This window comes from Pseudomonas sp. P4_C4 (assembly GCF_056402055.1).
This window is the reverse complement of the sequence record NZ_JBFUID010000018.1, coordinates 1-57,671: the sequence shown is the minus strand read 5'-3', so window position 1 is coordinate 57,671 and position 57,671 is coordinate 1. Positions and strand designations below refer to the sequence as shown.

General features: G+C 60.3%; 41 protein-coding genes and 2 pseudogenes (1 of these 43 running past the window's edge). 21 read left to right on the top strand and 22 right to left on the bottom strand.

Features of this window, described 5'->3' with window-relative positions; all coding sequences use genetic code 11:
* From AC1DXW_RS11850 to AC1DXW_RS11835, 4 genes are all read right to left on the bottom strand, one after another.
* Positions 1–2,875, bottom strand: partial view of an MdtB/MuxB family multidrug efflux RND transporter permease subunit gene (locus tag AC1DXW_RS11850; protein WP_477754057.1) — the 5' portion only. Its footprint begins 230 nt before the window's first position; only the first 2,875 of its 3,105 coding nucleotides appear in the window; its start codon is at positions 2,873–2,875; its stop codon lies off the left edge, out of view.
* Positions 2,872–4,188, bottom strand: a complete 1,317-nt coding sequence (locus AC1DXW_RS11845; protein WP_477754058.1) for an MdtA/MuxA family multidrug efflux RND transporter periplasmic adaptor subunit — start codon at positions 4,186–4,188, stop codon at positions 2,872–2,874. Before AC1DXW_RS11845 ends, AC1DXW_RS11850 begins: the two co-directional genes overlap by 4 nt.
* Positions 4,189–4,365: 177 nt before the next feature.
* Positions 4,366–4,866, bottom strand: a complete 501-nt coding sequence (gene tpx / locus AC1DXW_RS11840) for a thiol peroxidase (protein ID WP_477754059.1) — start codon at positions 4,864–4,866, stop codon at positions 4,366–4,368.
* Between the two features lie 235 nt (positions 4,867–5,101).
* Positions 5,102–5,545 carry an SRPBCC family protein gene (locus AC1DXW_RS11835; RefSeq protein WP_477754060.1) on the bottom strand — a complete coding sequence of 148 codons (444 nt, stop codon included), beginning with the start codon at positions 5,543–5,545 and terminating at the stop codon, positions 5,102–5,104.
* Positions 5,546–5,723: 178 nt separating this feature from the next.
* Between AC1DXW_RS11835 and AC1DXW_RS11830 the strand changes: the two genes are divergently transcribed.
* The 4 genes and pseudogenes from AC1DXW_RS11830 (at position 5,724) to AC1DXW_RS11815 (ending at position 10,259) form a co-directional block, all read left to right on the top strand.
* Positions 5,724–6,149, top strand: a complete 426-nt coding sequence (locus tag AC1DXW_RS11830; protein ID WP_477754554.1) for a YciI family protein — start codon at positions 5,724–5,726, stop codon at positions 6,147–6,149.
* A 306-nt stretch (positions 6,150–6,455) separates the two neighbouring features.
* Positions 6,456–6,673, top strand: a pseudogene (locus AC1DXW_RS11825) (BatD family protein); the annotation flags it as partial.
* A complete protein-coding gene (locus tag AC1DXW_RS11820; RefSeq protein WP_477754540.1) occupies positions 6,670–7,698 on the top strand; it encodes an HAD family hydrolase in 1,029 nt (342 codons plus the stop codon). The pseudogene AC1DXW_RS11825 and the gene AC1DXW_RS11820, both read left to right, overlap by 4 nt.
* Positions 7,699–7,898: 200 nt before the next feature.
* Positions 7,899–10,259 carry a tetratricopeptide repeat protein gene (locus AC1DXW_RS11815; protein ID WP_477760032.1) on the top strand — a complete coding sequence of 787 codons (2,361 nt, stop codon included), beginning with the start codon at positions 7,899–7,901 and terminating at the stop codon, positions 10,257–10,259.
* A gap of 234 nt (positions 10,260–10,493) precedes the next feature.
* Here the strand turns inward: AC1DXW_RS11815 and AC1DXW_RS11810 are convergent, their stop codons facing one another.
* From AC1DXW_RS11810 to AC1DXW_RS11795, 4 genes are all read right to left on the bottom strand, one after another.
* Positions 10,494–10,988, bottom strand: coding sequence for a hypothetical protein (locus AC1DXW_RS11810; RefSeq protein WP_477754542.1), 495 nt, complete (start codon positions 10,986–10,988; stop codon positions 10,494–10,496).
* 115 nt (positions 10,989–11,103) lie between these two features.
* The gene (locus tag AC1DXW_RS11805; RefSeq protein WP_477754543.1) at positions 11,104–11,625 is read right to left on the bottom strand and encodes a GNAT family N-acetyltransferase; all 522 of its coding nucleotides are present in this window, start codon (positions 11,623–11,625) and stop codon (positions 11,104–11,106) included.
* 85 nt (positions 11,626–11,710) lie between these two features.
* Positions 11,711–12,688: a LysR substrate-binding domain-containing protein gene (locus AC1DXW_RS11800; protein WP_477754544.1), complete on the bottom strand. Its 978-nt coding sequence runs from the start codon at positions 12,686–12,688 to the stop codon at positions 11,711–11,713.
* Positions 12,689–12,761: 73 nt separating this feature from the next.
* On the bottom strand, positions 12,762–13,202 hold the full coding sequence (locus AC1DXW_RS11795; RefSeq protein ID WP_477754545.1) for a carboxymuconolactone decarboxylase family protein: 441 nt from the start codon (positions 13,200–13,202) through the stop codon (positions 12,762–12,764).
* A gap of 205 nt (positions 13,203–13,407) precedes the next feature.
* Here AC1DXW_RS11795 and pdxR point away from each other — a divergent pair, with 205 nt between their 5' ends.
* The 4 genes from pdxR to AC1DXW_RS11775 all read left to right on the top strand — a co-directional run bounded on the left by pdxR (position 13,408) and on the right by AC1DXW_RS11775 (position 16,801).
* Positions 13,408–14,841 carry a MocR-like pyridoxine biosynthesis transcription factor PdxR gene (pdxR, locus tag AC1DXW_RS11790; protein WP_477754546.1) on the top strand — a complete coding sequence of 478 codons (1,434 nt, stop codon included), beginning with the start codon at positions 13,408–13,410 and terminating at the stop codon, positions 14,839–14,841.
* 123 nt (positions 14,842–14,964) lie between these two features.
* Entirely contained in the window at positions 14,965–15,258 is a 294-nt protein-coding gene (locus tag AC1DXW_RS11785; protein WP_108215849.1) for a putative quinol monooxygenase, read from the top strand.
* Positions 15,259–15,450: 192 nt separating this feature from the next.
* The gene (locus AC1DXW_RS11780) at positions 15,451–15,861 is read left to right on the top strand and encodes a cupin domain-containing protein (protein WP_477754547.1); all 411 of its coding nucleotides are present in this window, start codon (positions 15,451–15,453) and stop codon (positions 15,859–15,861) included.
* A 229-nt stretch (positions 15,862–16,090) separates the two neighbouring features.
* Positions 16,091–16,801: an ATPase gene (locus AC1DXW_RS11775; RefSeq protein ID WP_477760031.1), complete on the top strand. Its 711-nt coding sequence runs from the start codon at positions 16,091–16,093 to the stop codon at positions 16,799–16,801.
* Between the two features lie 187 nt (positions 16,802–16,988).
* Here the strand turns inward: AC1DXW_RS11775 and AC1DXW_RS11770 are convergent, their stop codons facing one another.
* On the bottom strand, positions 16,989–21,884 hold the full coding sequence (locus tag AC1DXW_RS11770) for an NAD-glutamate dehydrogenase (protein WP_477754549.1): 4,896 nt from the start codon (positions 21,882–21,884) through the stop codon (positions 16,989–16,991).
* 504 nt (positions 21,885–22,388) lie between these two features.
* On the opposite strand from AC1DXW_RS11770, the gene AC1DXW_RS11765 reads away from it, so the two are divergent.
* The 7 genes from AC1DXW_RS11765 (at position 22,389) to AC1DXW_RS11735 (ending at position 29,862) form a co-directional block, all read left to right on the top strand.
* Positions 22,389–22,742: a hypothetical protein gene (locus AC1DXW_RS11765; RefSeq protein WP_477754550.1), complete on the top strand. Its 354-nt coding sequence runs from the start codon at positions 22,389–22,391 to the stop codon at positions 22,740–22,742.
* Between the two features lie 274 nt (positions 22,743–23,016).
* Positions 23,017–23,976 (top strand): AAA family ATPase, encoded by a 960-nt coding sequence (locus AC1DXW_RS11760; RefSeq protein WP_477754551.1) that lies wholly within the window; start codon positions 23,017–23,019, stop codon positions 23,974–23,976.
* 5 nt (positions 23,977–23,981) lie between these two features.
* Positions 23,982–24,926 (top strand): DUF58 domain-containing protein, encoded by a 945-nt coding sequence (locus AC1DXW_RS11755; RefSeq protein WP_477754552.1) that lies wholly within the window; start codon positions 23,982–23,984, stop codon positions 24,924–24,926.
* Positions 24,923–25,417, top strand: a complete 495-nt coding sequence (locus AC1DXW_RS11750; protein WP_477754553.1) for a DUF4381 domain-containing protein — start codon at positions 24,923–24,925, stop codon at positions 25,415–25,417. Before AC1DXW_RS11755 ends, AC1DXW_RS11750 begins: the two co-directional genes overlap by 4 nt.
* Positions 25,410–26,492 carry a vWA domain-containing protein gene (locus AC1DXW_RS11745; RefSeq protein WP_477760030.1) on the top strand — a complete coding sequence of 361 codons (1,083 nt, stop codon included), beginning with the start codon at positions 25,410–25,412 and terminating at the stop codon, positions 26,490–26,492. The genes AC1DXW_RS11750 and AC1DXW_RS11745 overlap by 8 nt, the downstream gene beginning before the upstream one ends.
* Positions 26,489–28,216 carry a VWA domain-containing protein gene (locus tag AC1DXW_RS11740; RefSeq protein ID WP_477760029.1) on the top strand — a complete coding sequence of 576 codons (1,728 nt, stop codon included), beginning with the start codon at positions 26,489–26,491 and terminating at the stop codon, positions 28,214–28,216. Before AC1DXW_RS11745 ends, AC1DXW_RS11740 begins: the two co-directional genes overlap by 4 nt.
* On the top strand, positions 28,213–29,862 hold the full coding sequence (locus tag AC1DXW_RS11735) for a BatD family protein (RefSeq protein WP_477760028.1): 1,650 nt from the start codon (positions 28,213–28,215) through the stop codon (positions 29,860–29,862). Before AC1DXW_RS11740 ends, AC1DXW_RS11735 begins: the two co-directional genes overlap by 4 nt.
* A 113-nt stretch (positions 29,863–29,975) precedes the next feature.
* Here the strand turns inward: AC1DXW_RS11735 and AC1DXW_RS11730 are convergent, their stop codons facing one another.
* The gene (locus tag AC1DXW_RS11730) at positions 29,976–31,331 is read right to left on the bottom strand and encodes a lytic polysaccharide monooxygenase (protein WP_477760027.1); all 1,356 of its coding nucleotides are present in this window, start codon (positions 31,329–31,331) and stop codon (positions 29,976–29,978) included.
* Between the two features lie 283 nt (positions 31,332–31,614).
* Entirely contained in the window at positions 31,615–33,219 is a 1,605-nt protein-coding gene (locus AC1DXW_RS11725) for an ABC-F family ATP-binding cassette domain-containing protein (RefSeq protein WP_477754139.1), read from the bottom strand.
* A 410-nt stretch (positions 33,220–33,629) separates the two neighbouring features.
* Here AC1DXW_RS11725 and AC1DXW_RS11720 point away from each other — a divergent pair, with 410 nt between their 5' ends.
* The 3 genes from AC1DXW_RS11720 to AC1DXW_RS11710 are packed head-to-tail and all read left to right on the top strand — an operon-like array spanning position 33,630 to position 39,105.
* A complete protein-coding gene (locus AC1DXW_RS11720) occupies positions 33,630–34,874 on the top strand; it encodes an exonuclease SbcCD subunit D C-terminal domain-containing protein (protein ID WP_477754138.1) in 1,245 nt (414 codons plus the stop codon).
* Positions 34,871–38,512 carry an AAA family ATPase gene (locus AC1DXW_RS11715; protein WP_477760026.1) on the top strand — a complete coding sequence of 1,214 codons (3,642 nt, stop codon included), beginning with the start codon at positions 34,871–34,873 and terminating at the stop codon, positions 38,510–38,512. The genes AC1DXW_RS11720 and AC1DXW_RS11715 overlap by 4 nt, the downstream gene beginning before the upstream one ends.
* Complete coding sequence (locus AC1DXW_RS11710) at positions 38,509–39,105, top strand: glutathione S-transferase (RefSeq protein ID WP_477754136.1); 597 nt, start codon at positions 38,509–38,511, stop codon at positions 39,103–39,105. The genes AC1DXW_RS11715 and AC1DXW_RS11710 overlap by 4 nt, the downstream gene beginning before the upstream one ends.
* A 37-nt stretch (positions 39,106–39,142) precedes the next feature.
* On the opposite strand, the gene AC1DXW_RS11705 is transcribed toward AC1DXW_RS11710, so the two are convergent.
* The 9 genes and pseudogenes from AC1DXW_RS11705 to AC1DXW_RS11665 form a co-directional block, all read right to left on the bottom strand.
* On the bottom strand, positions 39,143–39,400 hold the full coding sequence (locus AC1DXW_RS11705) for a hypothetical protein (protein ID WP_477754135.1): 258 nt from the start codon (positions 39,398–39,400) through the stop codon (positions 39,143–39,145).
* Complete coding sequence (locus tag AC1DXW_RS11700) at positions 39,397–39,522, bottom strand: hypothetical protein (RefSeq protein WP_477754144.1); 126 nt, start codon at positions 39,520–39,522, stop codon at positions 39,397–39,399. Before AC1DXW_RS11700 ends, AC1DXW_RS11705 begins: the two co-directional genes overlap by 4 nt.
* A gap of 115 nt (positions 39,523–39,637) precedes the next feature.
* Complete coding sequence (locus AC1DXW_RS11695) at positions 39,638–39,763, bottom strand: hypothetical protein (RefSeq protein ID WP_263287176.1); 126 nt, start codon at positions 39,761–39,763, stop codon at positions 39,638–39,640.
* 218 nt (positions 39,764–39,981) lie between these two features.
* Entirely contained in the window at positions 39,982–40,161 is a 180-nt protein-coding gene (locus AC1DXW_RS11690; RefSeq protein WP_007979950.1) for a hypothetical protein, read from the bottom strand.
* Between the two features lie 156 nt (positions 40,162–40,317).
* On the bottom strand, positions 40,318–41,487 hold the full coding sequence (locus tag AC1DXW_RS11685; protein ID WP_477754143.1) for a lactonase family protein: 1,170 nt from the start codon (positions 41,485–41,487) through the stop codon (positions 40,318–40,320).
* Positions 41,480–41,818, bottom strand: a complete 339-nt coding sequence (locus tag AC1DXW_RS11680) for a DUF5629 family protein (protein WP_477754134.1) — start codon at positions 41,816–41,818, stop codon at positions 41,480–41,482. The genes AC1DXW_RS11685 and AC1DXW_RS11680 overlap by 8 nt, the downstream gene beginning before the upstream one ends.
* Positions 41,819–41,938: 120 nt before the next feature.
* Positions 41,939–43,519, bottom strand: a complete 1,581-nt coding sequence (locus AC1DXW_RS11675; RefSeq protein ID WP_477754133.1) for an aldehyde dehydrogenase (NADP(+)) — start codon at positions 43,517–43,519, stop codon at positions 41,939–41,941.
* A gap of 10 nt (positions 43,520–43,529) precedes the next feature.
* Positions 43,530–44,456: pseudogene (gene araD1 / locus AC1DXW_RS11670) on the bottom strand (AraD1 family protein); the annotation flags it as partial.
* Positions 44,457–44,505: 49 nt separating this feature from the next.
* The gene (locus AC1DXW_RS11665; RefSeq protein ID WP_477760025.1) at positions 44,506–45,813 is read right to left on the bottom strand and encodes an MFS transporter; all 1,308 of its coding nucleotides are present in this window, start codon (positions 45,811–45,813) and stop codon (positions 44,506–44,508) included.
* 194 nt (positions 45,814–46,007) lie between these two features.
* Between AC1DXW_RS11665 and AC1DXW_RS11660 the strand changes: the two genes are divergently transcribed.
* The 3 genes from AC1DXW_RS11660 (at position 46,008) to AC1DXW_RS11650 (ending at position 53,483) form a co-directional block, all read left to right on the top strand.
* Positions 46,008–47,744 (top strand): IlvD/Edd family dehydratase, encoded by a 1,737-nt coding sequence (locus AC1DXW_RS11660; RefSeq protein WP_477754130.1) that lies wholly within the window; start codon positions 46,008–46,010, stop codon positions 47,742–47,744.
* A 191-nt stretch (positions 47,745–47,935) separates the two neighbouring features.
* On the top strand, positions 47,936–48,655 hold the full coding sequence (locus AC1DXW_RS11655) for a FadR/GntR family transcriptional regulator (protein WP_477754129.1): 720 nt from the start codon (positions 47,936–47,938) through the stop codon (positions 48,653–48,655).
* A 139-nt stretch (positions 48,656–48,794) separates the two neighbouring features.
* Positions 48,795–53,483 (top strand): dermonecrotic toxin domain-containing protein, encoded by a 4,689-nt coding sequence (locus tag AC1DXW_RS11650; protein ID WP_477760024.1) that lies wholly within the window; start codon positions 48,795–48,797, stop codon positions 53,481–53,483.
* Positions 53,484–53,541: 58 nt separating this feature from the next.
* Here AC1DXW_RS11650 and AC1DXW_RS11645 read toward each other — a convergent pair whose 3' ends face one another.
* Positions 53,542–55,926 (bottom strand): efflux RND transporter permease subunit, encoded by a 2,385-nt coding sequence (locus AC1DXW_RS11645; protein ID WP_477760023.1) that lies wholly within the window; start codon positions 55,924–55,926, stop codon positions 53,542–53,544.
* A gap of 28 nt (positions 55,927–55,954) precedes the next feature.
* Positions 55,955–57,007, bottom strand: coding sequence for a WD40/YVTN/BNR-like repeat-containing protein (locus tag AC1DXW_RS11640; protein ID WP_477760022.1), 1,053 nt, complete (start codon positions 57,005–57,007; stop codon positions 55,955–55,957).
* Positions 57,008–57,671 lie beyond the last annotated feature (664 nt).

The window sequence follows — 57,671 nt, the reverse complement described above, 5'->3', positions numbered from 1 at the left end:
GCCGAAAACGCAGCAAGGCCGCCTGATAGATCGCCGTTTGCGGGTCCATGCCCTGGTTGCGCTCGGCGTCGAGGGCGAAGTCGATCATCATGATCGCGTTCTTCTTGACGATGCCGATCAGCAGAATGATGCCGATGATCGCGATCATGCCCAGGTCGTTGCCGCTGAGGATCAACGCCAGCAAGGCGCCCACCGCCGCCGAAGGCAGGGTCGAAAGAATGGTGATCGGGTGGATGTAGCTCTCGTAGAGCACGCCCAGCACGATGTACATGGTCACCACCGCCGCCAGGATCAGCAGCAAAGTGCTCGACAGCGAAGCCTGGAACGCCTGCGCCGCGCCCTGGAACTGGGTCTGCACGCCAATCGGCATGCCGATGTCCTTCTGCACCTGCTCGATGATCTCGACCGCATGCCCCAGCGCCACGCCGGGCGCCAGGTTGAAGGACATCATCACTGCCGGGAACTGGCCGATATGGGTGATCGCCAGTTGCGCCTGGCGCTCCTCGATATGCGCCAGGCTGGACAGGCGCACCTGCCCGCCATCGGTGGTCTTGACGTGAATCTGGTTCAACGCATCCGGGCCGATCTTCTCGCCGGCCTGCGATTGCAGCACCACGCGGTACTGACTGGCCTGGGTGTAGATGGTGGAAATCTGCCGCTGACCAAAGGCGTCGTACAGCGCATCGGTGATGTTCGACACCGACACCCCGACCCGCGATGCCGCATCGCGGTCGATCACCAGGTAGACCTGCAAGCCCTTGTCCTGCAAATCGCTGGCGACGTCGGTCAACTCCGGCCGGTCGGCCAAGGCCTCCACCAGACGCCCGCTCCACAGGCTCAGCAACTCCGAATCCGGCGACGACATGCTGAACTGGTACTGCGTGCGGCTGACCCGGTCTTCGATGGTCAGGTCCTGCACCGGCTGCATGAACAGGCGGATGCCGACCAGTTTGTCCAGCTCCGGTTGCAGCCGGGCAATCACTTGCGTGGCGCTCAGGTCGCGGTTGTGGTGCGACTTGAGGTTGATCAGCAACCGACCGCTGTTGAGGGTCGAGTTGTCGCCATCCACGCCAATGTAGGAGGACAGGCTCTCGACCGCCGGGTCGGCCAGGATGACCTTGGCCAGTTCCTGCTGGCGCTCGCTCATGGCGGTGAAGGAAATCGATTGCGGCGCTTCGGAAATGCCCTGGATGACGCCGGTGTCCTGCACCGGGAAGAAACCCTTGGGCACCACCATGTAGAGGAATACCGTCAGCGCTAATGTGCCAATGGCCACCATCAAGGTCAGTGGCTGGTGCTTGAGCACCCACTGCAACTTGCGTCCGTAGGCGGCGATCATCCAGTCGATGAACGCGCCGCTGGCACGGTAGAAGCGGCCCTGCTCTGCTTCCTTGGGTTCACGCTTGAGCAACCGCGCGCACATCATCGGCGTCAGGGTCAGGGAAACCACCAGGGAAATCAGGATCGCCACCGCCAGCGTAATGGCGAACTCGCGGAATAGCCGCCCGACCACGTCCGCCATGAACAGCAGCGGGATCAGCACGGCGATCAGCGACAACGTCAGGGAGATCAGGGTGAAACCGATCTGTTTGGCACCCTTGAGCGCCGCGTTCAGCGGGCTGTCGCCCTCCTCGATGAAGCGCGCAATGTTCTCCAGCATGACGATCGCATCGTCCACCACGAAACCGGTGGCGATGGTCAGGGCCATCAGGGTCAGGTTGTTGACCGAGAACCCTGCCAGGTACATCACGCCGAACGTACCGATCAGCGACAGCGGTACGGCCACCGATGGAATGATCGTGGCGCTGGCGCGACGCAGGAACAGGAAGGTGACCATGACCACCAGGGCGATGGCGATCAGCAATTCATGCTGCACGTCCTTGACCGAGGCGCGGATGGTCTGGGTGCGGTCGGTCAGCACCACCACGTCGAGGCCGGCCGGCAGGTTGTCGGTGATGCTCGGCAACAGGGCCTTGATCCGGTCCACCACCTCGATGACGTTGGCGCCGGGCTGACGCTGGATGTTCAGCAGCACGGCCTGGTTCTCGTTGGCCCAAGCGGCCAGACGCTCGTTCTCGGCGCCGTCGACGATTTCCGCGACGTCCTTGAGTCGCAACGGTGCGCCGTTGGCGTAGGCCAGAATCAGATTGGCGTAGTCCTTGGGCGACGTCAGTTGATCGTTGGCATCGAGCATCGAGACCCGGGTCGGGCCGTCGAAGTTACCCTTGGGCTGGTTGACGTTGGAGGCGCCGATCAGGGTGCGCACATCCGACAGGTTCAGGCCGTTGGCCGCCAGGGCCTCGGGGTTGACCTTGATCCGCACGGCCTGGCGCTGGCCACCGGCAATGCTGACCATGCCGACGCCGCTGATCTGGGCAATCTTCTGTGCCATGCGCGTATCGACCAGATCGTTGAGCTTGGGCAACAGCATGGTCTTGGAGGTGATGGCCAGAGTCAGCACCGGCGTGTCGGCCGGGTTGACCTTGTTGTACACCGGCGGTGCCGGCAGGTCCTTGGGCAGCAAGTTGGTCGCGGCGTTGATCGCCGCCTGAACTTGTTGCTCGGCCACGTCCATGTTGATGTCGAGGCTGAACCGCAGGGTCAGCACCGACGCCCCGCCGGAACTGGTGGAGGTCATTTGCGTCAGGCCGGGCATCTGCCCGAACTGCCGCTCAAGTGGCGCAGTCACTGCGCTGGTCATGACATCCGGGCTGGCGCCGGGATACAGGGTCATGACGCGAATGGTCGGGTAATCGACCTGGGGCAGCGCCGACACCGGCAGCAGCCGATAGGCGATGACGCCGGCCAGGATAATGGCCAGCATGCTCAGCGTGGTGGCTACCGGGCGAAGGATGAACAGCCGCGAGAGATTCATGCGCCGTCCTTTTTCGCCTTGTCAGTGGTCGCAGGCTCAGCCGCGTCGGCCGCCGACTTGCCTTGCAGGTGTTCGGTTGGCGTGGTCGGCACGTCCTGGCGGTCGTTGACCACCTCCACGTCGCTGCCRTCCTTCAGGCGGTCAGTGCCTTCCAATACGACCCGATCGCCCGCCGACAGGCCTTCGGTGACCACAGTGTTCAGGCCGTCACTGGCGCCGACTTTCAACTGACGGATCTTGACCTTCTTGTCACCGTCCAGGACATAGGCGAACGTGCCGTTGGTGCCGAACTGGATCGCGGCGGAAGGCGCCAGTACGACGTCCTTGAGGGTGTCGGCCAGCAGGCGCACATTGACGAACTGATTGGGGAACAGCGACTGATCGCGGTTCTCGTAACGGGCCTTGAATTTCAGGGTGCCGGTGGTGACGTCGATCTGGTTGTCCAGGCTCTGCAGCACGCCCGTGGCTTGCAGTTTGGTATCACCGCGGTCCCAGGCTTCAGCCGGCAGTTTGGCGCCGCTGCGATAACGGGCGAGCACGGTGTCGAGGCTGTTTTCCGGCAAGGTGAAGGCCACGCTGATCGGTTGGGTCTGGGTGATGATCGCCAATGCAGTGGTGTCGTTGGCCGCGACCAGGTTACCGACGTCCAGTTGACGCAGGCCGACGCGACCGGTGATCGGTGCGCGGATCCGGGTGAATTCGAGATTGAGCTTGGCATCGTTGACCGCCGCCTGATTGGTCTTGACGGTGCCCTGGAACTGACCGACCAGCGCTTCGGCGGTGTCCAGGGTCTGCTTGGCAATACTGTCTTCGCGGTACAGGCCGCGATAACGCTCGACATCGACCTGGGCGTTTTTCAGCTGCGCCTGATTCTGCAGCAAGGTGCCTTCGGCCTGGAGCAAGGCGTTCTGGTACGGACGCGGATCGATTTCGGCCAGCAGGTCGCCGGCCTTGACCATCTGCCCTTCTTCGAAATAGATCTTGACCAGCTCACCGCCGACGCGGCTGCGGACATTGATGGTGTTCAGCGCCGTGACCGTGCCCAGCGCCTTGAAGTACAGAGGGAAATCACCAGTGACTGCCGGCGCCACTCGCACCGGTACCGGCCCGGACGCCCCGCCGAATCCAGGTCGCATTCCGCCTGACCTGCCGGTATGCCCCGCGACGGCTTTCTGCCCCGCAGCCTCTTTGGGTGCAGCGCTGCCGGGCCAGAATTTCCAGCACAGGGCGGCGATGACCAACAGGACAAGCAGGCCGAACAGCCAGCGACGAGGACTATGGGAAGCGGAGGATTGCATTGAGTGATCAACCATTGGGCGCGTGGGCTTTTTTACATGAGGCTGAACGATAAGCACTGGCGGGTTTTAAGCAAAGCGCCTTTACCGGCAATTTACCTTTGGCTTACGTAGCAGTGGTTTTGTGTAAGGCACTGAAGCACAAATGAAAACGGCCTGGACAGGGCCAGGCCGTTAAACATTGTAAAGCCAGACTTATTTCAGAACAGCAAGTGCCGCTTCGTAGTTCGGCTCGTCAGCGATTTCGCCAACCAGTTCGCTGTGCAGCACGTTGTCGTTTTCGTCCAGAACCACAACGGCACGAGCGGTCAGGCCTTTGAGCGGGCCGTCGGCGATGGCCACGCCGTAGTTCTGGATGAACTCGGCACCGCGCAGGGTCGACAGGTTCTGTACGTTTTCCAGGCCTTCGGCGCCGCAGAAGCGGGCTTGGGCGAACGGCAGGTCAGCGGAGATGCACAGTACGACAGTGTTGGCCACGTCGCTGGCCTTGGCGTTGAACTGGCGCACGGAAGTGGCGCACGTCGGGGTATCAATGCTTGGGAAGATGTTCAGTACTTTGCGCTTGCCGGCAAAGTCTTTCAGGGTGACGTCGGACAGATTGCCGGCAACCAGGGAAAAGGCTGGCGCCTTGGAACCGGCTTGTGGCAGTTGGCCGTTGACTTGAACCGGGTTGCCTTTAAGAGTGACTTGAGCCATGAACGGAGTCCTTCTGAACGTTGTGGTGGAGAATTTTGACGAGGCCGAAGTTAACCACGAAATTGTCCTACGACCTATGGTCAAACATAAATTGTCATGTATCAGCGTACAAAACTGGATACAAACCTTACCCCCGTGGGAGCGAGCCTGCTCGCGATAGCGCTATGTCATTCAACATCGCAGGTGACTGATCTGACGCCATCGCGAGCAGGCTCGCTCCCACAAGATCCCGGCGCTACTTAAGCAATTGCAGCATGTTCCGATGTCGCGCCTCGAAAATCCGCCGCATATAGGAATTCACAAGCAGCGCTTCCACCAACGCACCGCCAATCGCCGAATACGTCACCCGGTCGGTGTATAGCGTACCGCCCTCTCCCGCCTCGACCCGATGTTCATGACGAAAGGCACGCATCGGCCCGTTGAGCATCTCGTCGATGAAATGCCACTCGCCGACTTCACGAATCACCACCGTCCAGCTCGACGGAATCACATTGAACATCCAGTGGCGAAAGCGGAATTGCCGCCCGGCTTCAATCCGCAGGTTGTTCAGATCGACATCGCCCAGCGGGGTAATGCGCTCGGGGAAAATCTTCGGAAAGTTGACCCCTTCCAGGCAGAAGTCGAGGACCTGTTCGGGCGTGCGGCCGGGGATGAGTGTAGTGAGTTCCAGAATTGCCATACGGGACACATTCCTTTGATCGTTGGACAGGCTCGCCAGAAATACGGTGTAGCGAAATGGCGGTCGAAAAGAAACCTGCCAAAGTGTCTTCTACAACAATTTTGTCGAGGGGGTGTCGATTTGCACTACAGCCATTCGACCATTTAGCGAGTCACTCAATTACAACGGAGAAATCACCATGCGATTCATGATCATCATCAAGGCCAGCGCCGATTCCGAAGCCGGCGTGATGCCCAGCCAGGAACTGCTGACTGCCATGGGCAACTACAACGAAGAACTGGTCAAGGCCGGCATCATGCTCGCAGGCGAAGGCCTGCACCCCAGCAGCAAAGGCGCCCGCGTAAAGTTTTCGGGGGAGCAACGCTCGGTCATCGACGGCCCCTTCATCGAAACCAAGGAACTGATCGCCGGCTTCTGGTTGTGGAAAGTGAAGTCCAAAGAAGAAGCCATCGAGTGGGTCAAGCGCTGCCCCAACCCGATGCCAGGCACCGAAGCCGAGATCGAGATTCGCCAGGTGTTCGAGGCTGAAGACTTTGGTGCCGAATTCACGCCGGAACTGCGTGCGCAGGAAGAACGGGTGTGGGAGCAGGCGAAGAAGAACTGAATCCCCTGGAGCGAGCTTGCTCGCGAAGGTGGCAGATCAGCCACCATCAGCGTTGAATGTAAATCCGCCATCGCGGGCAAGCCCGCGCACACTGGATCAGTGTGCGCCACCGATCCCCTGTGGGAGCGACGGTGCGGCGATCCGACCTGCTCGCGATTGCAATCGCTCATCCACCACAAAATTCGGCACCTTGTTCCTTTGCCTGATCGACACAAGCACCCTCGCCGCCGAACCCGAACTGCGGGTCAGCGTCAGCCTGCAACCCGCCGATCCCGTCATGGTCGGCAGCCTGGTCGAACTGCAACTGGGTATCTGTGGACCCGACGCAGCCGTCGCAGCCTGACGGCCCGCGCCTGCAAACCTTCCTGCGGACCTGTTACGGCCGTGAACCGGACAAAGATCAGGCGCTGCGCCAAATCAGGGAATCCTTGTCTACGCTGCATAGTCAGGCCGGGCGCAACAGAGAATCAGTCACTTGTGCACTGCATCCGCCCAACCCCGTTCACGAGAAGGATTTCCCATGACGAATTCGATATCGTTGCGCCATCACTGCGCATTCAGCTTCCTGCTGACCCTGGCCTTGAGCCTGCCGTTACTGGTTCAGGCGGCCGAGCCGCTACCCTCCTGGAACGATGGCCCGTCGAAAAAGCAGATCACCGAGTTCGTGCAGACGGTCACCGATCAAAACAGCAAGGACTTCGTAAAGCCCGAGGACCGCATTGCCGTGTTCGATAACGACGGCACTTTGTGGAGCGAGCAGCCGATGTACTTCGAGTTGCTGTTCGCCCTCGAGGAAGTCAAGCGCACCGCGCCGCAGCACCCGGAATGGAAAACCACCCAGCCCTTCCAGGCGGTGCTGGAAAACGATCACAAGGCCCTGGCCGCCACTGGCATGGAAGGCCTGCTGAAGATTTTCGCAGCGACCCACTCCGGCATGACCACCGATGCCTTCGATGACTACGCCAAAACCTGGCTGAGCCAGGCCCGCCATCCAAAAACCGGCAAGCCGTACACCGAGATGATCTTCCAGCCGATGCTGGAAATGCTCGACTACCTGCGCAGCCGGGACTTCAAGACCTACATCGTGTCCGGCGGCGACACCGGGTTCATGCGCGCCTTCGCCGAGAAGGTCTATGGCATCCCGCCAGAACAGGTCATTGGCACCACCTTTGTCACTGCCTATCAATTCAAGGACGGCCAGGCGTCTATCCTGCGCACGCCAAAACTGGCCCACAACGACGATGGCCCGGGCAAACCGGAAAGCATCGACGCCGTGATCGGACGCCGGCCAATCCTCGCCGTTGGCAACTCCGACGGTGACTTGCAAATGCTCCAGTGGACCGCCGCCGGTCCCGGTAAACGCTTCATGGGCCTGGTGCATCACACCGACGCCAAACGCGAATGGGCTTACGACCGGCAATCGCAGATCGGTCGTCTGGACAAGGCTCTGGACGAAGCAAACAAACGTGGCTGGACGGTCGTCGACATGGCGTCCGAATGGCGTCGGATCTATCCGTTCGATGCCTCCACAGCCGAGCAAGTGCAATAAAAAGACGTGATGCAGGACTGCAATAAACGTTTGTCGCAGTACATTACCGGTGGTTTGTCGGGGAGTGATTGGGTGCCTTGCCCGCGAAGGGGCCATCAGCCCAACGCAACGTCATTTGACACACGCCGACCATCCGGCAAAGCTGCATCGAGCTTCATCGCGCACCGCAAGGCAATCGCACCTGGACCATGGAAGTCGTGATGCCGAAACATAAAAATAAAGCTGCAAACCCACACCCTGTTTCGCAACCGACCCTGATCAACCGTTATCTGTTCCCGGTCACCATCGGCATCTTGCTGCTCGCAGTGGCAGGTATTGGCTGGTTTTTGCTGAGCAGTACACCGACGCAGCTCCAGCCAGTCCCTGTCAGCGCCCCTGTCGTCGAATCGGCCAAGCCGCAACCGGTCGCTCTCGTGCCTGCGAAAATGGTCGACGAGCAACAATGCCAGGGCTGCCACGGCGAGCAGGTCAAGGACTGGCAAGGCTCCCATCACCAGTTGGCGATGCAGCAAGCCAACGCCGACACCCTGCTCGGCGACTTCAATAACGTCACCTTCAAGACCGAAAAAGAGACCACGGTGTTCTCGCGCAAAGGCGACGAATTCCGGGTCAACACCCCCGGTGTCGACGGCAAGAATGCCGACTTCAAGGTGGCCTATGCTTTTGGCGTCGCCCCCTTGCAGCAATACCTGATCGAGGTCGGCGAAGGCCGCCTGCAGGCGCTCGGCGTAGCCTGGGATACCGAGAAGCACCGCTGGTTTCACCTGTATCCGGGCCAGGGTGTGAACTTCAAGAACCCGCTGCACTGGAGCAAACCGAGCCAGAACGCCAATTTCATGTGTGTCGAGTGTCACACCACCGGTTTCAAACGCAATTTCGATGCGGCGAAGAACACCTTCGACAGTCACTGGAACAGCCTCGGTGTCGGTTGTCAGGCCTGCCACGGTCCGGCGTCCAGCCACCTGGAATGGACGGCGAAGAAAACCGACCTGATCCATGCCGGATTTGCCGTCGACCTCAAGGACAAGAACGCCACCGTCGAAATCGAAACCTGCGCCCGCTGCCACTCGCGCCGCGCACCATTGGACGACGGTTACACAGTCGGCAAGCGCCTGATGGACGACTACCTGCCGAGCGTTCTGACCCGTGAACTGTACGCGCTGGACGGCAAGATCAAGGACGAAGTGTTCGAACACGGCTCCTTCGCCCAGAGCAAAATGTTCGACAAGGGCGTGCGTTGCAGCAACTGCCACAACCCGCACAGCACTCAATTGAAAGCGCCAGGCAACGGCGTTTGCCTGCAATGCCATAACGCCGCCGGCAAAACCACCGTGGAAGGCGTCGACGGCAAGGGCCTGCAAGCGAAAAACTACGATTCAATCGAACACACGCGCCACACCATGGGCCAACCGGGTTCGCAGTGCGTGGATTGCCACATGCCCGGCAAGTTCTACATGGGCAATGACTTGCGGCATGACCACAGCTTCAGCATTCCCAACCCTGAGCGAGCAAAGATTCTCGGTACGCCGGACGCCTGCCTGACCTGCCACCAGGGCAAGGCCGGCGACAAGATCACCGGGCAATTCAAACTGTGGAACACCGCCAACGCCAGCGCAGTGCAAGCCCCGCGTTACGACGAAAGCCTGTGGCTGATCCGTAACGGTCAACCGGGTGCGGCGCAGGCGCTGTTCGAGCAACTGCGACGCAGCAATCTGCCGGCGATCCAGCACGCGACGCTGCTCGGCGAATTGTCGCTGTATCCGAGCGAACAAGCGTTGAAACTGGCCACCAGGGACCTGAACAACCCGGCGCCTCAAGTACGTGAGAGCGCCATACGCGCGCTCAGCGCATTCCTGCCGCCACCGGAGCGCGCGCAGCTGCTGACCCCCTTGTTGAATGATCCTGTCAGAGCAGTGCGCATCGCCGCCGCCCGGGATTTGCTGAGCGTGGCACGCAATGGACTGGGCACCGCCCAGGACAGCTGGAATGTCGCCATCGCTGAATACGAGACAGTCCAGAAAAGCCTGCCCGAGCGTGCCGAGGCCAACCTCAACCTGGCGATGCTCTATCAGGCTGATGGCCGCAGCGCAGAAGTCGAAGCATTGCTGCGTACCGCCCTGCAACGCGATCCGGACTTCTATCCGGCACTGGTCACCCTGGTGCAATGGCTGGAGGCCAACGGTCGCCGTCAGGAAGGCCATGTCCTGCTGGCGCAAAGCCTCAAGGACCACCCCGACTCAGGCCTGCTGCAACACACCCAGGGCCTTGCGCTGATTCGCGCGGGCATGGCCGCACAGGCCATGCCGTACCTGCGCAAGGCCGCGCAACTGGAGCCACAGAGCGGACAGTTCGGCTATGTGCTGGCGGTGGCCCTGCATGACAGCGGCAAGATTGACGAGGCGTGCGCAGAGCTGGAACGGCTGTTGAAAGAACAACCGTCCAACCGCAATGCCCGCTTGTCGTTGATCCAGTACTACCTGGACAACGGCCAGGAGCCCAAGGCGCAAGTTCTGTTGCAGGGCTGGAAGAAAATGAACATGGGGGACCCGGCGTTGAAATGATGCGGGGCTCAAAGGTCCGTCTGACTTGAGTTTTGTATCGGCATCAGCGACGTCTTCGCGAGCAGGCTCGCTCCCACAGTGGATCCGGGTACAACAGAGATCACCTGTGGGAGCGAGCCTGCTCGCGATGAGGGCGACACATTCAACATCAACGTCGCCTGACTATCCGCCATCGTCGGAACGCCGCCCGGGGCAAGCCCACTCCCACGGGGTCATGTGTCGCTGATCAAAGGCTCAACTGCGATCCCGGGGAATCAGACTTTGCAACTGCTGCGCCAGAAAGTTCGCATCGAAGGGGAACACATCCGGGTCTTTCAAACCGTTGGTCTTGCGCCATTGCCAGCTATTGGAAGGTGGCTGGCAAACCAGTGAGACACTGCCGAAACGCGCAGCGGTCAATCCCATCACCGCCAATGAAATCTGCCCGCCCGCCCCCATCACTTCCGGGACAAACTCCACCGCTCTGCCGGCAATCACAATGGACAGTTTCTCGGTCTTGAATGTCGATGTCTCGACAGGCACGCTGGGACCCGAGGCGACATAGGCTTCCCGGCTCACTTCCAGCAGGTGCGGCGCCTGCACCGGTTCCAGCCACTGCTGGATCTGATCGAACAGCCCACCAATACGCGCTGTCCAATCGGCCGACTGGGACTCAAACAGTTGCTTCTTGTGCGCTTCGCTTTCCGCGTAGTGGCGCAGCATTTCACCCAGTTGCTGTACATCGTCCATTGCAGTGTTCCTTTGGTTGCAGCGGTGCTACGGACATTGAGCATGGCAGATGCGTGCAGCCGGTGTGCAACTAACAGCCGGGAGGTACGCCAGAGGTTTGCCCTGGGTGACTGACTCAACCGGCCTTGGGCGGGCGACGCAGGCGCGCCATGCTCAAGGTGTCCACCAGCACGCCGTCGCGCACGGCGTAATCACGGAAAAGCCCCTCGATTTCGAAGCCGAATTTGCGGTACAGGGCAATGGCCGCTTCGTTGTCGGCGTACACTGAAAGCTCGATGCGCTGCAGATTCATCCAGTTGTCAGCGATATCCAGCGCCGTCGCGAGCAGCTTCGAACCCACGCCCTTGCCCTGCCACGCCACCGCAACGCCCATGCCGAAACTGCCGGCATGGCTGCGACGAATGCGTGAGAACTGCTCCAGGCCAATGTTGCCGACGACCGTCCCTTGATGCAGGGCCACCACTTTCACCAGGCGTTCGTTATCCAGCGCCAGGCGACTGCGCCAGAGTTCGGTGGACTGAAACGGCATTTGCAGGGTTTGACGGGCGATTGCCGGATCGTTGTACAGCGCCGTAATGCCTTCGATATGGGATTCGTTGAAGCGCTCGAGGGTGATAACGGGTTCGGTGGCTGGCATGGGTGAATCATCCTTGAAGCAGACATGGCCGTTCACTCTATAACGAACGAAACCTTTGTGGCGATTGCAGCTTGCCGAAACATCTTCATTCAAACCACGCCCGGCGCTCATTGAAGGTGTTTTCGATCAATTCGACGATCATCCTTACCTGCGCGTCGTCCCCGGAATGGGCGTTGACCGCCATCCACACCTGACGTCGCATCGGCTGGTCAAACAGGCCCGGCAAGGCGATCAGCCCGCGGTCGAAGTGGCTCATGTAGTGCGGCAGCAGACCTATGCAGGCACTGCAACGGATCATCTCCAGCATCAGCTCCCAGGATTGCAGCTGCACCGCTCCGGCCAGGCGCTGATCCACCAGCGCATTCCATGGCCGCAAGCTTTCTACATGGCCGTCCTGCTGCCATTGCACCAGGAGAAAATCGGCCAGGTCATCCAGGCATTCCGGCCTGGAAGCGACCCGCGAGTAGCGCTTGGCAATGTGCGCCAGGTAATCCAGTTGCACCAGACGCCGGGGTTCAGTGGTGGCAAAGCTTGGCCCCGGTAACGGCGACTCGGTCTCGCCCAGCCACACCACCACGTCGGCGCTGACCGCCTGCAATGACAATTCGCTGTCGAGCGTGATGATGTCCAGCCGCACGCTGGCGTTGCGCCGCAGCAGTGCAACCAGGCCGCGTCCGAGAATGTCATGCAGGATCGAATCCGCCACGGCCAGGCGAATCAACGGCTGCTCGATCACCGGCAAATTGCGCTCATGGGCCAGGGCGATCAATTGTGCGTGCAAACGCAAGCCATCGCGGCTGAGGCTGAAACCATTGTCTGAATGGTTGAACAATGAACACTGGAGCTGCGTCTCCAGCAGCACCAGTTGCCTGCGCAGGCGGGTGGCCTTGAGGTTGAGACTGCGGGCGGCCTGCATGAAGCAACCGCAACGGGCGCTGACGGTGAAACACAGCGCCAGTTCGGGGTCGATACCTGCTGCCAACTGGCGCCAGGAGGTGTTTTTATCAATGGCTACACGATACTCGGTAGCCCCCTGGCGGGTGCTGGTTTCCATGACTGACATCGAGGACTCCCTGTCGATCTGACACTGACAGTTGCATCCTGCGGGTCGTTCATGAACCTGCCATGACAAAGACTCAGGTGCTGGGCGTCTGACGAAAGCTCACGGCCAGGCGGTTCCAGCTGTTGATGGTGGTGATGGCGATGGTCAAGTCGACCATTTCGCTTTCACTGAACTGCTCCCGGGTTTGGGCGTAGACATCGTCCGGCACATGGCTTTCGCAGAGCAAGGTGACCGCCTCGGTCCAGGCCAGCGCGGCTCTTTCCCGCGGATTGAAAAAATTACTGTCGCGCCAGACCACTATGGAATAGAGGCGCCGATCGCTTTCGCCCAGGCGCCGTGCATCCACGGAATGCATGTCGGTGCAGAAGGCACAGCCATTGAGCTGCGAAGCACGAATCTTGATCAGGTGCAGCAGGCCCTGCTCGATGCTCAGGCTGCTGGTCAGGGCCTCCATCGCGATCATGGCTTTCATCGCTTTGGGGGACGCGCTGTAATAATCCAGGCGGGGGGTCATGGAGCGATCTCGTGCAGCATTGATGTGACCTTCACGGTAGTCGCTGGCTCGCAGGCAAGACAGATCCAATCAGGCGATTTCCCCGGGGACCACCGCCACCAGACCAATTGACGATTTTTCCACTGCACAACTTCTGTACCACCAGCTGATAGGGGTAATCTTGCGCGACGCACACGCGCCTCAACAGCCCCGGAGCCTCGCCGGTATGGAACTACATGTTGTCATCAACGGCCGCAAGGACCTGGCCGGCCAGCTGTACAACCAACTGCGCAGCGCCATCGAGTCCGGTCGCCTGACCGCCGGGACGCAACTGCCGCCCAGCCGCTTGCTGGCCGGGCAATTGGGTATTTCGCGCAAGACCATTTCCGATACCTACGCCCAACTGACCTACGAAAACTTCCTCACCGGCGTGGTCGGCAAAGGCACTTACGTCAACGCGCGCACTTCGAAGGTGCAGCGTAAACAGAGCCATTGCGAGCTTGCCGGTTTCGAGGTGATCGAGTCCTGGCGCAACCTGCCGGTGTTTCTGCGTCACCCGACGCTTGAGGGCTCGCTGCGCTACGACTTCATCGGCGGCGCCACCAGCAAGGGCCAGTTTCCCCAGGATGACTGGCGACGCTGCACCTCTCACGCACTGCGCCAGATTGCCGGTTCCAAAGGCCTCTACAGCCTGCCAGAGGGTTTGCCAGCCCTGCGCAACGCCATTGCCCGGCACATCGCGTTCTCCCGCGGGGTCAATTGCCAGGATGAGGATGTGGTGGTGTGCAACGGTGCGCAGCAGGCGCTGGACCTGATCGCACGGGTGCTGATCAGTCCAGGCAGCCTGGTCGCCATGGAAGACCCAGGCTACCCACCGGCGCGGCTGCTGTTCGGCAGCCATGGCGCCACGGTGATTGGCATGCCGGTGGACGCCGAAGGCATTGTGGTGGACCAGATTCCTCGCGGTACGCGCCTGATCTACGTCACCCCTTCGCACCAGTTTCCGCTGGGCATGCCGATGAGCCCGGCGCGTCGGGTAGCCCTGCTGGCCAAGGCTCATGAGCTGGGCGCGATCATCATCGAGGACGACTACGACAGCGAATTCCGCTACGAGGGCCGTCCTGCCGACTCCCTGCAAAGCATGGATGAACGGGGGATCGTCGCGTACGTCGGAACGTTCTCGAAAACCCTGTTGCCGGAACTGCGTCTGGGCTATGCGATCCTGCCGCCAGCGATCCTCGAGGCCGTGGTGCGTGCCAAACAGCTCACCGACCTGCACACTTCGACCCTGCCACAATGGGCGCTGGCCAAGTTCATCGCCGAAGGCTGCCTGCTCAAGCACATCCGGCGCTGCCATACGATCTATGCCGGGCGCCGCGAGCGAATCCTGGCGCGCATGGCCGGCGATCTTTCGCCCTGGCTGGAGGCGGTGCCGACCACCGCCGGTTTCCACTTGGTGGTGATGTGCAAAGTGCCGATGGATATTCCATTGGTGATCGAACTGGCGAAAAAAGTCGAAGTCGGGCTCTATGCCATCGACAGCTTTTTCTATCAGCAAGCGCCCAGGGCCGGGCTTTTCTTCGGTTTTGGCGCCATCGAAACCCTCGACATCGACATTGCCCTGGACCGTTTGCGCGACATTCTGCAGCAGGTAGCCTGACGGATTGGCCTGCGGCTTTATCCGGCGATTGGCTATTGGCGGTCCCCGGGGGCAGGCCTATCCTGCATAGGCGTTATCCCTCAATGAGCAGGATTCGTCCGGCCTGATTCAGGAGTGTGAGCAATGTCCCATGAAGTGATCAATACCGTACAGGTACAGGCCGCCGCCGGCCGCTCGGATGAACTGGGTAAGCAACTGCAAAAGATTGTCGAAACCCTGCGTGAACTACCGGGCTGCGAATCCTATATGGTCGACCGCTGCCCCGAGGACACCAATCGCTGGACCGTCAGCGCCCACTGGCAATCGGAAGCGGCCATGCGATCGCATTTCAACTGCCCGCAGGTCCAGGGTTTTATCAGCCTGATCGATAGCCAACTGGCCAATGCCGTGGACTTCAACAGTTTTCCGATCGTTTAAAAACAAGATCAAAAGATCGCAGCCTGCGGCAGCTCCCACACGGAATTCTCCGTAGGAGCTGCCGCAGGCTGCGATCTTTGCTTTTAACGCCGGTTAATTGGTCCCCTCGCCTTCCCGAATATTGGCTGTTTGATCGTTACCACTTGCGCACTACTGTGGATTGCAACAACCAACCACCGCAGGTAACGAACCATGAACGTGTTGCGCTTCTGTGCTGCCCCCCTTGCCGCCCTGGTCCTGATGTTTTGTGCATCGGCTTTTGCCCATGATCCTGCGGAAAAGGTCACTGTCCTGCAGGACGAAATGCTGAAGAACGTCCCCGGTAAAAAAGCGCTGATGATCGAAGTCGATTACCAGCCCGGCCAGTCGTCCATCGCCCATAAACACGATGGCACCACCATGGCCTATGTCATTTCGGGAGCAATCGTTTCTCAGGTCAAGGACGAGCCGGCGAAAACCTACAAGGCCGGTGAGTTCTGGTATGAGCCGGCGGGGTCGGAACACCTGGTGTCGAAAAACGCCAGCGCAACCAAGCCTGCCAAGTTGCTGGTATTCATGGTTTTGGCCCCGGACGAGAAAGTGTTGATCCCATTGGAACACTGATGGCTGAACGTACAGCTATAAATTAAAAGGCTCGAATCACGGATTCGGGCCTTTTAATTTCCTCACGCAATTAACCGAGAACTTTTAAACCAAACAAAACTATTGGCCACCGGACAAGTGCAGGTATTGGCTATTTAAATAAATCATTCAGGGTTTAGTCTTGAGTCACCGCCGGTACCACGCCGGCAACTTTAATTTTCGACTGAAGTTGTTTCACTGGAGAAACACCATGAAACTTGCGCTTGCCAGTACGTTGACCATGGCTGTTGTTTTAACCGGCTGCTCGATCCCCACCGCGCCCACGGCGATCTCTTCGCTGAACGGTATCTTCACCGAACCGGTGGGCCGCAGCGGTGCCACCAGCATTACCAACGGTAGCCAAGTTTCGTTGGGCGTTATCTACAGCCAATCCACTCAGACCAATCGTGCCTACCTTCGGGATTATCAAGCCAACGCCGGCACCGGTTTCGGCCAGAGCCTGCTGGTGCAGCCGATTCATGACGCCTACGTAGCCACCTCCAGGCCAGACCAGGCCGTGGATTGGGTCAAGGCCTCCCTGCAGCGGCAATTTGGCTCGGTTATCGTATACCCGGACATTCAGAGCCTCAGGGCAGCGAAACCGGATGTGATGGCAGTGGTCGACACCCGCAGTCAACTGATGACCTCCCGCAGTTCGGATATCCAGGCGGATGTCCGTGCGGACTTTTATGACAAGAACTTCAACTACATCGGTACTGCACAAGGGCATGACGCCAAGGCACTAAGTCCGGTATGGGCCGACTATAAACGCAGTGAAGAGATAGTTGCGGACATTAATGAACAACAGAATGTGCAAGTAAGGGCCCTGCAAAAATTTGACCAATCGCTCAGTAATTTGCTGACCAGCCCGACAAGTAATGTGTCGATGCTTGATAATAAATCAAKCCAGAAGTTGTATTGAAATCAATGGCCCCATCGCGGGCAAGCCCGCTCCCACAGTAATTGGTGTCTTACACACCACTCATGTACACCCCATTTACTGTGGGAGCGAGCTTGCTCGCGATGGCGCCGGTACAAACACCACAAGATTCCCAGGCAAAAAAAAGCCCCGCATCTTTCGATGCGGGGCTTTTTCATTCAACGCCTGATCAGGCAGCCGGTTCCAGCTCGGCGGCGACAGCGGCAGGCACTACCGCTTGACCGCTCAACGCCAGGTCCAGCAGTTCGCGGTTGGCCACCGCGTACATGGCGTAGTCGGTGCCGCTGGCGGCACGGATTTCCACCAGCATGACGCGCCAGCGTTCGATCATGCTCTCGTGCTGATCCATCCACAGCGCCAGGCGTGTTTCCACGTCCCGGGTACCATCGCCCTGTTGCAGGACCGAGATGGTGATCGCACGTTGCTGCCAGTCGACGTCATCGCGGAACGCTTCACGGGCCAGGGCCTGCCAGTTGTTTTCAACCGGCAGAGCGCTGATCTGTTGGATGTACCAGGTGATGTCCAGCGCGCTGCCCACGGCGAAGTAGGCCTTGGCCACCTCTGCCGGGTCCTGGCCAGTCACGTCGGAAGCCTCGATGATCGGCAGCAGGGTATACAGGTGCGAGGTGCCAGCCACCATACGCGCCAGAAGCTCCGGAACACCGGCTTCGACGTAAGCCTGATAACGGCTCTGCCAGTTTTCACGGATCTCGCCACTGAGCAGCTCGTCGAGCTTCAGACCCAACTCCTTCAGGTGCGGACCGAAGTGCGCGACGTCACGTGCAGCGTTCTGCTCGTTGCGACGGGCACGCAGGAACCAGCGCGTGGCGCGGCGGCCCAGACGCATCAGCTCGTCCATCAGCTCCAGTTGCACGTCGGCGGAGACCTGGTAGTCCAGGTTCTCGATCTGACGGAACCAGTGCGGGAGGTGGAAAATGTCGCGCACGATCACGTAGGCGCCGGCCACGTTCGCCGGGCTCATGCCGGTCGACTCTTTGAGTCGCTGAACGAATGTGATGCCCATGTGGTTGACCAGGTCGTTGGCGATCTGGGTGCTGACGATTTCGCGCTTTAGACGGTGACGACGCATCGCCGCGGAGAACTTGCTCACCAGGGTTGGCGGGAAAGCGGTTTCCATGTCGCGGGTCAGGTAGTCGTCGTCCGGCACCAGGGAGCCCAGCAGCTGCTCCTTGAGGTCGATCTTGCTGTACGAGATCAGCACCGACAGCTCGGCACGGGTCAGGCCATGGCCTGCCGCGATGCGCTCGTTGATTGCATCTTCGGCCGGCAGGAACTCGATGGCGCGATCCAGCTTGCCACGGCCTTCCAGGTCGTTCATCAGGCGCTTGTATTCGGCAATCCGCGGCAAGGCGCGACGGGCTGCCAGGGACAGGGCCTGAGTCTGCTTGTAGTTGTTGCCCAGCACCAGACCACCGACTTCGTCGGTCATGCTCGCCAGCAACTGGTTACGTTGCTTGTCGGTCATGTCGCCGGCCTGAACCACTTCGTTCAGCAGGATCTTGATGTTCACTTCGTGGTCGGAGCAGTCCACGCCACCGGCGTTGTCGATGAAGTCGGTGTTGGATCCGCCGCCATTGAGGCCGAATTCGACGCGACCCAGTTGGGTCATGCCCAGGTTACCGCCCTCGCCCACGACTTTGCAGCGCAGTTCGTTGCCGTTCACGCGCAGTGCATCGTTGGCCTTGTCGCCGACATCGGCGTGGGTTTCGCTGCTGGCCTTGACGTAAGTACCGATACCGCCGTTCCACAGCAGATCCACCGGTGCCTTGAGCAAGGCATTGAGCAGTTCGGTCGGGGTCAGCTTGTCGGCCGAGATGTCGAAGCGTTCCTGCATTTGCGGGGAAATCGCAATGCTCTTCGCGCTACGGGAGAAGATGCCGCCACCTTCGGACATCAGGCTGGTGTCGTAGTCCGACCAGGCCGAACGCGGCAGGTCGAACAGGCGCTGACGCTCGGCGAAGCTCGATGCCGGCTCAGGGTTCGGGTCGATGAAGATGTGCAGGTGGTTGAAGGCCGCGACCAGTTGCAGCTTGTCGGACATCAGCAAGCCGTTGCCGAACACGTCACCGGCCATGTCGCCGACGCCCACAACAGTGATGCTGTCTTCCTGGACATTGATGCCGCGCTCGCGGAAGTGGCGCTGTACGCCGACCCACGCGCCCTTGGCGGTGATGCCCATCTTCTTGTGGTCGTAACCGGCCGAACCACCGGACGCAAACGCGTCACCCAGCCAGAAGCCGTAGTCGATGGCAATGCCGTTGGCGATGTCGGAGAAGGTCGCAGTGCCCTTGTCCGCAGCCACTACCAGGTACGGGTCATCGTCGTCATGACGCACGACGTTGGCCGGCGGCACCAGGGCGCCGTCCTTCAGGTTGTCGGTGATGTCCAGCAGGCCCGAAATGAAGATGCGGTAGCAGGCGATGCCCTCGGCCGCGATCTCGTCACGGCTGCCGCCCAGTGGCAGGCGACGCGGCAGGAAGCCGCCCTTCGCACCCACCGGCACGATGACCGAGTTCTTGACTTGCTGGGCTTTTACCAGGCCCAGGACTTCGGTACGGAAGTCTTCTTCACGGTCGGACCAGCGCAGACCGCCACGAGCCACGTTGCCAAAGCGCAGGTGCACGCCTTCGACGCGCGGCGAGTAAACGAAGATTTCGAACTTCGGTACCGGCTTCGGCAGTTCGGGAATCAAGCGCGGGTTGAACTTGAAGCTGAAGTACGACTTGTTATGGCCGTTGGCATCGGTCTGGTAGAAGTTGGTGCGCAGGGTGGCCTTGATCAGGTCCAGGTAGCGACGCAGGATGCGGTCTTCGTTCAGTACCTGGACGTCGTCCAGGGCGCTATGAATCGCGTGTTCCAGGCGTTGCTGCTTGTCGTCCAGATCGTCGCCGGTCAGCTTGCGCGCCAGGTAGAAACGGGTCTTGAACAACCGGGTCAGCTCGCGAGCGATGTCGGTGTGGTTGTTCAGGGTGCTGGCGATGTAGCCCAGGTCGAAGCCCAGACGAATCTGCTTCATGTAGCGGGCATAGGCACGCAACAGTGCAACGTCGCGCCATGGCAGGCCGGCGGTCAGTACCAGACGGTTGAACGCGTCGTTCTCGGCTTCGCCACGCACGATGTGGACAAAGGCGTCCTGCAGCGTGTCGTTGAGTTGCTGGATGTCGAGTTCCAGGCCTTCGGCGGCGGTGAACGCGAAATCGTGAATCCAGAACTCGCGGCCACTGTTGTGGCGCAGGCGATACGGGAACTCACCCAGCACGCGCAGGCCGAGGTTTTCCAGGATTGGCAAAACGTCGGACAGCGCCAGCGGGGTATCGGCGTGATACAGCTTGCAGTGCAGTTCGCGCTGGCCGGACACCTGGCCCAGCGGCTGGTAGAAGCTCATCACCAGCGGATTTTTTTCGTTCAGGCTCAGCAGGTGCTGCATGTCGACCACAGCCGAGTGGGCTGCGAAACGCTCGCGGTAGCCGGCCGGGAAGCCTTTCGGGAAGTCGGCCAGCACGTTGGTGCCGTGGGCTTCGCCGAAGCTTTCGACGGTCAGGGCGGCGTAGTCGTCCTGCCAGCTGCGGCAGGCCTGCACCACTTCTTTTTCCAGCAGCAGCGGGTCGATGTCGAGGCGGTTTTTCGGGTCGACGCGCAGGATCAACTGCACGCGGGCCAGCACGGACTCGGAGAAGAAGGTCCAGAACTCGCAGTCGGTGGCTTTCAGGCGATCCATCAGCACTTGCTGGATCTTCTGGCGCACTTCGGTGGAATAGATGTCACGCGGCACGTAGGCCAGGCAGTAGCAGAAACGGCCGTACGGGTCTTTGCGCAGGAACACGCGAATCTTGTTGCGTTCCTGGATCTGCACGATCGACATCACGGTGCTGAACAACTCGTCCACCGGGGTCTGGAACAGATCGTCGCGCGGCAGCACTTCGAGCACCTGCGCCAGTTCCTTGCCCAGGTGAGCCTTGGCCTGGAAGCCGGAGCGGTGTTCGATTTCCTCGACCTTGCGGCGGATGTACGGGATCACCCGCACGCTCTCGCCATACACCGACGAGGTGTACAGGCCCATGAAACGGCATTCCTTGATGACCTTGCCATTGGCGTCGATTTCGCGGATCGACACGTAGTCCGGGTAAGCCGGACGGTGCACACGGCTTGGGTGCGCGGCCTTGGCGAACGTCAGCAGGGTCGGTTCGCGCAGGTAGTTCACGGCGTAGTCTTCGATGCGCAGGTCATCGTAGGTCAGGCCGGCGCGCAGCAGCTTGGTCAGGCCAAGGAAGGAGTCATTGTCGTAGACGATGTGGCCGCCATCGGCTTCATCGCTGACCACGAACTCTTCGTAGCCGAGGAAGGTGAAGTGGTTGCCCACCAGCCATTCCAGAAAGCTCTTGATTTCGTTCTTTTCGTCGGCATCGACGGCGAACTGGCTGTTGTCCAGCTTGGTCAGGATGTCCTGGACCTTGGCCTTCATCGGCTCGAAATCGCCAACGGCAACGCGGACTTCACCGAGCACCTGCTCCAGCTCTTTGCTCAGGACATTGAGCTCGGCAGTGTTGGCGCAGCGGTCGATTTCCAGGTACATCAGCGACTCTTGCTGAATGTCGTCGCCCTGGGTGCCTTTAGGCAGGATTTCCAGCAACTCGCCCTTGCTGCCACGACGCACGCTGAGCACGGTGGTTTGCAGGGTATGGATGCTGTAACCGCGGCGGTTCAGCTCGGTACGCACCGAGTCCACCAGGAATGGCAGGTCGTGGTGCAGCACTTCGACCGCGGTGTGGGTCGACTGCCAGCCGTGGCGTTCGTAATCGGGGTTGTAGACGCGCACTTGCGGCTGCGCGTGATCGAAGCGCTCAAGCAGGCGCCACGCAGAAAGGGTGCAGCCAGCAAGGTCGGACAACCGACGCTGCGTCAGCTCGTCAAGGGAAATGATGCCGAAGAATTGTTCAGCGAACAGCGCCACTTGTGGCAGTGCCTGTTCACTGATGTGCTGCGCCAGTGCCGCTTGCAGTTGGTGCTGGAAGTCGGCTTTGCTGGCTGCGGTGAAGAACGCCATCTGTGGTACTCCGCTTGGGCTTGTTATTGATGGAAGCGTCGCGTGCAAAACCCCTGTTCGGGGCTACCCGTCACCCTGTTCCTGATTCTCGGGCAGAGGAAACAGGGTGACAGGTGGGTGAAGCTGGACGAGACACTCAAGTCACATTCACCTTCCGTGAATGGGCATCTGCAAAAACGACTGGGCCGGGTGCAGCGCAATGTCTTTACGGGTGCTCATCCGTTGCGCAGCTTAACGAGTGCGGCAAGGCCCATGCTTGCGGTGCTGCGACATATTCGGTCATCGGTACGCAGCTCAAGGCACGCGCATCGAACAACACTAGCATTCGCACAGAAAAATGACGGTTTTTTGTCCGGTTTTACGGGGCATGCGTACCAGAAATGACCAGTAACACTCTGCCCGTTCGCAACCCGGCCATTCACACGTGGACGAGCAGAAATGTGCGCGGGCTGGCAGAATCGCCCTTTGTTGCGTTTACCACGCCCGCCGGGCCAGGAATTTCCCATGAAAATGAAAACCGCCCTCTTGATCGTCAACCCTTGCGACGACGAAGAAGACAACATGGCCATGCTCTGCTGCCACAGCGACCAGGGCGAAATGTTCCTGATGAGCCGCTACCCGGATGAAGACGAGCTGGAAATCACCCTCGACGGCGAACCCTCGACGCTTGAGGGCGTGAAGGTCACGCTCAGCCCTACGCTGCTGAAGATCGAAATTGCGGCGGCGGATGCTGATGTGCTGAATGGGGATGATGTGTTGGAAATTACCTTTGATGCCGACATGACGGACCTGGCCGAAGTGGAAGAGACCTTGCAGAACATTCTTAAAGGCACTGGCACCTATATCAGCCAGCTCTGAATATCAGCGCCTGTTCCGGCCTCATCGCGAGCAGGCTCGCTCCTGCAATTGATCGTCGTACACCGTCAATGTAGGAGTGAGCCTGCTCGCGATGGGGCCGGCACAGCCACCCAATCACTCCCCTGCTACAAAAATCCAGCAATTACCCCAATCATTTCCCGCACTTTGCGCAAAATGCCGTTAGTCGCCGCCCCCCGCGATGGATTAAAGTAACGCCCCCAGCCCTGGCGTATTTCGAACGTCCTCGGCCACCCTTTTGCAGGAACAGTCATCGATGGAACATCGTGAAGCGCTACTCGCGCTGCGAACCTTTCTTTCAACGCAGATTCTCGGCCAGGAAAAACTCATCGAGCGCTTGCTCATCGCCCTGCTCGCTGACGGCCACATGCTGGTCGAGGGCGCTCCTGGCCTGGCCAAGACCAAGGCCATCAAAGAACTCGCCGAAGGCATCGAAGCTCAGTTCCACCGCATCCAGTTCACCCCTGACCTGTTGCCAGCCGACATTACCGGTACGGAAATCTACCGCCCGGAAACCGGCAGCTTCGTGTTCCAGCAAGGCCCGATCTTCCACAACCTGGTATTGGCGGACGAAATCAACCGTGCCCCGGCCAAGGTCCAGTCGGCGCTGCTCGAAGCCATGGGCGAGCGGCAAGTCAGTGTCGGGCGCAGCACCTATGAGCTGTCGCCACTGTTCCTGGTGATGGCCACGCAGAACCCTATCGAGCAGGAAGGCACCTACCCGCTGCCCGAAGCCCAGCTCGACCGCTTCCTGATGCACGTGAAGATCGGTTTCCCGGACGCGACGGTTGAACGCAAGATCCTGCAACAGGCCCGTGGCGAAGCCCTGAACGGCGAAGCCAAGCCTGAGCGGCGGGTTACCCAGCAGACGATCTTCGCCGCGCGCAAGGAAATCCTCGGCTTGTACATGGCCGACGCCGTGGAGGAATACCTGGTGCAGTTGGTCATCGCCACCCGCACCCCGGCCAAGTTCGATCCGGAGATGGCCGAGTGGATCGCCTACGGTGCCAGCCCGCGCGGTTCGATTGCCCTGGACCGCTGCGCCCGCGCCCACGCCTGGCTGGCCGGGCGCGACTTCGTCAGCCCGGAAGATATCCAGGCCGTGCTGTTCGACGTGCTGCGCCATCGCATCATCCTTTCCTTTGAAGCTGAAGCCGCTGGCATCGACCAGGACCGGGTGGTCCAGCGGATTCTCGACGTCGTAGCCGTCGCTTGACCCCGATGAACGCCAGCCTGCCGCCCGAGCCGGGCATCCGTGTCAGCCTCGCCGACCTGATCGAGATGCGCCATCGCGTGCGCGAAGTGCAGCTGTTTTCCACGCCGAGCCAACGCAGCCCGCTGATCGGCCTGCACCACTCCAAATTGCGCGGCCGTGGCGTCGACTTCGATCAAGTGCGGGTCTATCAGGCCGGCGACGATGTGCGCACCATTGACTGGCGCGTGACCGCACGCACCCAGGAGCCTCACACCAAGCTGTTCCACGAAGAACGTGAGCGGCCGATTTTCATCATGGTCGAGCAAAGCCGTCGTCTGTTTTTTGGCTCGGGCCTGATGTTCAAGTCAGTGCTCGCCGCACAGGCCGCGAGCCTGATCGGTTGGGCAGCCCTGGGGCATAACGACCGGGTCGGCGGGCTGGTCTATGGCGACAATCAGCACTACGAAATCAAGCCTCGGCGCAGCAAGCAAAGTCTGCTGCAACTGCTCAACCGGCTGGTGCGGGTCAATCAGTCGCTGAACAGCGAAAGCGAGCCGGACCGTGATGCCTTTGGTATCGCCCTGCGCCGCGCCCGGGAAGTGTCCCGCCCGGGCAGCCTTGTCATTGTGATTTGTGATGAACGCGCGCTATCGGAAAGCGCCGAGCAACAGCTGAGCCTGTTATCGCGTCATTGCGACCTGTTGCTGCTGCCGGTGTCCGACCCGCTGGATCATGCCCTGCCCGCCGCGGGACTTTTGCGTTTCGCCGAGCGCGGAGCGCAACTGGAACTCGATACGCTGAATTTCGACCTGCGCCAGACTTACCGGGCCCAGGCCGAAGCGCGCATCGCTCGCTGGGAGCTGCTCGCGCAGAAACTGCGCGTCTTGCTGATGCCCCTGAGTACCCAGAGCGAAATGGTCGAACAACTGCGCGAGTACCTGAACCCACAGAAGCCGGGGAAAGGTCGATGAGCGGACTGGAACAACTGCAACCGCTGATTTCTCCCCCGCCGATCGACTTTTGGCCGCCTGCGCCGGGCTGGTGGTTACTGCTGTTAGTGCTGCCGCTAGCCGGTTTCGGGCTGTGGAAGCTGCGGCATTTCATTCCTCGTAAACGCCCCGTGGTGCGCGCCGAACAGCCGCTGGACCCGGTTCGCCTGGCTGCACTGGCCGAACTGGCGCTGATGCCCAAGCCGTATGACGGAGCACCGGCCGGTGCCTGGCTGCAGCAACTCAACGGTTTGCTCAAACGCCTGTGCCGCAACCATTACCCCTACAGCCAGAGCCACACCCTCAACGGCCGCAAATGGCTGGCGTTCCTCGACAACCGCTGCCCGGCGGCCGGGCTGACTCGCTGGATGGTGCTTGTGGAAGGCGCCTACAAACCCGAATGCAAGCTCGACGACAAGGCGATCGCCGGCCTGACCCAGGCCGTCGACACATGGATTCGCAAGCATGTTTGAATTTGCCTGGCCGTGGATTTTTGCCCTTCTGCCGCTGCCGTGGCTGATGCGCATCGTATTGCCGGTGGCCGACAGTGGCGAACCGGCACTCAAGGTCAGCTTCCTGAGCGATCTCGAAGGCCTCGCCGGGCGTCGCGCCCGGGCCAACCTGCCGGCATGGCGCCAACAGACGCCGTTCATTTTGCTGTGGCTGTTACTGCTGGTCGCGGCGGCGCGCCCGCAGTGGCTCGGCGAACCTTTGCCGATCGCCGCCAGCGGTCGCGATCTGCTGGTCGCGGTGGACGTTTCCGGCTCCATGGATTTCCCTGACATGCAGTGGCAGGACGAAGATGTGAGTCGACTGTCGTTGGTCCAGCACCTGCTCGGCGACTTCCTCGAAAGTCGCGAAGGTGACCGCGTCGGCCTGATCCTGTTTGGCAGCCGGGCCTACCTGCAGGCACCGCTGACCTTCGACCGCCACACCGTACGCGTCTGGCTCGACGACGCGCGCATCGGCATTGCCGGCAAAAACACCGCCATCGGCGATGCTATCGGTCTGGCCCTCAAACGCCTGCGTTTGCGTCCGGCAACAAGCCGCGTGCTGATACTGGTCACCGACGGCGCCAACAATGGCGGTGAAATCGATCCGCTCACCGCCGCCCGACTGGCGGCCCAAGAAGGTGTGAAAATCTACCCGATCGGCATCGGTGCCGATCCGGAACAAAGTGGCTCCGTGGGGTTCCTCGGTGTCAATCCGAGCCTGGACCTCGACGAGCCGTCCCTGAAAGCCATCGCCAAAGCCACCGGCGGCCAGTATTTCCGCGCCCACGATGGCAAGGAACTGCAATCGATCAAGGACACCCTTGACCAACTGGAGCCCGTGGCCCAACAACCCACCCAGGCCCGTCCGACTCAAGCGTTGTATCACTGGCCGCTCGCCTTGGCGCTGTGCTTGAGCATACTGCTGGTGGTTCCCGTACTCTGGCCGGACAATCCGTTGCAACGCCTGTTTACCAAGGATCTGTATTTGCAAACGCAATTGCTGCCCGACTGGCGCCAGCGTCTTAAACGCCTGCGTCTGCGGAGGCGCCGATGAGTGCGCTGTGGCCCTACTGGTTCCGGCCCTGGTGGCTACTGTTGCTGCCGGTGCTTGGCTGGTTGCTCTGGCAGCTCTGGCACCGCAAGAAGCGCGCCGGGCGCTGGCAGATGATCCTGCCGCCGGCCTTTCACACGGCACTGCTCAGCGGTGGCAGTGGTCGCGACAGTAAACTGCCCTGGGTCGCGCTCGGCGTGGCGTGGCTGTTGACCGTGCTCGCGCTGTTGGGCCCGGGTTGGGAACGCGTCGAGCAAACCAGCCAGAAACCCGCGGACCCGTTGGTGGTGGTTCTTGAACTGACCCCGGAAATGCTCGCCACCGACGTCACGCCCAACCGACTCGAACAGGCACGACGCAAGCTGCTTGACCTGCTGCAGATCCGCAGCGACGCGCAAACCGCCATCGTCGTCTACGCCGGCAGTGCCCACACGCTGGTACCGCTGTCAGATGATCTTTCCACCAGCCGCAACCTGTTGGATGCACTGAAACCGTCGTTGATGCCTGAACCCGGTCATCGCGCCGATCTTGCGGTGCTCAAGGCCCTGGCGCTGCTCGAACAGGCGGCTTTGGGCGACGGCCGGATCCTGCTGATTGGTTCGTCCCTGACCGAACCAGAGCGGCTGGGCATCCGTCGCGCGCTGAACGGCAAATCGACTCAGTTCCTGATGCTCGGCATCGGCACCGCCGAAGGCTCGCCGATCACCCAGGAGGACGGCAGCTTCCTCAAGGATGAACAAGGCGCCATTCTCGTGCCGCGCCTCGACGAGCCCGGCCTGAAAGGTTTTGCCAACGACCTGGATGGGCGCTATCGCCAGGCGCGCCTGGACGATAGCGACCTGCACGCCCTTGGCCTGCTCGACGGTCCACGCAATTTGCGCAACGACGGTCAGACCTTGCGCCTCGATACCTGGGCCGACCAGGGTTACTGGCTGCTGCTGCCACTGTTGCTGCTCGCGGCCTGCGCAGGACGTCGTGGTTGGTTGCTGTGTCTGCCGCTGCTATTCGCGCTACCGCAATCCAGCTATGCCTTCGACTTCGCTGACCTGTGGCTGCGTCCTGATCAACAAGGCGTGCAATTGATCAAGCACAAGCGTCCGGCCGAGGCCGCCCGGCGCTTCGAAGACCATCAGTGGCAAGGCGTGGCGCTCTATGAAGCCGGAGACTACGCCGGCGCCGCCGAGCGGTTCTCTGAAGGCAACGATGCCCATGCCCACTACAATCGGGGCAACGCCCTGGCCAAAAGTGGTGAGCTGGAGGCCGCCCTGGACGCTTATGAACAGGCACTGGAACGTCAACCTGATTTGCGTCCGGCACTGACCAACAAGGCGCTGGTGGAACGTCTGCTCAAGGAGAAAAACACTCCACCCGCTCCTGAGCCAGACGCAGCCAGCAACGCCCGGCCCGAAGCCGAATCGCAGGAACCACCGCCCGGTGCTGCTGCCCAACCCTCGAGCAGCGACGATGGGCAACCGCCCAGCCCGGGTGAGCAACAACCGCCCACCACACCGCCGAAACCGGGGACCAACGAAGTACCAGGCAGCGAACTGGGTGACGAACAACACACCACACCACCCTTGCGCCCGGCCACCGACGGCATCGAAGGTGAACAGCGCCAGGCACTGGAGCAGTGGCTGCGGCAGATTCCGGATGACCCTGGTGAACTGCTCAGGCGCAAATTCTGGTACGAACAGCAACAACATCAGGATCAGGAAGAAACTCGATGACCCGCTTCACCGTTTTATTGCTCGCGCTGTTGCATGGCCTGTTGTTCTGCACCGCCCAGGCGCAGGCAGCAGAGCTGGTCGCCAGTGTGGACCGCAGTCGCCTCAGCTCAGGCGAGACGGTCGAGCTGACCCTGGAATCCACCGATGTCACCCAGTTCGGCAAACCCGACCTGGCACCGCTGGAGCCGTTGTTCGAAGTGCGCGGCACACGCCAGGTCAACCAGTTGAACACCTTAAGCGGCGAAAACCAGGCCGCCACGCGCTGGATCGTCACCCTCCTGCCCCGGCAAAACGGCAGCGTGGTGATACCGGCACTGCAACTGGGCGAACTGCAGAGCCAGCCGATCGCCCTGCAAGTAGTCGAGAGCGAGACACCGGACAACCCGAACAAACGGGCCCCGGTGTTCATCGATGCCAGCCTCGATCAAACCAGTGTTTACGTACAGGCCCAGGCGGTCCTGACCCTGCGTATCTACCATTCGGTGTCGCTGTACGACGACAGCAGCCTGCCACCCTTGCAGATACCTGACGCACGTATCGAACAATTGGGCGACTCACGCACCTACGAAAAAGACATCGATGGTCAGCGCCACGGCGTGATCGAAATGCGCTATGCGATCTACCCGCAACACAGCGGCGAACTGATCATTCCGGCGCAGGTCTTCAACGCCGCGCTGGTCGATGCGCAACCGACACAGGACGCCACCCAAGGGCCGAAATCCGGCAAGCTGATGCCCGTCACCTCGACCGAATTGCTGTTGACGGTCAAGGCCAAACCCATCACCTATCCGGCCGACGCACCCTGGCTGCCCGCACGCAGCCTGAGCCTGAGCGAGAGCTGGAACCCGGAGCCGGATCACACCCAGGTCGGCGATTCACTGACCCGCAGTCTGACGGTGGAGGCCGAAGGCTTGTCCAGCACCCAACTGCCACCGCTGCCCGGCACCGATGTCGGCGGCTTGCGCCGCTATCCGGATCAACCGGTGCTCGGCAACCAGAACAGCGAACGCGGCCTGGTCGGCAGCCGTGAAGACCGCGAGGCCCTGGTGCCGACAAGGACCGGCGCCATCGAGCTGCCCACTGTCGATGTGGTCTGGTGGAACACCTTCGAAGACCATCTGGAACACAGCAGCCTGCCCGCGCGCACCTTGCACGTGGCGGCCAATCCGAGCCTGGTGGTCGACACCCCGGCCAGCGCCTCACCGGTCGATGCCAGCGCCGACAGCGAAACGCTCTGGCGCTGGAAGCTCAGCACCTTGATTCTGGCCTGCACCACCCTGCTCGGCTTCGGCCTCTGGTGGCGTGGCCGCTGGCAACCGGCGGTGGCGCGCGCCGCTCAAACCGGCCCGAGCCCGCGCACCGTACTCGACGACCTCAAGCGCGCCTGCCAGGCCAACGACTCCCACGCCACCCGCCAGGCCCTCGACGCCTGGGCCCGGCAACAACCGGAAACCCTGGCCGACATGGCCGCCCGCTTCGTGCCGCTGTCCAACGCCCTCGACGGCCTGAACGGCGCGCTGTACAGCGAAACCGGCCAGTACTGGCAAGGTGACGAGTTGTGGCGGGTGATCAAGGCGATCCCGATTGCCGAACGGGTGCAGGATCCGGTGGGTGATAGTGGGTTGCCGCCGCTTTATCCGAAGTAAAATCAAAAGATCGCAGCCTGCGGCAGCTCCTACAGGTTATCCGCCGTGTAGGAGCTGCCGCAGGCTGCGATCTTTAACGCCTTTCAGCCATTCACAATGAACCCGTCAACAGGTCAGGCGTGTACTTTCCAAAGCACATTGTCGCCCTCTCCAGGCGCCCACTCCTCTACGTGTGCCGTATGTGCCTGAATGCAGGACCAGTTCTGTCCGACGTGGCCCACCACGTGATTTTTCGCATACACAGTACCCAGCTTCCACGCCGGATACTCGCCCCCGCCACCCAGAGTTCTGACGCTCAGGACGTTACTGGACAACGAAAGCTTGTTGTTCAGGTCGCGAGCTTTCACCGCGTAACGGTATTGGGTGTCGGGTGAGAGGTCAGAGTCGTCAAACGAGGTCTGAGCGGCGCTCACGGATTTGATGTGAATGCCGTCCCGTTCGATCAGGTAATCCATTATTGGCGCACTGCTGGCGGAGGCACCCCACATCAGGCTGATGCTTTGCGCAGTCTGGCTCATGCTGTGCAGGTTCGTCGGTGCGGTAGGTCCCTCTCCACCTTCTGGCAAGGTGTGCACTTGAATTGGCCGGCTCGACGCCGAGACATTGCCGTTATCATCGACTGCGCTGATGGCATAGTTGTACTGGGTTTCAGGCGCCACGCCGTTATCTGCAAAAGCAAGATTCGGAGTGTCCACATGAACCAAAAAGCTTCCGTTACGCAAAATGCGGTAGGAAGCGATCGGAAACGGGCCGGTTGCTGCATTCCATTGCAACAGTACCTGCTTGTCAGTGACCTTGACTGCGGCCAGTCCGGTCGGTGTATCGGGAAGTTCACCCCCGCCATCCGGTGGCAGAAAGTTCAGATCAATCACTTGGTAAAAAGCCATCGAAGTGTTGGCAACTTCCCAAACCGCCAGACAGACCTGGTACCCATCCCGTTTCGGCAGTGGGACGGCATGCGTGGTGGGTGAAGTGGGCAACATTTGCTCGCCATGGGCCCAATGCGGTTGCAGGTTGATTTGCGCTGTGTAAAACGGTACATCTTCAAACTGGCTGCGCGACAAGACCTCGTCAGGATCCCAATCTGCCTTCGTCATGAAATAGTTCCAGCGCCGAGTAGCGTGCTTCGCGCTGAAATGCCAGGAAATATCCAGCGTTTCGCCACCTCTCACATCATGTTTTTGCCAGTGACTTCCTGGTTCATCCAATAATGCGCCGGTCAGTTGATCCGCACTGGCAATTTTTCCATCCGGAGGTGGTGGGACGTTGGCTACATCATCTTTTGCAAAAGCATCTACCACTCCGCCGGAGGTGAGCGGAAAAAATTTTCCGGACTCGCGTTGATTCAAGGCCCCTTCGTCCAGTCGCCCCGCGAGCCATTCGAAATGAGCCCGTGAAGAGGGGGAAAAAACGTGGCCATGTTTCGGATTGTTACTTCTACTGATAGCGTTCGGGCGATCCTGTGACATAGTGTTTCTCCATTAAGGTAGCTTCGATAATCTTCGAATCACATGTAACGCCCTAACCACTTCAGGCACCGCACGACCTACCTCGCCTCCCTTCTGTTGAAAGGCACATCCTGTCGATTGCACCGTAAGGCTCCATGCTCGAATCCATTAAAAACCCCGCTCGCTGGTACGCCTACTGACAGATCTGACAGTAGGGACAGGCGGTCGCAAGTTTTCCTACCGACTGAACACGATTTCAAAGGACCCAACGCGAACGCATGCGACAAAGCGCAGCCCGTCATCATCAAGCTCCGGACACCGACCTCTCGCTATCGAGATAGAACTCAGTGTCCAGATGAATGGTTTGTAAAAAAGTACTGTCGTGAGAGACCACGATCAATGCCCCTTGATACTGATTGAGCATTTGCTCCAGCGCGATTCGACTGGGCAAGTCCAAATGGTTGTCTGGTTCGTCCAGCAACAGCAATTGCGGTGGCCGCCGTGCATACAACAGCGCAGCGAGCGCTATTTTCAGACGTTCGCCGCCACTCAACTGGCAGGTCTTGAGCATCGCACGGTCAGCATCAATCCCCATCTGCGCCAAGCGGGTTCGTGCCTCGGCTTCGGGTAACTCAGGATTGCTCTCGTAGAGCCATTGCACCGCCGTGCGTTCGGGATACTGCAATCCGGCGTGTTGATCCAGCCAGCCGACATGGCAACTGCGGATGAGTTCGCCTTCACGCACCCGCAGTTGGCCGGCGATCACTCGCAACAGGGTCGACTTGCCGCTGCCATTGGCGCCCAGGATTGCCATGCGCATAGGCCCCGTCAACGTCAGATTGATCGGTGCCGCGTAACCGAACGGGAGGATGAGGTCGTTGAGCTGCACAATCAGCTTGCCATTGGGCACTACGCTTTCCGGAGACAACATCATGCGTTGAATGTCCGGTGCACACCGCGCACGGGCCTCGGCGATCCGTTGTTGCTGCTGTTCCCGGGCCACCTGTTGATTGAGGCGCAATCTTCCCTGACTGTTTTCGCTGCGCTCTTTCTGGGCATTGGTGATGAGTTTGGTCTGGCTACCCTCTCGAGCCTGACGGTCACCGCGGGCATTACGCCGTTGCTGACGCTCCATCTGCACGACCATCTCACGTTGCTCACGCTTGGCTTGCGCCCGCTCCCCTTGCAATGCAGACTGGAACGACTGCTGCTCCTGCTCGCGTGCCGCCGCATACTGACTGTAGTTGCCGCCATAAACCGCCAGCCCCTTGGGTGAAAGCTCGACAATTTCGTTGACGTGTTCCAGAAGGCTACGGTCGTGGCTGATCAACACCAGGCCATTGGGCCAGCGCTCGATCTGCTGCGCGAGCTTGTGCTGCTGATCAATATCCAGGTGGTTGCTGGGCTCATCCAGAATGAGCCAGTCGGCCCTCGATAGCCACGCCCCCAGCAGCGCCACCCGTTGCCGCTCGCCACCACTGAGTGCGTCGGTGCGCGTGTCGGCATTCAAGTGACCGAGGCCGATCTGCTGCAGTTGCGCCTCAAGGCGTGTGGCGCAATCCCAATGATCGACTGCCAGCGCATGGTCGTCATCGTCGACGCTGCCTTGGGCAATGCGCGCAAGCGCCGCCAGAATATGGTCGACACCGGCCAGTGCGGCGACGCTGGGATAGCGCTCGGGTTCCAGTAATTGCGCGACGGCGTAAACTCGCCCTTCGCGGCGGACGATGCCGCTGGTGGGCAGTTGCTCCCCTGTCAGGAGCCGGCCAAGCAAGGACTTGCCACAGCCATTGGCGCCCACGATGCCCGTGGCCCTGGTACTGAAGGTGTGGTTCAAGTGATCGAACTGAACGCGCCCGCCGGGCAGGTTGAAAGACACTTGATCAAGTTGAAGTAACCGTTGAGTCATGACACTTCCTTGAATAATCGGCCCGATGGGCAGCGCACCACTCCCTGATGATGCGCAACAGCACCCGGCGGATGGGCGATGACCGTAAACACGGCGCCTGCCCACATTTGAAAATGACTTTCGAACAGCATGCCGGCCCTGATCGTCGCAGAGAGGTCTTGTGTCACTCTCAACAGCAGACGTCCCGAAGGCCAATGTATCTTGACCAGGCGCCCCCCTCTACCAACAACAGGTTCGAAAGATCGCAGCCTGCGGCAGTTCCTACATTGGGTATGCGCATATCCTGTAGGAGATGTCGCAGGCTGTTTTTTTTGCCTTCTGCATTCCCGACCTTTTGCCAGTAAACTCTCTGCCCTTTCGCCGCCATCATTTTTCCCGCGGCCATTACCCATTTTGTAGCGGAGTCCGCCTTGCGCTTGTTTCACACCTCCGACTGGCACCTCGGGCAGAACCTGCACGGCCAGGATCGCGATTTCGAACATGGCTGTTTTCTCGACTGGCTGTTGCGCCAGTTGAAACTGGATCAACCGGATGTGCTGTTGATCGCTGGCGATATCTTCGACACGGTCAATCCGCCGGTCAAAGCCCAGGAACGCCTCTACGACTTCATCGTCAGCGCCCACGAACAGCAGCCATCGCTGACCATCGTGATGATCGCCGGCAACCACGATTCCGGCTCGCGGATCGAACTGCCCGCGCCCTTGATGCGCCGCTTGCGCACTCATGCGCTCGGTCGCGTGTTGTGGCTCGACGACGGGCAACTGGATGCCGAACGCCTGTTGCTGCCCTTGCCGGATGCCAGTGGTGATGTCGCCGGCTGGTGCCTGGCGCTGCCGTTTCTACGCCCGGCGGAAGTCACCGGCGCGCACTTGGGCGACAACTATTTGCGCGGGATCGGTCAGGTGCACGAGTGGCTGATCGAAGCGGCCAACGCCAAGCGCCAACCGGGCCAGGCACTGATCGCCATCAGCCACGCGCACATGGCCGGCGGCTCGGTGTCGGAAGACTCCGAGCGCAGCCTGATCATCGGCAACGCCGAAGCCCTGCCTGCCAGCCTGTTCGGGCCGAGCATCAGTTACGTTGCCCTCGGTCATTTGCACAAGCCGCAGAAGGTCAACGGCGAGGAGCGCATCCGCTACAGCGGCTCGCCGATTCCGCTGTCGTTCTCCGAGATCGGCTATCAGCACCAGATTCTCGACATCAAGCTCGACGGCGAAACCCTGGTCAGCGTCGAACCGAAACTGATCCCCCGCGCGGTCAACCTGCAACGTATCGGCCCGGCGCCATTGAGCGAGATCCTGCTGCAACTGGCGGACCTGCCGAACATCGACCTGTTGGCCGACATCCAGCGCCAGCCATGGCTGGAGGTGCGGGCGCGCCTCGACGAGCCGCAGCCCGACCTGCGCAATCAAGTGGAAACCGCCCTGCAAGGCAAGGCCGTGCGCCTGGTGCGCATCGCCGCCGAGTACGCCGGCAACGGCGGCCGTGACGGTGCCGACGAAGGCAGCACGCTGATCGAACTGGACCAGCTCACGCCTCAGGAACTGTTCAGCCGCGCCTGGCAGGACAACTACGGCAGCGAGGTCGACGAGCAGACCCTCAAGGACTTTGCCGAGCTGTTGCAGGACGTGCAGATGGAGAGCGAACAGCCATGAAAATCCTCGCGATCCGCCTGAAAAACCTCGCCTCCCTGGCCGGGCCGTTTGAAATCGACTTCACCGCCGAACCCTTGGCCAGTGCCGGACTGTTCGCCATCACCGGCCCCACCGGCGCTGGCAAAAGCACCTTGCTCGATGCCTTGTGCCTGGCGCTGTTTGGCGCCGTACCGCGCCTGAACAACACCGGCCGTGACGCCAAGGTGCCGGACGCCGACGGCGAGATCGGTACCGGTGACCCGCGAACCCTGCTGCGTCGCGGCACGGGTGAAGGCTATGCGGAAGTGGATTTCGTCGGTGTCGACGGCCGCCGTTACCGCGCCCGCTGGGAAGCCAATCGCGCTCGGGACAAGGCAGGCGGCAAGCTACAGGCCAGCCGCCAGAGCTTGCGTGACATCGATCAGGATCAATTGCTCGCCAGCCAGAAAGGCGAATACAAGACTCAGCTCGAAGCCGCGCTGGGCCTGAATTTCGAACAGTTCACCCGCGCGGTGATGTTGGCGCAAAGCGAGTTCAGCGCCTTCCTCAAGGCCGACGACAACGACCGCAGCGAATTGCTGGAAAAACTCACCGACACCGCGCTCTACACCCGCCTCGGCCGTCGGGCCTTCGACAAGACCAAGGAAGCCCGCGAGGCCCACAAACTGCTGCAGGATCAGGCCAGCGGCGTGACGCCGCTGGCGCCCGAAGCCCGCGCGGAACTGGATCAGCGTTTCAACGAAGCTCAGCAGCAACTCAAGGCCCGACAGGCTCAACTCAAGCAGCTTGAACTGCAGGACACCTGGCTCAAGGACCTGCGTCGCTTGCAGGACGAGCATCTGGCCGCCAGCGAACAACTGCTATCGGCCCAGACTCACTGGGAAGCCCTGACCAGCGAGCGCTTGAGGCTCACCCGCCTCGAACAGTTGGGCCCGCAACGGCACCAGTTCGCCCGTAAAGCCGAGGTCGACGGACTGCTGACGCCGTTGGCGGCGCACATTGCCTTGCATGCGCAGCAACATGGCGAACTCGGCGAGCGTCAGACGCAGCTCGAGCAACAGCTTAGCGACGCCCGGATCGCGTTGAACGAAGCGCAACAACGGCAAACCGCCAGCGCGCCGTTACTGCGCCAGGCCTTCGAAGCGCAAAGCACCCTCGCCCGCCTCGCCAAGGACACCGCCCTCAGTGCCGAGGCAAAGCAAAATGCCGAGCAGGCCTGCGGCCAGGGCCAGAGCACGATTCAGACCTTACTCGATCAGCAAACCCGTGGCGCCGGGGACTTGCAGCGCATTGCCACCGAGCTGGAGCAAAGCACTCATCTGGCACCGTTGAGCGATGCCTGGAATGCCTACCGCGATCGCCTGCAACAGTTGATGTTGATCGGTAACCGGTTGAATCAGGGCCAGGCCGAACTGGCCAGCCTCGAGCAAAACGCCACGAGCGCCGAACAAACGCTCAGCGCACAGAAGCAGCAACTGGAGGTGCTGTTCAAGGAGGCCGGCGCCGAACCGGATGCCGTCGCCGAGCAGATCGGCATTCTCGGCAGTCTGTTGCAGGACAACCGCAAACAACTGCGCGCCGTCGAAGACCTTGCACGCTTGTGGGCCAGCCAGCAGGACCTGGACCAGCGCGGCGCCGAGCTGCAGCAACGCCAGCTCACCGCGCAGCAGGAACGTGAACGCCTGACCCAGGACGGGGTCAAGGCCAAGGCTGATCTGAGCGTTGCCGAACAGACCCTCAACGTCACTCGCGAACTGCTGGAGCGTCAGCGTCTGGCGCGCAGTGCCAGTGTCGAAGAGCTGCGCGCGCAATTGCAGGATGACCAGCCATGTCCGGTGTGCGGCAGCAACGAGCATCCGTATCATCAGCCGGAAGCCCTGCTGCAGAGCCTCGGCCGTTTTGATGAAAGCGAACAGGCCAACGCCCAGAAGGCCGTTGACCTGCTCAAGGAAAAACTCACCGACCTGCGTGCCGAAGTCGGCGGGTTGATCGCCCAGCAAAAGGAACTGCTGCAACAGCAGGAGCATCTGGCGACCCAACAGCAAGCCCTCGCCCCAAGTCTGGAAGCGCATCCGCTGGCTGCCCAACTGCTGAATCAGGACGCCGTCAAACGCGACGCCTGGCTCACCCAGCAAAACAGCCAGCTCAACCAGAGCATCAGCCAGGACGAGCAACGGCAGAGCGCGCTACTCACCCTGCAACAGGATGCCGCACGCCTGACCCAGCAACTGCGCCATGCCGAAACCGCGCACCAGCAAGCGACCCAGCACCTGGGCAACCAGCAACGCGAGCTGGGCAACGACCGTCAGCGCCTGGACGAAGAGCTCAGCGCATTCGCCAATCTGCTACCAGCTGAAACCCTGCAAGCGCTGCGCGTCGAACCGGCCGCGACCTTCATGCAGCTCGACCGGCAGATCGCCGAGCGCCTGGCGCAACTGGAACAACAAAAGGAAGAACTGGCCGAGCAGCAACAGCGCCAGCAAAACCTGGAGAAGGAACAGGATCGCCAGCAAAGCCGCGTGCAGCAATTGCAGGCCGCCGAACAGCAGTTCACCGGGCTGGCCGAGCAGCAACAGGCGAGCCAGCAGACACTCGGGCAATTACTCGGCGAACACAGCAGCGCCGAGCATTGGCAGCAGCAACTGGAACAGGCCGTGGAACAGGCGCGCAGCGCCGAAACCAGTACCGCGCAGGTGCTGCAAAGTGTCCTCACGCAGTCAGTGCAAATCACCGCCGAACTCAAGGCCCAGCAGGAGCGCTTGCACGCTCTGGAAGGCGAAGAACGCGAGCTCGCCGGCAAGATTGGCGACTGGCGTGCCCGTCATCCCGAGCTGGATGACGGTGGCCTCGAAGACCTGCTGCGCGTCGACGACACCCAGGTCAGCGAACTGCGCCAGCGCTTGCAGCACAGCGAAAAAGCCATCGAACAGGCCCGCGTCCTGGTGCAGGAGCGCGACAAGCGCCTGCTCGATCATCAGGCGCAACACAACGGCAACCTCGACGCCGAGCAACTGACCGCCGCACTGGTCGACCTGCAAAACCTGTCCGCCACCAACGAGCAACACTGCGCCGAACTGCGCGCCGAGCAGGCCGAGGACCAGCGCCGGCAGAACGCCAATCAGGCCCTGGCGCAGCAGATTGCCGACGCTTACAGCGAGTATCAACGCTGGGCACGCTTGAATGCGTTGATCGGCTCCGCCACCGGCGACACCTTCCGCAAGATAGCCCAGGCCTACAACCTCGACCTGCTGGTGCATCACGCCAACGTGCAATTGCGCCAACTGGTGCGCCGCTATCGCCTCAAGCGCGGCGGCAGCATGCTCGGCTTGCTGGTGATGGACACTGAAATGGGCGACGAACTGCGTTCGGTGCATTCGCTGTCCGGTGGCGAGACCTTCCTGGTGTCGCTGGCACTGGCCCTTGGTCTGGCGTCGATGGCGTCGAGCACGCTGAAAATCGAATCGCTGTTCATCGACGAAGGTTTTGGCAGCCTCGATCCGGAATCCCTGCAACTGGCCATGGACGCCCTCGACGGCTTGCAGGCCCAGGGCCGCAAGGTCGCGGTGATTTCCCACGTACAGGAAATGCATGAACGGATTCCGGTGCAGATCCAGGTCCGTCGCCAGGGCAATGGCCTGAGCACCCTGGAGGTGAAATGAACACACTGTATTCCTTCCGCCGCTGCCCGTACGCCATGCGTGCACGCATGGCCCTGCGCTACTCGGGAGTGGCCGTGGACATTGTCGAAGTCAGCCTGAAGGCCAAGCCCGCCGAAATGCTCGCGCTGTCGGGCAAAGGCACGGTGCCGGTACTGAGCGCCGATGGCCAGGTGATCGACGAAAGCCTCGACATCATGCGCTGGGCCCTGGCACAGGATGATCCGCAGGACTGGCTGCTCAAGGATGATCCTGTGGCAGCGGCGCAAATCGCCCCGCTGATCGAACAGAACGATCTGGTGTTCAAGGTGCACTTGAATCGCTACAAGTACGCCGAGCGTTATCCCGAGCAGCCGATGGAGGTTTATCGCGCCGAAGGTGAGGTATTTCTGCAAAGGCTGGATGAGTTGCTGGAGGGACGCGACTACTTGCTGGCCAGCCATCCAAGCCTGGCCGATGTGGCCTTGATGCCCTTCGTGCGCCAGTTCGCCCATGTCGACCGCGACTGGTTCGCGCAGACACCGTATCGGCGTTTGCAGGATTGGTTGCAGCGGTTTCTGGAGTCGGACTTGTTTACCGGTGTGATGCGCAAGTAAGCCCCCTCGCCACAAAAGCCCTCATCGACAGCAGGCTTCAGGCCAACACCTCACACATCCCGATCGCCGAGCAATCGACCTGGAACGGCCCGAAAACCACGCCTTCATTCCTGATCGGTGGATTGCCGGCCAACATCCCCTGGGCACTGGCGCTTTCGATGCTGCGGGCAATGTTGTGGTTGGCTTCGATGGCCCGTGCCACCGAGCCTGCCGAGCCCTGTCCGATCCCCAGCAGGGAGGATCCGTTGGTCATGAACGCCAGGAAGGCAATGACCCAAAGTCTGTGCCCTTTCATGCGCCGGCGCCCCCTGCGAGTTCAGCCTGAGCTGAAAGGCTGACAACCAGCACCATGGCCAGGTAAAGACCGATCGCCACATAGGCGCCATGTTTGGCAGAAGTGAGAATTGTGCTGGCCATGATGTTCTCCGCAGGCATGTTTCAATGCCCACAGAATCGATCAAAAAAGCCTGGATAACCACTCAGGGTTATCCATAGTAACCATCAACTTCATTGATCATTAAGCCAGACTATTTCAGTCTTCAATAAAACTGATCAAGCGCTCGCGCGCAGCATCCGGCTCACCCGGAACAGGCTCGGCTGCCGACAAAATGGGGGTGGAATAGAGAAACAGAAGAACCAATGCCAGACGCGTCACCATGCTGCCGATCCTTGCCGTGAGGAGGAGTCAAAAAATCAGCGTCAATTTAAACGTATGGCGATGTGATATCAAGCACGACATTAATGGCAAAATGATACTGTCGCAAATACGTTATGCAGGAGCGACATCACTCTGATCGTTTCCGACACTCGGGTTTTCAACACAAGTGTCTTCGATCATCAGTGACTTCGCTCCTGCATAAAGGCAGGGGTAAACGCTCAGGCTTGGGTTTTGTGATCCAGCGCGGCGTAGAAGTTGGCGCTCTGTTGCAGGTACTTCTGGGTGTAGCTCTGGGTGTGGGCTTTTTTGTCGCTGATTTCAACGTTGGCACTGGCTGGCAGCGCAACGGTGGCAGAAATGGCGGAAGCGGCGATAACAGAGAAGATGTTGAAGTTCATGGCGGTATTCCTCGGATTCAGTTGGCTTGCTTGCCCGGTGGGGCCGTGAAGCAAACTTAACCCTCGAGGGTCCGTGCCTTGAAATGCTTTGTAGCAGTACCAGATATCAGCGCCATTGATAAAAGCAGGCAGGCCCCATCAACCGGGGCCTGCGGCTTATTGACGCAGCAGAAACCTGAGATCGCTCGGGGCGTCCATCGGCAGTTTTTGCACGGTCTTGCCCAGCAGACCAGTCTTGGCATCGCGTTCGACGACGACAATCTGGTTGCTCTTCTGGTTGGCGATCAACAGGAATCTGCCGCTCGGATCGAGGCTGAATTCCCGCGGATGATCGCCCTCCACCGCCCGACGTTGCAGCTCACTGAGGTGGCCGGTCGCCGGATCGATGGCAAACACCAACAGTTGATTGGCCGTGCCACGGTTGCTGACGTAGAGGAACTTGCCGTCAGCCGAGGCATGCAACGCCGCCGCAGCCTTGTCCGAGACCGGTTGCCCGGCAGCCAGATCGACCATCTGCGTCTGCTTGAGTTGGCCGTCGTGGTAATCGAACACCGCCACCTGGGCGCTCATTTCCATGGTCAGCCAGGCGTGTTTGCCATCGGCGCTGAACAGCAGATGACGCGGTCCGCTACCGGGCGGCAGTTGCACGAATGCCGGGGTCGCCGGAGTCAATGGTAGTTCGGGGTTGGCCTTGGGGTCGAAGCGATAGGCAAACACCTTGTCGGCGCCCAGGTCGTTTGCGAACACGTATTGGCCATCCGGCGACGGGATCGTCGAATGCACGTGGGCCGAGGCCTGGCGCTCGGGATTGACCCGGCTCGCCGGGTGGCTGCTCATCTGCACCACCGGTTTGAGCTTGCCATCGACCGCCACCGGCAATACCGCGAGGGTGCCGCCCGGGTCCTCGGCCACCGAGTAATTGCTGACAAACAGATGGCTGCCATCGGTGCTGAGGCTGGAATGGGTGGGCTCGTTGCCCAGGCTTTGTACCTGGCTGATCAGGCTCAGCGCATGGGTCTTGGGATCGATCGCGAAACTGCTGACGCGCCCTACCGGATCGGTCTGGCCCGGGCCGTTTTCGTTGACCACGAACAGGTGTCGCTGATCCTTCGACAGGGTCAGCCACGAAGGGTTTTCGCTTTTGATCACTTGCAAAGGGCTGGTATTGATCTGCCCGGTGCTGCTGTCGAAAGCCAGGCGGTAGATGCCCTGGCTTTGACCGGCGGTGTAGGAGCCCACCAGCAGTTGATAGTCATCGGCGGATGCAGCCTGAACCCCCATCGCTACGATACTGCCGGCCATCAATAGTGGCCAGAGGTTACGCATCGTCTTGGTCGTCATCATCGTTGTCGCCACCGACGACATCGCCCAGGCACACCAAACGGTGTTCACCCGAGTCACCGGTGATCAACCAGCTTTGCAGCGAGGTATCGAAGGTCGCGGCCTGGATCTGCGCCGGGGTGAACTCCCAGTGTTTGGCCGCACGGCCATCCATGCATTCAATGTGCAGGTTATCGAACTCGTCGAGGGCGAATTCGAAGGCATGCAGCCCGTCGATTTCCACCATTCCGCAGTGTTCGAGGGCATTGAGCAAGGTGTCGGTTGGGGAAGTCATGGCAATCAATCTTTGAATGGGAAAGACGCAATGATAGCTCATGCACCACCTCCCCTGTAGGAGCGAGCTTGCTCGCGATGGCGGCAGTCCAGTCGATTTAAATGTTGACTGATGTTCCGCTATCGCGAGCAAGCTCGCTCCTACAGGGATTGTGCTTGTCTGTTACAACGCCTCACGCGATGGCTGCCCATCCACCAGTCGCTGGATACGTAGCGGATTGCCGTTCTTCAGCGCATCCGGCAGCAAACTGTCCGGGTAGTTCTGAAAGCACACCGGGCGCAGGAAACGATCGATGGCCAGTGTGCCCACCGATGTACCGCGCGCATCGGACGTTGCCGGGTAAGGCCCGCCGTGGACCATCGAATCGCAGACTTCCACGCCCGTCGGATAGCCATTGAGCAGGATGCGTCCGACCTTCTGCTCAAGCAACGCCGTCAGTCCGGCAAACTGTTCGAAGTCTTCCGGCTCGCCAATGACGGTGGCGGTCAACTGGCCGTGCAGGCCATTCAAGGCGGCCAACAGTTGCGCATGATCCGCCACTTCAACCACCACCGTGGTCGGACCGAACACTTCCTCTTGCAACACTTCATCGCCATCGAGCAGCAGGCTGACATCGGCCCTGAACAATTGCGGCTGCGCCTGATTGCCCTGCTGCGGGTTCCCGGCCAGATGCTCGATCCCCGGATGCACGAGCAGTTTTTGCAAGCCCTGGCCGTAGCTGCTCAAGGTTCCGGCATTGAGCATGGTTTGCGCCGGCTGGTCACCCATCAACCCGGCCACTTGCTGCACAAAGGCGCTGAACGACGCTGAGCGAATGCCGATCACCAGACCGGGATTGGTGCAGAACTGGCCGCAGCCCTGAACCACCGACGCCGTGAGGTCGCGCGCGACGGTGTCGGCCCGCGCCTGCAACGCCTGGGGCAACACGATCACCGGGTTGATGCTCGACATCTCGGCGAACACCGGAATCGGTTGCGCACGGGCCGCGGCCATGTCGCACAAGGCCCGACCGCCCTTGAGCGAACCGGTGAAGCCCACAGCCTGAATCGCCGGATGCTTGACCAGCGCCTCGCCGACGCCCCCGCCATAGATCATGTTGAACACGCCGGCCGGCATGCCGGTTTTCTCGGCGGCGCGGATGATTGCGTCAGCCACCCGCTCAGCCGTGGCCATGTGACCGCTGTGGGCCTTGAACACCACCGGGCACCCGGCGGCCAGCGCCGATGCGGTATCGCCGCCTGCGGTAGAGAACGCCAGCGGAAAGTTGCTGGCACCGAACACCGCCACCGGCCCGAGGCCGATACGGTATTGACGCAGATCCGGGCGCGGCAACGGTTGACGCTCCGGCAATGCCCGGTCGATCCGTGCGCCGTAGAAATCACCACGCCGCAGCACTTTGGCAAACAGGCGCATCTGGCCGCTGGTGCGTCCACGCTCGCCTTGAATCCGGCCAGCGGGCAACGCCGTTTCGCGGCAGACCACCGCGACAAAATCATCACCGAGGGCATCCAGTTCATCGGCAATGGCCTCGAGAAACTGCGCCCGCCGCTCCGCGCTCAGCATGCGATAGGCCGGGTACGCAGCCGCCGCCGCGGTGGCCGCCGCATCGACTTCCTGCGCTGTCGCCTGAGAAAAATCCTGGGGCAAGGCCTCGCCCGTTGTCGCATCGAAACTCCGCAACTTGACGCTGCCAGCGGCGCTGCGTTGGCCGCCGATGTAGTTGTGACCAAGAATCCGGGTCATGGGTAAGTCCTCAAAGTGTGCCGACGGTGCCGGGTTCGAAAGCCGCTGCGACCGGTGCGATGCCATTGATCAATGGCGCGCCGAATTCGGCCTGGGTGATCTCGAACACGTCGCCCGGTTGCGTGCGAATGCCGTCGGCAAAGGACAGGGTCGCGGTGCCGAAGAAGTGAATGTGAACATCCCCCGGGCGCAGAAACTGGCTGTACTTGAAATGATGGAATTCGAGGTTGGCGAGGCTATGGCACATGTTCGCCTCGCCACTGAGAAACTCGTTCTGCCACAGCACTTCGCCGTCGCGCAGGATGCGGCTGGTACCGGCCAGATGCTGCGGCAGTTCGCCGACCCGCAGTTCCGGGCCATAGCTGCAGCTGCGCAGTTTCGAGTGGGCCAGATACAGGTAGTTCTTGCGCTCCATGACGTGATCGGAGAACTCGTTACCCACGGCAAAACCCAGGCGATACGGCTTGCCGTCGCGACCGATGACGTACAGGCCAGCGATCTCCGGCTCTTCACCGGCATCCTCGGCAAACGGCGGCAGGGGAAACGGCTGGCCCGGCCTGACGACGATGCTGCCATCGCCTTTGTAGAACCATTCCGGCTGCACACCGGCTTGATCTTCTGCCGGTTTGCCGCCCTCCACGCCCCATTTGAAGATGCGCATGGTGTCGGTCATCGCCGATTCGTCGCCACTTTGCTGGTGCATCTTGTCCCGGGCCGATGCACTGCCCAGATGGGTCAGGCCCGTGCCACTGACCAGCATGTGCGCCGGGTCCGGATGGTCCAGGGGCGGCAGGATGCGCCGTTGCGTCAGCAGTTCGGCATAGCCGTGGCTGATGCCCAGCCCCAGACTTTGCACCTGTTGCTCAAGATTGGCGCCTGCCTCGATCGCCGCCAATGCCAGATCGCGCACGGTGCGCATGTCCTGCACTTCACGGACCAGGCCTGCGTGCCGACGCTATCGCGAGCAGGCTCACTCCTACATTGGATTAGCGTGCACTTGCTGCAAATTGATCGGCTGGCAGGACGTGTTTGCGTTCCAGCAGGCGATAGACAACGCCAGTCAGAATCAGGCCAAACACCATCACCCCGGAGAGGAAATACAAGCCGGACGCAAGATTGCCGGTGTACTCCTTCAACGCGCCGATCACGAATGGACCGAGGTAACCACCGAGGTTACCCACCGAGTTGATCAAGGCGATCCCCGCCGCCGCACTGGCGCCGGCGAAGAAGCGACCCGGCAAGGTCCAGAACACCGCCGTGCAGGAGAACAATGCGAATGCCACCAGGCACAACGCCGCCAGTTGCAGCACCGGCACCGACAGCCAGGCGCTGAGGAACAGGCCAATCGCACCCAGTACGTAAAGCACGGCGAGGTGGCCGTAGCGGTCGTTCAAGCGGTCGGAACTGCGTGGAATGATCAGCAGGCCAACGATCCCGAAGATGTACGGCACTGCGGAAACGAAACCGGTCACCAGGTCGCTGCCACCGAATTGCTTGATCAAGGTCGGTAGCCACAAACCCAGACCATAGATGCTCAGGGTCACCGGCAGGTAGAACAGCGCCAGCAGCAGGACGCGCTTGTCCTTGAGGGCGTGCAGCGGGTTGCCATGGCGGGTCTGGCCGTACGCGTCCAGGTCCTTTTTCAGTTCGGTGCTCAGCCAGTCCTTTTCTGCCTGGTCCATCCACTTCACTTGTTGCGGGCCGTCCGGCAGGTAACGCAGCACCGGCCAGGTCAGCAGGATCGCCGGGCAACCGATGACGATGAACAGCCACTGCCAGCCATGCAGCCCCAACACGCCGTCCATGCCCAGCAAGCCACCGGACACCGGGCCGGTGACCATCATCGCAATGGGTTGCGACAGGATGAACAACCCGAGGATCTTGCCGCGATGGCGCACCGGGAACCATTGGGTGATGTAGTACAGAACGCCCGGGAAGAACCCGGCTTCGGCGGCGCCGAGCAAAAAGCGCATCACATAGAAGCTGTTCGGCCCCTGGACGAAGGCCATGCCGATGGTGATGGCGCCCCACGTGACCATGATCCGCGCGAACCAGCGCCGTGCGCCGAAGCGGTCGAGCATCAGGTTGCTGGGGATCTCCAGCAGGAAGTAGCCGATGAAGAACAGCCCGGCACCAAGACCGTAGGCGGCATCGCCGAGGCCGATGTCCGCGCCCATGTGCAGTTTGGCGAAGCCCACCGCGGAGCGGTCCACATAGGCGATCAGGTACAGCAGGATCAGGAAGGGAATCAGTTTCAGCGTGATGCGACGGATAAGCCGCAGTTCCTGGCTCATGAGATCGGTCTCCGATTGTTGTTGTTATGGAACCTCGGGGGACGCCTCTCGCGAAATAGTCGCCAGGGCCATCCCTCCGTTTGAGTCGACTATATAGTATTACTATTTACTCAACAACACTTCCAAACAGCGCAATTTGAGCCTATGTTACGCCTCAGCTAGAACAATATAGTCATACAATAAGAGAATCGATCATGTCTGATAAGAAACCCACCCTGCGCTCCGCCCAATGGTTTGGCACCGCCGACAAGAACGGCTTCATGTACCGCAGCTGGATGAAGAATCAGGGCATCGCCGACCACCAGTTCCATGGCAAGCCGATCATCGGCATCTGCAACACCTGGTCGGAACTGACCCCGTGCAACGCGCACTTCCGCCAGATTGCCGAGCACGTCAAACGTGGGGTGATCGAGGCCGGCGGCTTTCCAGTGGAGTTCCCGGTGTTCTCCAACGGCGAATCGAACCTGCGCCCGACCGCCATGCTCACCCGCAACCTGGCGAGCATGGATGTCGAAGAAGCCATTCGCGGCAACCCGATCGATGGCGTGGTGCTGCTGACCGGTTGCGACAAAACCACCCCGGCCTTGCTGATGGGCGCCGCCAGTTGCGACGTGCCGGCCATCGTCGTCACCGGCGGGCCGATGCTCAACGGCAAGCACAAAGGCAAGGACATCGGCTCCGGCACCGTGGTCTGGCAGCTCAGCGAACAGGTCAAGGCCGGCACCATCAGCATCGACGATTTCCTCGCGGCCGAGGGCGGCATGTCCCGCTCGGCCGGCACCTGCAACACCATGGGCACCGCCTCGACCATGGCCTGCATGGCCGAAGCGCTCGGCACTTCCCTGCCCCACAACGCGGCGATTCCGGCCGTGGATGCGCGCCGTTATGTGTTGGCGCACATGTCCGGCATGCGTGCCGTGGAGATGGTGCGCGAAGACTTGAAGCTGTCGAAGATCCTGACCAAAGAGGCCTTCGAGAACGCCATTCGCGTCAACGCCGCCATCGGCGGCTCAACCAACGCAGTGATTCATCTGAAGGCCATTGCCGGGCGCATTGGCGTGGAATTGGACCTGGATGACTGGACCCGTATCGGTCGCGGCATGCCGACCATCGTCGACCTGCAACCGTCCGGGCGCTTCCTGATGGAGGAGTTCTATTACGCCGGTGGCTTGCCGGCGGTGCTGCGTCGCCTCGGTGAAGCCAACCTGATCCCGAACCCGAATGCCTTGACCGTCAACGGCAAGTCCATCGGCGAGAACACCAGGGACGCGCCGATCTATGGCGAGGACGAAGTGATCCGCACCCTCGACAACCCGATCCGCGCCGATGGCGGCATCTGTGTGTTGCGTGGCAACCTGGCGCCACTCGGCGCGGTACTCAAGCCGTCCGCCGCCACGCCCGAACTGATGCAGCATCGCGGTCGCGCGGTGGTGTTCGAGAACTTCGACATGTACAAGGCACGGATCAACGATCCGGAACTGGACGTGGATGCCAACTCGATCCTGGTGATGAAAAACTGCGGGCCGAAGGGTTATCCAGGCATGGCCGAAGTGGGCAACATGGGCCTGCCGGCCAAGCTGCTGGCCCAGGGTGTGACCGATATGGTGCGCATTTCCGATGCGCGCATGAGCGGCACGGCATACGGCACCGTTGTGCTGCATGTCGCCCCGGAAGCCGCTGCCGGCGGACCGCTGGCCGCAGTGAAAGAAGGCGACTGGATCGAACTCGATTGCACCAGCGGCCGTTTGCACCTGGATATTCCGGACGCCGAACTGGCCGCGCGCATGGCCGATCTGCAACCGCCACAGAACCTGATCGTCGGTGGGTATCGTCAGCTGTACATCGACCATGTGCTGCAAGCGGACCAGGGTTGTGACTTCGACTTCCTGGTCGGTTGCCGCGGGGCTGAAGTGCCGCGTCATTCTCACTGATCACCACCGGCCCCTGTAGGAGCGAGCTTGCTCGCGATTGACTTGAAGGCGACGCTTGCTTCCAGACAGCACGCGTTATCGTTCACGTCCATCGTCGGAACGCCGCCCGGAGCGAGCTCGCTCCTACAGTTCTTTGCGCCGCGCCTGCTATCATGCGCGACACCTATTCGCACAGGACCGCACCGCTCCCCATGGATTACCGCAAACCCTCCGACCGCAAAAGCATGCACTCGCGCATCGTCCAGGAACTGGGCATGCAGATCGTCTCGGGACGGTTCAAACCGGACGACAAACTGCCCGCCGAAGCCCTGTTGTGCGAGGAGTACGCGGTCAGCCGGCCGGTGCTGCGCGAAGCCACGCGCGTGTTGGTCGCCAAGGGTCTTGTGTATTCCCGTCCGCGGGTCGGCACGGTGGTCAAGCAGCGTAAGGAATGGCACATGCTCGACCCGGATGTGCTGCACTGGCTGATGCAAAGTAGTCCGCAAAATGAATTCTTTGATTTGTTGACCAGTGTGCGCAGCATCATCGAACCGGCCGCCGCCGCGTTGGCCGCACAGTTCGCCACTGATGATGACATTGCCTCCATCGGTGAAGCCTACCAACGCATGGAAGCAGCGCCGACCCCGGAAGCCTTGCTGCAACCGGACCTGGATTTTCACAGCCGGATCGCCGACGCAACCCACAACGACTTGCTGGCGAACCTGTGCAACATGTTATCGGTGGCGATTGCAGAAGCACTGAAGCATTCCAATCAACGGCCGAATCTGCATGAATTGGCGCTGCCAAGGCACAAGGCGATCCTGACTGCTATCGAGAATCGAGATGCCCTCGGGGCCCGGCATGCGACGTTGGTGCAGCTCGATGATGCGCGCAGTGCATTGAATGTGGTGTTGGGTACTGATCACTCTTGACCACCGCAGAACAACTGCGAGGTTTGTCCTGAATCTCTCTGGCACATCGACTCAATCGATGTGCGGTATCTGATTACCGCACCTTTAAATAGCCCTCGTTCTACGTTGTGCAATCCAAACCATGCAAAGGATTGCACTAATGCCAATGCCCGCTTCATCACCTGCCATGTCGGACATCATTGCGCGCGCCATCAGCGCTCGATTCAGCACCCGACCGACGTTACGCTCGCAAGCCGCTCGCCTGCTCAAGGACGGCTTGCTGGAAAAATATTCGCAACTGGATTTCGACCCATACCGAACCAAAATCGCGCAGCCAATCACCAATGGCGCCTGGCGGCTCACGCTGCTACTGGATCTGGTGCTGGAATATCTGGCGAGCGGCATCCCTCCCGACTTGAACGACCAGTACGGTCGCAACTGTTTTTTGACCAACAGAGCGCCCGCACAACTTGGCATCAGCAAAACCACGTCGCGCTTGCCCGACATGCAGGTTATTGCTGGCGTCATCCGCGAGTTGCCAGACATTCTCTACATCGGTTTGCAGGAATCGTTAACGGCGTTCTGGAATGAAGATGACGAGACTGGAGGCAGCCGCTGGCAATGGCTGGGCGATCTCCTGGCCGGCATTGTGAAGACGTCCGCCGTGCGCCATTCGGCGAATAATACGTTGCAGGCCGACATCCTGACGGAACTGGCCAACAAACCAGACCGCCAGGTGCGCCTGCAAAGGCCCTGGTCGAAAGGCGCCATTGAGGCCTGTACGCTTCAAACCACGCTGACCAAAGGCAAAGTGTGCGTCTCCCTGCAGACTCCCGATCTCTTGGTGATTTGCGGTGAAACCCATCTATTGTGCAGCGTAACCGGCGACATCGAGTCCTTTCCTTCCCTGCAGGCTTTCGGTCTGGCATGGGGCGCTCGGTTTCAGCGGGACTTCAAGGTCGATACCATTACATGGAAGCGTTTTGAGCCGGACGGCAACATCTTCGATACCCAAGCCGCCCTGCTATTGAATCAGCAACTGGAAGACCTGGCAGCACTCAAACTGCCGGCCCGCCAAAGCCTGGAGGATCTGGAAAAACGCTTTGATTCGATCACCAACATGACCAGGCTGTTCATCGGCAGCCAAACCAACGCCCTGCACATTCAACCGATACAGGCAACGATCCCCGACTGGTTGCAAGCGGCAAACGCCACGGATCGTATGGCTTATCGCAAACACGTCCTGGCGCTGGCCAGCGTCAAACAGCAGACCCAAGGGCGCTCGTTTCGGGATGGCATTGATGACGTACATACGTTCGCCAAAAAAACGCTACACCGGCAGATGCTCGAAGACAAACCCCTGGCTCCCGGTTACAACGCCGATGAGCTGGAACTGACTTTCCATGTTCCCGTCGGTGATCCCGGCAGCGGTTACATCGAAACGGTCAACATGTCCCTGACAGAATTGGCAATCAAAAATCTGGCTGGCAAGCCCGAAGGCCGCACGACTATCCGTCACCTTGGGAATCAACTGGTCGAGGATTGGACCACCGAGGCCTACCTGCTGGATTTGGTGAGCCGGGTCAATGTCGGCAAGCATTACCCCGAACTGATCGACACTTTGCTGCTCGCCGATAGCGATGAGGCACGAGAGCGCCAGCGATTGTTCGAACTGGAACTGGGAGTTCAATTACCACTGCTGGCCCTCGAATACGCGATCAAAGGTGAATATGGCTTTACCCGTTTGGGCTACCGATATGTCGATGCTTTGATGAATCGCACGGCTGCCGGGCGAATGGTCGAAGAGCAAGCAATCGTCATCAGGCCACTGGCGTTTCAACGTACGGCAGACAGTGATTGCGATGTGGTCAGCAACATGTTCATCTTCGAGCCGAAAGACTTGAGTGCCGAGGGCCCTCATATCCTTTATCGGCCGCTGTACACGCCCTCTTTGCATCAATATCCCACCCGTAGCGACTTGTTCAAAGCGATCGCCCGAACCGGTCCGCTGCAAGACAGTGTATTGACCTGGCTAGCAGATCGCGCACGCCCCATCTATGCCCACAACGGTTTCAACGAGCCGCACATCGTCCATTTACATATCGGCGACGACTTCACGCCTTTCATAAAGCCCGAACCAGCGATTCTGGTGGGTAATGCGGCGGCCGGAGACTGGCTCAAGGCAGTAGAGGAAGACCGCTTGCTGGCCAGTCTGTTCATCAGTAACGCACGGGCACTGGTCGATCTGGCTGACCGGCAATCTGTATCCAATACCGAGAGCCGCTGGGCGATCATCCTCGAAGGTGGATGGCTGCTCTTCAATGCCTTGATCCTGCCTTTAAGCGGTCCGGCGATGCTGGTGGGCTGGATGCTGCAAATCACCCACAGCCTGATCAACGATCTTCCGGCACTGGACAGCGACGACGCCAAAGCCCGGAACCTGGCCTGGATCGATGTGTTGTTGAATATCGGTTTGCTGTTATTACATGTCGCACGAGAGCACGGCGCAGCGCTGTTGCCTGACGGAACCAGCAAGCAAACCCCGATCACCCTCGAACCCTTGCGCCATCCCCTGACTTCATTCTCGTTGATCGACGAGACCGTAATTACTCAGGAACCAGCGGCGTTGCCTTCCGAGCCACCGGGCAGTGGCCATGCCCTGTTGGATTTCAATGTGTCGACCGCTCGAGATTCCGCCACGGCGCAGCTGTTCAACACATTGCTGGATGTTCGGGTTCCATGGCCGACATCGCTGCCAGACCCTGTTGCAACAGGCACCTTCAAAGGGTTGTATCGAGTCGACAATCAATGGCACGCCAGCATCGCCGGTCTGCTGTTTCGGGTCAGTATCGTGCCGGGTTCAGGCGAGGTCTATCTGATCCATCCCAAGCTTGCTGATCACCCGGGAATCAAACTGAAAACCAATGGAAAGGGTCAATGGACCCTCGATCAGGGATTGAAACTGGTCGGTGGCGGGCGCCATTCAAGAATCGAAGCCCAGCGCAAAGCAACGCAAGAACGCATCAGTCTGCTGGAGCACAATTACCAAGCGTTTCTGCAACAGCAGGAACGGGTGCAAAGGGGCGTCGATTTCGCTGAAAAGCTGATGAATCAGAAAAGAGACCTTCCCGGCAGCTCTGAACAGGATCGAGCAACATTCAGGCATCTTTACAACAAGGAGCTGGACAAGCAGACCGAAACCTACGTCACGCAGATTGCCGAACTCAAGGAAATGGCCGTATTAACGAAATCTGATCCCAATTACCCAAAGCTTTGCGCCTTGTTGGAAAACAGCATCAACAATGCCCGCAAACGAATCGTCTTGGCTGACATGGAGCGTGAAGCCACCCATCGCAACTATCCCGATTTCAGCAGTGGCATTGACCAGCTCTACGCTGCTTTTGCTACTGAGGGCATTGCCATCATGGATCGATACTTCGATTTCATGCACAAAACCTCCGAAATCAACGAAACCATGATCAGGTGTTATGAAGAGGTGGATAGTCGTCTTCTGGAGTTGAAACAAATCCCACGCCTGGGTGCCGAGTCTTGGCAGCGACTGACCCACAACAGACCGGAAAACGAACTCACGGCGTTGAGAGTCAAGTCTTACCAGTTGGTTATCTTGCGGATCCTCAGTACCAGGAATTTGGGGACGCAAACCGCGACAGCCTTGGAAGACGCCGTTAATCCAATACTGCTGTTGTCCCGCTCTCACGATGAACTGCAAAGTTCACACATCTATGAAAGTGGCGATCGTATTGCCGTGCTGGATAACCTGGTTAATCACTACAGCAAGGCACTGGACGGGCTTGAGAGTATCGGCATCTTCGATGCTGACGAGTTGCAATCAACCGCCTTCAATCGTCTGCGGGAGCTCATCAATGAACTGCGCGTCGATGCCGAACAACGTCTGGCCGCCGAATTGCAGAGCCAGCCGCTACCTGATGAATCCGCTTCATCTGCCGTCGGCAGCAGCAAGCCAGCGATCAACCGTCCTTCATGGGCCGGTCGAAAGAGGGTCATCAAAACCGCAAAGGGTACATTGATCGGCGATATCCGCCCTCGCGTGGCCAACCAGGGCGCAGACATTGTCGACATCAACGGTCCGCTGGAAGACAGACCATTGACCTCTTTCCACGAACATGAACCGAATGTCTGGGTAGAAATCGTCAAGCCCAGGCAACCAGCACCCCAAGTACCCTCGCGTCCCTACTCGCAACTCAAAGGCGATGCCCGCAAGGCGATGGCCAACGTGGACAAGCAGGTGACGAAGATCGAAAGCTACGCTCAGCGCGCGAGCTCTCCCAAGGAAATTGAAGAGCAATTGCAACGGGAGGCTCAAAAACTCACCGGGTATGCCGACCGTCTGGAACACCATGAAAACGCCCCGGTTAACAAGGAGCAGGACTTCACGCTCATCAACGGGCTACGGGACACGGCTCGCACCCTCGACACCAAGGCAACAGAACTTCGCACGCGTATGACCCTGGCCCGGCCACCGAGCAGCGAGAGTGTCGAATATTTGCTACAGCGCAAGGCAGTTTTCGCTCGAATCAGCGGCAGCCGGGTTCAACTGAAAACCGGACGGCGAGACTTCATGCAGGAATACGTCCTGCTCAATGAACACAATCAAGCCTGGTCGTACGCGCATTTTCACTATGCCAATGTGGATGACGCCAAGGCTGACTACACCCGAGCCCATCTAAAAACCAAAGAACAACAATTTGATACGTACGAATCGGCGATGGCCAAGGCCAAAGATCCGAAACAGAAAATCGATATTCATCGCGGCATCATCAGCAGAGAACAAGCCAACAGCGTATTTCTGCCCCTGGAACCGCGCTGATACGCCCCCATAAGAAAAGCCGCAACTTCAGGTTGCGGCTTTTGAGACCGTCCAGGGCTCAGTGAGCGAACAACGAATTGCCCTTCTGCCCCGCCAGCCTCGAAGGTTTGATCAGGAACCGCGCCAGTGCCGGCAACAGCCACAGCGCACCGAACATGTTCCACAACAGCATGAAGGTCAACATCAGCCCCATGTCGGCCTGGAACTTGATGGCCGAGAAGATCCAGGTGCACACGCCGATGGCCAGGCACAGACCGGTGAACAGCACCGCCTTACCGGTGGACTTCAGCGTCTGGTAGTACGCTTCTTGCAGCGGCAGGCCGGCACGCAGGAAGCTTTCCAGACGGCTGTAGATGTAGATACCGTAGTCCACGCCGATCCCCACCCCGAGCGCCACGACCGGCAGGGTCGCCACTTTCACGCCGATGCCCATGAAGGCCATCAGGGCGTTGCCGAGTACCGAGGTCAGCACCAGTGGCAGCACGATGCACAAGGTCGCCGCCCACGAGCGGAAGGTGATCATGCACATGACCGCCACGCAGATGTACACCAGGATCAGGATGGTCAGCTCGGACTTCTTGATCACCTCGTTGGTGGCCGCCTCGATCCCGGCGTTACCGGCAGCGAGGATGAACTCCAGGCCTTCCTTGTTGTTCTCCTTGGCGAACGCCTGCACCGCATGTACCGCGCGATCCAGGGTCTCGGCCTTGTGATCGTTGAGGAACACCAGCACCGGCGCCAGGGAGCAGCTGTTGTTGTACAGGCCGTCAGCGCGGGCAATGGAGTTGTTCAGCACATCAGGGTTACGCGACAGGGTTTCCCATTTCAGGTTGCCCTCGTTCATGCCCTTGATCATCTGCTTGGACACGGTCACCAGGGAAATCGCCGACTGCACGCCCTCGGTGTTCTGCATCTTCCACATCAGCTCGTCGATCGGCGCCATGGCTTCATAGCGCGAGCAGCCTTCGGCCTTGGTCTTGACCATCACCACCAGCACATCGGAGCTGGTGGAGTAGTTGTTGATGATGAAGTTGTTGTCCTTGTTGTAGCGCGAGTCCGGACGCAGCTCCGGGGCACCCTGGTCGAGGTCGCCGATTTTCAGGTTCTGGCTGTACCACAGGCCGCCGCCAAAGGCGATCAACGCCAGCAGGATGGACACCGGTGCAACTTTGGCGCTGGCGAAATTCGCCAGCAGGCGCCAGAACGGGTGTTCGCGCACAGCGTCTTTCTTGCTGCGCTCGACCGCACGCTTGCTGATGCCGACATAGGAAATCGCCACCGGCAGCAGGATCAGGTTGGTGAACACGATCACCGCCACACCGATGGATGCGCCGATGGCCAGTTCACGGATCACGCCGATATCGATGATCAGCAGCGTGATGAAACCCACGGCATCGGCGAGGATCGCGATCATCCCCGGCAGGAACAATTGACGGAAAGTACGGCGCGCGGCCGTCAGGGCGTTGTCCGCCTCGCTCGATTGCAAGGCGATCCCGTTGATTTTCTGCACGCCGTGGGAAATACCGATGGCGAAGATCAGGAACGGCACCAGCATCGAATAGGGGTCGAGCCCGAAGCCGAAAAAGTGCATCAGGCCCAGTTGCCAGACCACCGCCACCAGCGTCGTGCTCAACACGGCGACGGTACTGCGCAGGCAGTTGGTGAACCACAGCAGGAGGATCAGGGTGATGACGAAGGCGATGCCGAAGAACATCACCACCATCACCAGGCCATCGATCAGGTCACCGACTTTCTTGGCGAAACCGACGATGTGGATCTTCACATTCGGGTTCTGCGCTTCGAACTTGGTGCGGATCTTGTCCTCAAGCTCGTGGGAGAACTGGCGATAGTCCAGCGCCAGCAGCTTGCCCTGGTCCTGCGGGTCCGGGTAGGACTCCAGCAACGGAATGTCGACGATGCTCGACTTGAAGTCGTTGGACACCAGGCGCCCGACCTGGCCGGACTTGAGCACGTTGTTGCGCAGCAAATCGAGGCTGGCCTGGGAGCCGTTGTAGCTCTGCGGAATCACTTCACCACCGGCGAAGCCCTCTTCCGTCACTTCGGTCCAGCGAACGCTCGGGCTCCACAGCGACTTGAGGCCGGAACGGTCGACACCAGAAATGTAGAACACCTCATCGTTGATCTGACGCAGGGTCTCCATGTACTCCTTGGAGAAGATGTCGCCATTGGTGGCCTCCACCGAGATCCGTACGGTGTTACCCAGGTTCGCCAGATCGTTGCGGTGCTCCATCATCTTCTGGATGAAGGGATGCTCTAGCGGGATCATTTTTTCGAAGCTGGTGGACGGACGGATCAGCGTCGCCTGCCAGAACAGGAAAATACTGACCAGCAGACAGATCGTGATCACTGCCGGGCGGTTGTTGAAGATCAGGCGCTCGAGGAACGTCGCCTTGTCCTGGTGATGAGAACTCAAGGAAGTCATAGCTCCGCCTTCTTATTATTAACCCGGCTCATTTGCCCGACTCGGTACCGTTGGGCGAAGTGACGCGAACGCCGCCCTGCCCGGCCAGAACCAAATTGCCATTGCCTGCCGCAGTCACTGCCGAGACCGAAATACGGTCCGCACGGTTGACCACTTTGAAGGTTTCGCCATTGTCGCTGCTGCGGATCACCGAGCCGCCGTTGCCGACAATCACGATGGAACCGTCGTCGAGCAGCGTGCCGCCGGACAGCCCGAACTCCAGGTCGCCACGTTCAGCCTTGAGCTCGACTTGCTCCCAGGTGGTGCCGAAGTCCGTGGAACGGTAAAGGTTGCCACGCAAGCCGTAGGCCAGCAGCGTATTGGGCTGCGCCGTGCCGATCACGCCGAACAGCGAGCCTTCGTACGGACCTTCGAGCTTTTCCCAGGTATGGCCCCAGTCCGCGGAGCGAAACATGCTGCCCTGCTCGCCGACGATGAACAGCCCGGCGTCCTTGACCGCGGCAATCGCGTTCAGGTGGTACTGGTCTTCATTGTCCAGGCGGTCGCTGGCGTCTTCCCAATGCTTGCCACCGTCGGTGGTTTCCATCAGCGAGCCGTAGGCGCCCACGGCAAAGCCGCTGTCGACATCCTTGAACCAGACATCGAGCAGCGGCGATTCGCGTTTCAGATCTTCGAATTGCCTGGTCCAGGTAGCACCGCCGTCCTCGCTGGCGAGGATCTGTGCGTCATGACCGACGGCCCAGCCGTGTTTGTCATCGACAAAGAACACTGACGTCAGCAGGGCCCGGGTCGGGACCTTGGCCTGGGTCCAGGTGGCGCCCTGGTCATCGGAATACAGGATGTGCCCACGATCCCCGACCGCCACCAGGCGCTTGCCGGCATGGACGACATCGAGCATCAGGCTTTTGGCGGCCTTGGCCGATTCAATGGAATAAACAACATCGGATGCTGGCGCCGCCGCGGCCAGCGCAGATGCCGACAGCATGGCAGAGCCCAACAGCGAGAGCGCTGTAGCCAGCAACGCGAATTTGCGCAGTGCCGGCGGGCGGCAGATACCCACACCCATGACAGGCTCACTCATAGACCTTCTCCCATTATTATTGTTAGGTCGTTCAACCTTTCTGGGCGTCGCAAGGGTGCGTGTCTGGACCGGCTGTTTCAGAGCATAGTCCTGAAACCCGCAATCCAGAGCCCCTTCGGAAGCTGGCTTATCCTATCGGTGTTTTTTAATGTCTGACAATCGACGCCACGTTATGTTTTGTTAACCGGGGGGATGGGGGGTTGTTCTGAATGGTTGGGTATCAGGTGGGGTGATTGCGGTTTGTTGTTTGATGTTTGGTGTACATATCCGTTGCTGCGGTAACGGCGGCTTATGGTTCCGCTCTTACAGCGGGTCACTTTGGAAGAGCGCCAAAGTAACCAAAACGCTTTGCCCCTGACATTCGGTGCCTCGCCTCGGCTCGGCATGCCCTCGCTCCGGTCCTGCTCCGTGGGCCCGCCGCCATCGGCCATCCATGGCCCAGAGTGTGTAAAAACTGGTTCAAACATCGTCGACACTAGCGCCGACGATGTTTGGCTGGCTAACTACACCTAAAGCGCTCTTCGTAGCTCCAGCCCGCTTTTAATGCCACCAGTAACGCTTCTCAGCTCGTCCATCGGGCAAAACAGAAGGCTTTTCAGGCCGCCAGCGCTTTCATCAGATTCTGCGTACCGAGGATTTTCATCACTCGCTTCAAGTTGAGTTG

Bases quoted from the DNA above. Each gene is read 5' to 3' on its own strand.
- AC1DXW_RS11690 (WP_007979950.1), bottom strand. From the start codon at position 40,161: ATGAACTTCAACATCTTCTCTGTTATCGCCGCTTCCGCCATTTCTGCC.
- AC1DXW_RS11665 (WP_477760025.1), bottom strand. From the start codon at position 45,813: ATGAGCCAGGAACTGCGGCTTATCCGTCGCATCACGCTGAAACTGATT.
- AC1DXW_RS11715 (WP_477760026.1), top strand. From the start codon at position 34,871: ATGAAAATCCTCGCGATCCGCCTGAAAAACCTCGCCTCCCTGGCCGGG.
- AC1DXW_RS11645 (WP_477760023.1), bottom strand. From the start codon at position 55,926: ATGACTTCCTTGAGTTCTCATCACCAGGACAAGGCGACGTTCCTCGAG.
- AC1DXW_RS11745 (WP_477760030.1), top strand. From the start codon at position 25,410: ATGTTTGAATTTGCCTGGCCGTGGATTTTTGCCCTTCTGCCGCTGCCG.
- AC1DXW_RS11830 (WP_477754554.1), top strand. From the start codon at position 5,724: ATGCGATTCATGATCATCATCAAGGCCAGCGCCGATTCCGAAGCCGGC.
- AC1DXW_RS11835 (WP_477754060.1), bottom strand. From the start codon at position 5,545: ATGGCAATTCTGGAACTCACTACACTCATCCCCGGCCGCACGCCCGAA.
- AC1DXW_RS11660 (WP_477754130.1), top strand. From the start codon at position 46,008: ATGTCTGATAAGAAACCCACCCTGCGCTCCGCCCAATGGTTTGGCACC.
- AC1DXW_RS11680 (WP_477754134.1), bottom strand. From the start codon at position 41,818: ATGAGCTATCATTGCGTCTTTCCCATTCAAAGATTGATTGCCATGACT.
- AC1DXW_RS11735 (WP_477760028.1), top strand. From the start codon at position 28,213: ATGACCCGCTTCACCGTTTTATTGCTCGCGCTGTTGCATGGCCTGTTG.
- AC1DXW_RS11765 (WP_477754550.1), top strand. From the start codon at position 22,389: ATGAAAATGAAAACCGCCCTCTTGATCGTCAACCCTTGCGACGACGAA.
- AC1DXW_RS11815 (WP_477760032.1), top strand. From the start codon at position 7,899: ATGCCGAAACATAAAAATAAAGCTGCAAACCCACACCCTGTTTCGCAA.
- AC1DXW_RS11695 (WP_263287176.1), bottom strand. From the start codon at position 39,763: ATGGTGACGCGTCTGGCATTGGTTCTTCTGTTTCTCTATTCCACCCCC.
- AC1DXW_RS11760 (WP_477754551.1), top strand. From the start codon at position 23,017: ATGGAACATCGTGAAGCGCTACTCGCGCTGCGAACCTTTCTTTCAACG.
- AC1DXW_RS11700 (WP_477754144.1), bottom strand. From the start codon at position 39,522: ATGGCCAGCACAATTCTCACTTCTGCCAAACATGGCGCCTATGTGGCG.
- AC1DXW_RS11770 (WP_477754549.1), bottom strand. From the start codon at position 21,884: ATGGCGTTCTTCACCGCAGCCAGCAAAGCCGACTTCCAGCACCAACTG.
- AC1DXW_RS11750 (WP_477754553.1), top strand. From the start codon at position 24,923: ATGAGCGGACTGGAACAACTGCAACCGCTGATTTCTCCCCCGCCGATC.
- AC1DXW_RS11795 (WP_477754545.1), bottom strand. From the start codon at position 13,202: ATGACCCCCCGCCTGGATTATTACAGCGCGTCCCCCAAAGCGATGAAA.
- AC1DXW_RS11820 (WP_477754540.1), top strand. From the start codon at position 6,670: ATGACGAATTCGATATCGTTGCGCCATCACTGCGCATTCAGCTTCCTG.
- AC1DXW_RS11805 (WP_477754543.1), bottom strand. From the start codon at position 11,625: ATGCCAGCCACCGAACCCGTTATCACCCTCGAGCGCTTCAACGAATCC.
- AC1DXW_RS11685 (WP_477754143.1), bottom strand. From the start codon at position 41,487: ATGCGTAACCTCTGGCCACTATTGATGGCCGGCAGTATCGTAGCGATG.
- AC1DXW_RS11725 (WP_477754139.1), bottom strand. From the start codon at position 33,219: ATGACTCAACGGTTACTTCAACTTGATCAAGTGTCTTTCAACCTGCCC.
- AC1DXW_RS11730 (WP_477760027.1), bottom strand. From the start codon at position 31,331: ATGTCACAGGATCGCCCGAACGCTATCAGTAGAAGTAACAATCCGAAA.
- tpx (WP_477754059.1), bottom strand. From the start codon at position 4,866: ATGGCTCAAGTCACTCTTAAAGGCAACCCGGTTCAAGTCAACGGCCAA.
- AC1DXW_RS11710 (WP_477754136.1), top strand. From the start codon at position 38,509: ATGAACACACTGTATTCCTTCCGCCGCTGCCCGTACGCCATGCGTGCA.
- AC1DXW_RS11740 (WP_477760029.1), top strand. From the start codon at position 26,489: ATGAGTGCGCTGTGGCCCTACTGGTTCCGGCCCTGGTGGCTACTGTTG.
- AC1DXW_RS11675 (WP_477754133.1), bottom strand. From the start codon at position 43,519: ATGACCCGGATTCTTGGTCACAACTACATCGGCGGCCAACGCAGCGCC.
- AC1DXW_RS11640 (WP_477760022.1), bottom strand. From the start codon at position 57,007: ATGAGTGAGCCTGTCATGGGTGTGGGTATCTGCCGCCCGCCGGCACTG.
- AC1DXW_RS11655 (WP_477754129.1), top strand. From the start codon at position 47,936: ATGGATTACCGCAAACCCTCCGACCGCAAAAGCATGCACTCGCGCATC.
- AC1DXW_RS11810 (WP_477754542.1), bottom strand. From the start codon at position 10,988: ATGGACGATGTACAGCAACTGGGTGAAATGCTGCGCCACTACGCGGAA.
- AC1DXW_RS11780 (WP_477754547.1), top strand. From the start codon at position 15,451: ATGAACGTGTTGCGCTTCTGTGCTGCCCCCCTTGCCGCCCTGGTCCTG.
- AC1DXW_RS11785 (WP_108215849.1), top strand. From the start codon at position 14,965: ATGTCCCATGAAGTGATCAATACCGTACAGGTACAGGCCGCCGCCGGC.
- AC1DXW_RS11755 (WP_477754552.1), top strand. From the start codon at position 23,982: ATGAACGCCAGCCTGCCGCCCGAGCCGGGCATCCGTGTCAGCCTCGCC.
- AC1DXW_RS11650 (WP_477760024.1), top strand. From the start codon at position 48,795: ATGCCAATGCCCGCTTCATCACCTGCCATGTCGGACATCATTGCGCGC.
- AC1DXW_RS11800 (WP_477754544.1), bottom strand. From the start codon at position 12,688: ATGTCAGTCATGGAAACCAGCACCCGCCAGGGGGCTACCGAGTATCGT.
- AC1DXW_RS11705 (WP_477754135.1), bottom strand. From the start codon at position 39,400: ATGAAAGGGCACAGACTTTGGGTCATTGCCTTCCTGGCGTTCATGACC.
- pdxR (WP_477754546.1), top strand. From the start codon at position 13,408: ATGGAACTACATGTTGTCATCAACGGCCGCAAGGACCTGGCCGGCCAG.